The 57,671-nt window shown below is 71.8% G+C and carries 43 protein-coding genes and 1 pseudogene (2 of these 44 cut by a window edge); 23 read left to right on the forward strand and 21 right to left on the reverse strand.

The genetic code is table 11. The features are described 5' to 3' along the window. A protein-coding gene (locus IEY86_RS23790) for a MerR family transcriptional regulator (protein WP_189133867.1) crosses the window boundary here: on the forward strand, positions 1-622 show its 3' portion. 203 nt of this gene lie to the left of the window's left edge; only the last 622 of its 825 coding nucleotides appear in the window; the start codon falls outside the window, past its left edge; its stop codon occupies positions 620-622. 18 nt (positions 623-640) lie between these two features. Here the strand turns inward: IEY86_RS23790 and IEY86_RS23795 are convergent, their stop codons facing one another. Both IEY86_RS23795 and IEY86_RS23800 read right to left on the reverse strand, forming a co-directional pair. After that, the gene (locus IEY86_RS23795; RefSeq protein ID WP_189133868.1) at positions 641-1,585 is read right to left on the reverse strand and encodes a hypothetical protein; all 945 of its coding nucleotides are present in this window, start codon (positions 1,583-1,585) and stop codon (positions 641-643) included. Positions 1,586-1,655: 70 nt separating this feature from the next. Further along, entirely contained in the window at positions 1,656-2,501 is an 846-nt protein-coding gene (locus tag IEY86_RS23800) for a thioesterase II family protein (protein WP_189133869.1), read from the reverse strand. A 350-nt stretch (positions 2,502-2,851) separates the two neighbouring features. On the opposite strand from IEY86_RS23800, the gene IEY86_RS23805 reads away from it, so the two are divergent. Next, on the forward strand, positions 2,852-3,412 hold the full coding sequence (locus IEY86_RS23805; RefSeq protein WP_189133870.1) for a dihydrofolate reductase family protein: 561 nt from the start codon (positions 2,852-2,854) through the stop codon (positions 3,410-3,412). 113 nt (positions 3,413-3,525) lie between these two features. Further along, the gene (locus IEY86_RS23810) at positions 3,526-4,293 is read left to right on the forward strand and encodes a hypothetical protein (protein ID WP_189133871.1); all 768 of its coding nucleotides are present in this window, start codon (positions 3,526-3,528) and stop codon (positions 4,291-4,293) included. Between the two features lie 361 nt (positions 4,294-4,654). Here the strand turns inward: IEY86_RS23810 and IEY86_RS23815 are convergent, their stop codons facing one another. Both IEY86_RS23815 and IEY86_RS23820 read right to left on the reverse strand, forming a co-directional pair. Continuing rightward, positions 4,655-5,302, reverse strand: coding sequence for a dioxygenase family protein (locus IEY86_RS23815; protein WP_189133872.1), 648 nt, complete (start codon positions 5,300-5,302; stop codon positions 4,655-4,657). A gap of 298 nt (positions 5,303-5,600) precedes the next feature. Beyond that, positions 5,601-6,464, reverse strand: coding sequence for a helix-turn-helix transcriptional regulator (locus tag IEY86_RS23820; RefSeq protein ID WP_189133873.1), 864 nt, complete (start codon positions 6,462-6,464; stop codon positions 5,601-5,603). Positions 6,465-6,928: 464 nt separating this feature from the next. Between IEY86_RS23820 and IEY86_RS23825 the strand changes: the two genes are divergently transcribed. From IEY86_RS23825 to IEY86_RS23850, 6 genes and pseudogenes are all read left to right on the forward strand, one after another. Beyond that, on the forward strand, positions 6,929-8,452 hold the full coding sequence (locus tag IEY86_RS23825; protein ID WP_189133874.1) for a glutamate synthase subunit beta: 1,524 nt from the start codon (positions 6,929-6,931) through the stop codon (positions 8,450-8,452). A gap of 281 nt (positions 8,453-8,733) precedes the next feature. Next, positions 8,734-8,937, forward strand: a complete 204-nt coding sequence (locus IEY86_RS23830; RefSeq protein ID WP_189133875.1) for a hypothetical protein — start codon at positions 8,734-8,736, stop codon at positions 8,935-8,937. 165 nt (positions 8,938-9,102) lie between these two features. Beyond that, positions 9,103-9,324: pseudogene (locus IEY86_RS23835) on the forward strand (helix-turn-helix transcriptional regulator); the annotation flags it as partial. A gap of 123 nt (positions 9,325-9,447) precedes the next feature. Next, on the forward strand, positions 9,448-9,756 hold the full coding sequence (locus tag IEY86_RS23840) for a hypothetical protein (RefSeq protein WP_189133876.1): 309 nt from the start codon (positions 9,448-9,450) through the stop codon (positions 9,754-9,756). Between the two features lie 620 nt (positions 9,757-10,376). Further along, positions 10,377-12,608, forward strand: coding sequence for a SpoIIE family protein phosphatase (locus tag IEY86_RS23845; RefSeq protein WP_189133877.1), 2,232 nt, complete (start codon positions 10,377-10,379; stop codon positions 12,606-12,608). A gap of 46 nt (positions 12,609-12,654) precedes the next feature. Next, a complete protein-coding gene (locus tag IEY86_RS23850; RefSeq protein ID WP_189133878.1) occupies positions 12,655-12,828 on the forward strand; it encodes a hypothetical protein in 174 nt (57 codons plus the stop codon). Between the two features lie 113 nt (positions 12,829-12,941). Here IEY86_RS23850 and IEY86_RS23855 read toward each other — a convergent pair whose 3' ends face one another. The 5 genes from IEY86_RS23855 to IEY86_RS23875 form a co-directional block, all read right to left on the reverse strand. Then, positions 12,942-14,288 (reverse strand): aldehyde dehydrogenase family protein, encoded by a 1,347-nt coding sequence (locus tag IEY86_RS23855; protein WP_189133879.1) that lies wholly within the window; start codon positions 14,286-14,288, stop codon positions 12,942-12,944. A gap of 70 nt (positions 14,289-14,358) precedes the next feature. Next, positions 14,359-15,063 carry a type 1 glutamine amidotransferase domain-containing protein gene (locus IEY86_RS23860; RefSeq protein WP_189133880.1) on the reverse strand — a complete coding sequence of 235 codons (705 nt, stop codon included), beginning with the start codon at positions 15,061-15,063 and terminating at the stop codon, positions 14,359-14,361. A 650-nt stretch (positions 15,064-15,713) separates the two neighbouring features. Further along, the gene (locus IEY86_RS23865) at positions 15,714-16,247 is read right to left on the reverse strand and encodes a ferritin-like domain-containing protein (protein WP_189133881.1); all 534 of its coding nucleotides are present in this window, start codon (positions 16,245-16,247) and stop codon (positions 15,714-15,716) included. Between the two features lie 208 nt (positions 16,248-16,455). Then, a complete protein-coding gene (locus IEY86_RS23870) occupies positions 16,456-17,958 on the reverse strand; it encodes a DEAD/DEAH box helicase (protein ID WP_189133882.1) in 1,503 nt (500 codons plus the stop codon). 299 nt (positions 17,959-18,257) lie between these two features. Continuing rightward, a complete protein-coding gene (locus tag IEY86_RS23875; protein ID WP_189133883.1) occupies positions 18,258-18,461 on the reverse strand; it encodes a cold-shock protein in 204 nt (67 codons plus the stop codon). A 351-nt stretch (positions 18,462-18,812) separates the two neighbouring features. On the opposite strand from IEY86_RS23875, the gene IEY86_RS23880 reads away from it, so the two are divergent. Further along, the gene (locus IEY86_RS23880; protein WP_189133884.1) at positions 18,813-19,757 is read left to right on the forward strand and encodes a DUF5996 family protein; all 945 of its coding nucleotides are present in this window, start codon (positions 18,813-18,815) and stop codon (positions 19,755-19,757) included. 85 nt (positions 19,758-19,842) lie between these two features. Here IEY86_RS23880 and IEY86_RS23885 read toward each other — a convergent pair whose 3' ends face one another. Continuing rightward, on the reverse strand, positions 19,843-20,436 hold the full coding sequence (locus IEY86_RS23885) for a TetR/AcrR family transcriptional regulator (protein WP_189133942.1): 594 nt from the start codon (positions 20,434-20,436) through the stop codon (positions 19,843-19,845). A gap of 165 nt (positions 20,437-20,601) precedes the next feature. Here IEY86_RS23885 and IEY86_RS23890 point away from each other — a divergent pair, with 165 nt between their 5' ends. Beyond that, positions 20,602-21,486, forward strand: coding sequence for an SCO6745 family protein (locus IEY86_RS23890; RefSeq protein WP_189133885.1), 885 nt, complete (start codon positions 20,602-20,604; stop codon positions 21,484-21,486). A 39-nt stretch (positions 21,487-21,525) separates the two neighbouring features. Here the strand turns inward: IEY86_RS23890 and IEY86_RS23895 are convergent, their stop codons facing one another. Both IEY86_RS23895 and IEY86_RS23900 read right to left on the reverse strand, forming a co-directional pair. After that, a complete protein-coding gene (locus IEY86_RS23895) occupies positions 21,526-21,738 on the reverse strand; it encodes a hypothetical protein (RefSeq protein WP_229698697.1) in 213 nt (70 codons plus the stop codon). A gap of 370 nt (positions 21,739-22,108) precedes the next feature. Next, on the reverse strand, positions 22,109-22,639 hold the full coding sequence (locus tag IEY86_RS23900) for a GNAT family N-acetyltransferase (protein ID WP_189133886.1): 531 nt from the start codon (positions 22,637-22,639) through the stop codon (positions 22,109-22,111). 200 nt (positions 22,640-22,839) lie between these two features. Between IEY86_RS23900 and IEY86_RS23905 the strand changes: the two genes are divergently transcribed. Together IEY86_RS23905 and IEY86_RS23910 are read left to right on the forward strand one after the other, a co-directional pair. Next, positions 22,840-23,772: a hypothetical protein gene (locus IEY86_RS23905; RefSeq protein WP_189133887.1), complete on the forward strand. Its 933-nt coding sequence runs from the start codon at positions 22,840-22,842 to the stop codon at positions 23,770-23,772. 116 nt (positions 23,773-23,888) lie between these two features. After that, positions 23,889-24,884, forward strand: a complete 996-nt coding sequence (locus tag IEY86_RS23910) for a hypothetical protein (RefSeq protein WP_189133888.1) — start codon at positions 23,889-23,891, stop codon at positions 24,882-24,884. Between the two features lie 131 nt (positions 24,885-25,015). Here IEY86_RS23910 and IEY86_RS23915 read toward each other — a convergent pair whose 3' ends face one another. The 4 genes from IEY86_RS23915 to IEY86_RS23930 form a co-directional block, all read right to left on the reverse strand. Beyond that, positions 25,016-27,340, reverse strand: a complete 2,325-nt coding sequence (locus IEY86_RS23915) for a SpoIIE family protein phosphatase (RefSeq protein ID WP_189133889.1) — start codon at positions 27,338-27,340, stop codon at positions 25,016-25,018. Between the two features lie 296 nt (positions 27,341-27,636). Then, on the reverse strand, positions 27,637-30,804 hold the full coding sequence (locus IEY86_RS23920; RefSeq protein WP_189133890.1) for an alpha-mannosidase: 3,168 nt from the start codon (positions 30,802-30,804) through the stop codon (positions 27,637-27,639). A gap of 117 nt (positions 30,805-30,921) precedes the next feature. After that, positions 30,922-32,379, reverse strand: coding sequence for a 6-phospho-beta-glucosidase (locus IEY86_RS23925; protein ID WP_229698698.1), 1,458 nt, complete (start codon positions 32,377-32,379; stop codon positions 30,922-30,924). Beyond that, positions 32,376-33,128: a DeoR/GlpR family DNA-binding transcription regulator gene (locus tag IEY86_RS23930; protein WP_189133891.1), complete on the reverse strand. Its 753-nt coding sequence runs from the start codon at positions 33,126-33,128 to the stop codon at positions 32,376-32,378. Before IEY86_RS23930 ends, IEY86_RS23925 begins: the two co-directional genes overlap by 4 nt. 182 nt (positions 33,129-33,310) lie before the next feature. On the opposite strand from IEY86_RS23930, the gene IEY86_RS23935 reads away from it, so the two are divergent. From IEY86_RS23935 to IEY86_RS23950, 4 genes are all read left to right on the forward strand, one after another. Next, the gene (locus IEY86_RS23935; protein ID WP_189133892.1) at positions 33,311-34,381 is read left to right on the forward strand and encodes a carbohydrate kinase family protein; all 1,071 of its coding nucleotides are present in this window, start codon (positions 33,311-33,313) and stop codon (positions 34,379-34,381) included. Positions 34,382-34,459: 78 nt separating this feature from the next. Continuing rightward, on the forward strand, positions 34,460-35,737 hold the full coding sequence (locus tag IEY86_RS23940) for an extracellular solute-binding protein (protein ID WP_189133893.1): 1,278 nt from the start codon (positions 34,460-34,462) through the stop codon (positions 35,735-35,737). A gap of 117 nt (positions 35,738-35,854) precedes the next feature. Continuing rightward, positions 35,855-36,748: a carbohydrate ABC transporter permease gene (locus IEY86_RS23945; RefSeq protein ID WP_229698706.1), complete on the forward strand. Its 894-nt coding sequence runs from the start codon at positions 35,855-35,857 to the stop codon at positions 36,746-36,748. A gap of 12 nt (positions 36,749-36,760) precedes the next feature. Then, entirely contained in the window at positions 36,761-37,606 is an 846-nt protein-coding gene (locus IEY86_RS23950; protein ID WP_189133894.1) for a carbohydrate ABC transporter permease, read from the forward strand. Positions 37,607-37,666: 60 nt separating this feature from the next. Here the strand turns inward: IEY86_RS23950 and IEY86_RS38150 are convergent, their stop codons facing one another. Continuing rightward, a complete protein-coding gene (locus IEY86_RS38150) occupies positions 37,667-38,998 on the reverse strand; it encodes an ATP-binding protein (RefSeq protein WP_189133895.1) in 1,332 nt (443 codons plus the stop codon). Between the two features lie 437 nt (positions 38,999-39,435). Here IEY86_RS38150 and IEY86_RS23960 point away from each other — a divergent pair, with 437 nt between their 5' ends. The 4 genes from IEY86_RS23960 (at position 39,436) to IEY86_RS23975 (ending at position 46,882) form a co-directional block, all read left to right on the forward strand. Next, positions 39,436-40,644, forward strand: coding sequence for a hypothetical protein (locus IEY86_RS23960; RefSeq protein ID WP_189133896.1), 1,209 nt, complete (start codon positions 39,436-39,438; stop codon positions 40,642-40,644). Between the two features lie 75 nt (positions 40,645-40,719). Beyond that, complete coding sequence (locus IEY86_RS23965) at positions 40,720-42,525, forward strand: vWA domain-containing protein (protein WP_189133897.1); 1,806 nt, start codon at positions 40,720-40,722, stop codon at positions 42,523-42,525. A gap of 236 nt (positions 42,526-42,761) precedes the next feature. Next, a complete protein-coding gene (locus IEY86_RS23970) occupies positions 42,762-45,506 on the forward strand; it encodes a SpoIIE family protein phosphatase (RefSeq protein ID WP_229698699.1) in 2,745 nt (914 codons plus the stop codon). Positions 45,507-45,811: 305 nt separating this feature from the next. After that, complete coding sequence (locus IEY86_RS23975) at positions 45,812-46,882, forward strand: glycoside hydrolase family 19 protein (protein WP_189133899.1); 1,071 nt, start codon at positions 45,812-45,814, stop codon at positions 46,880-46,882. Positions 46,883-47,008: 126 nt separating this feature from the next. On the opposite strand, the gene IEY86_RS23980 is transcribed toward IEY86_RS23975, so the two are convergent. Then, positions 47,009-48,208: an esterase/lipase family protein gene (locus IEY86_RS23980; RefSeq protein ID WP_189133900.1), complete on the reverse strand. Its 1,200-nt coding sequence runs from the start codon at positions 48,206-48,208 to the stop codon at positions 47,009-47,011. 294 nt (positions 48,209-48,502) lie between these two features. On the opposite strand from IEY86_RS23980, the gene IEY86_RS23985 reads away from it, so the two are divergent. Further along, positions 48,503-49,267 carry a DUF2127 domain-containing protein gene (locus IEY86_RS23985; protein WP_189133946.1) on the forward strand — a complete coding sequence of 255 codons (765 nt, stop codon included), beginning with the start codon at positions 48,503-48,505 and terminating at the stop codon, positions 49,265-49,267. Positions 49,268-49,692: 425 nt separating this feature from the next. Then, a complete protein-coding gene (locus tag IEY86_RS23990) occupies positions 49,693-50,124 on the forward strand; it encodes a winged helix-turn-helix domain-containing protein (protein ID WP_189133901.1) in 432 nt (143 codons plus the stop codon). A 32-nt stretch (positions 50,125-50,156) separates the two neighbouring features. On the opposite strand, the gene IEY86_RS23995 is transcribed toward IEY86_RS23990, so the two are convergent. The 3 genes in view from IEY86_RS23995 to IEY86_RS24005 are tightly spaced (at most 56 nt apart) and all read right to left on the reverse strand, a layout consistent with a single transcriptional unit that may run on beyond the window. Further along, positions 50,157-51,623 (reverse strand): condensation domain-containing protein, encoded by a 1,467-nt coding sequence (locus IEY86_RS23995; RefSeq protein WP_189133902.1) that lies wholly within the window; start codon positions 51,621-51,623, stop codon positions 50,157-50,159. Between the two features lie 56 nt (positions 51,624-51,679). Continuing rightward, positions 51,680-54,775 (reverse strand): non-ribosomal peptide synthetase, encoded by a 3,096-nt coding sequence (locus tag IEY86_RS24000; protein ID WP_189133903.1) that lies wholly within the window; start codon positions 54,773-54,775, stop codon positions 51,680-51,682. Next, positions 54,766-57,671: the 3' portion of a phosphopantetheine-binding protein gene (locus tag IEY86_RS24005; RefSeq protein ID WP_189133904.1), read on the reverse strand. 226 nt of this gene lie beyond the right edge of the window; 2,906 of the gene's 3,132 nt are visible here — the last part of the coding sequence; the start codon falls outside the window, past its right edge; its stop codon occupies positions 54,766-54,768. The genes IEY86_RS24000 and IEY86_RS24005 overlap by 10 nt, the downstream gene beginning before the upstream one ends.

Here is a 57,671-nt window from a genome sequence, read left to right on the forward strand (position 1 = left end):
CCTCGACGAGCAGGTGAGCGTGGAGGAACTGCGGGGGATGCTGCGGCTGCGGCGCGCGCAGCTCGAGATGGCGATCGCGGCGGACGCCACGCGGTTGGCCCGGGTCGAGGCGAGGCTCCACACGATCGAGAGTGAGGGCGACATGCCTGTCGACGACGTTGTGGTCAAGCGCATTCCAGCCGTCCGGGTCGCCGAGCTGACCGGCACGGCAGCGGGCTACGGGCCCGAGGACATCGGCCCCGTCGTCCAGCCCCTCTACGAGGAGCTGTGCCGACGGCTGGCCGACGCGGGCGTGACCCGCACGGGGTCGAACATCGCCTACTACGAGGACTCCCCGCGGGGGGACGAGACGATCGTGGTGCACGCCGGTGTGACGGTCGCGGCCGAACCCGGGACCGGCCAGGGCTTCGAGATCGTGGACCTGCCCGCGATCGACAGTGCCGCCACCATCGTCCACCGCGGCTCCATGGAGAAGGTCATGCCCACCGTCCAGGCGCTCGCGCGCTGGATCGACACCAATGGGTACCGCTCCGCGGGGTACGCACGTGAGCTCTACCTCGATGTCATGGGCAGTCCCGACACCTGGGTGACCGAGCTCCAGGAGCCGGTCCAGCCGGTCTGACCCGGCACGGAGGAGGGGTCAGCGGCTTCGTCCCCGACGGCGGGGTGGTTCGCTTCCGCCGTCGAGACTCTTCACCCGCTCGGCGGCCTCGCGTGCGCGGTCGCGTCGGCGCTCGGCCTCGTGTCCGGCCTGCTGGGCCCGGGTACGGGCCGAGCGCTCCGCCTTTCCGGCGTCCGGCAGCTCCTCCTTGGCCCGCTGCAACCGCTCGGTGAGCTCGTCGACGCGGGCCTCGGCCGCGCGGCGCCGGTCCACCGTCTCGGCCAGCTCGAGCTCGGCGGCCTCGGCCTCCCGTTCCGCCTCCTCGGCGGTGCGCTCGAGCTCCGCGGCCTCGGCCTCCGCCCTGGCCTGCTGCCTCGCGCGCCGGGCCGCCTCCTCCCGGTCGTCCCTGTCCCCGGCCCTGCTGTCTCCGGCACTCTTGGCCCGGCCGCTCCTTTCCCGGTCCTTCTTCTCCTTCCTGTCCTTGGACGGGCGCAGCGGGTGGACGGTGGCGCTCTCGCCCACCGGGCCGAACCCGGACGGAGGGGTGAGGGACGTGGTCAGGCGGCCGCTCGCCACCTGGCGGGCGGCGTCCGGGTCGGCCAGCGCGGCGTGCAGGGTGGCCTCGACCTCCCGCAGGACGTTCTCACCCACCGGCCGTCCCGCCTGCTCGGCGAGCTTTCTGGCCTGCTCCGACAGCATGGACACCACCCGCCTCTGCTGTCGGGTCAGCTCACGCAGCTGGTCCCCGTCGAGCTCCCGATGGGCCCGGCGCAGCTGCTCGCCCAGGCCGAGGAACGCCTGGATCTGGTCGCGGTCGTGGCGGGTGAGGAGATTGGTGACCCAGGCGGCGATGGTGGGGCGGCGCAGGGCGCGGATCCTGGCGGCCTCCCCACGAGGGGCGGACTTGGCGGCCCGGTCGCGGTCAGCGGTGAAGTCGTCCGGAGGGCGTGTGTACAGCCCCTCGGCGACGTCCTCCCAACCCATAAGGGCATCGTCGCACTGTTTGTTCTGATATCTGCGGTGCGGCACTGCTCCGGCACGGCGGGATGCACGGTCATGGGCCGCAGGAGCGCAGCTCGTGGGCGCAGTACAGGTCCTTGGCCAGCTGGTCGAGCACGGCCCCGGCCTGCTCGCTCAGGTACTGGTGGCCGCCTGGGAACAGATGCGGTGAGGCTGGGGAGGTCACCAGATCCTTCCACGCGGCCAGTTGCTCGAAGCTGACGACGGGGTCGGTCGCGCCGCCGTACAGCGCCAGCTCCACTGCCAGCGGCGCCTCGTCGCGGTGCCGGTGCTGGAGAACGAGGAGAAGGTCGGCGAGGAGCGGGGTGTAGGCGGTGGCGAGCAGGCCGGGATTGTGGAGGCGCACCTCGGGAATGGGGCCGAGGATGTCGGTGAGAGCGGCCGCTCCGCTCAGCACGCGGGCGGCCATGGAGACACCGAACGACCCCACGTGCGGGGCGGGCAGCGCTGACAGGGCGAGCAGGATCGGCTGCCGACGCCCTTGGCGGCGCAGCGCGCGGGCGGTCTCGAAGGCCAGTAGGGCGCCGATGCTGTGGCCGAACAGGGCGAAGGGCCGCTCGTCGCGCCTGCCGGCCCCGTGCTCCCCGTGCTCCCCATGCAGGAGATCCGCCAGTGCCGCGGTCAGGCGGCGGGGGTCGGTGATGGACGGCCGACCGGCTCGGGAGCCACGTCCGGGCAGGTGGACGGCGTACACCTCGACGCCGGGCCCGAGACGGGCCGCCCAGTTCTGGTAGTACTCCGGACCCGTGCCGCCCGGAGGGAAGCAGTACAGCCGGAAGTCGGCGTCGGGGCGAGGGATGAAGGCGGCGAGGCAGGGCCGGTCCGTCACGGGGACGCCGTCGATGTCGTGGCCCGTCTCCCGGCCCGTCTCCCCGTCCATCTCTCGGTCCGTGTCTCGGTCCGTGTCTCGCCCCGGTGACGTCGATGGATCGCTGGACGGACCGCACAACGGGTCTGGCGCAGCCACAGGCACACACTCCACGGCAGGAACTGTCAGGCGCTACGGGACACAACCGCCGGGCCAGCCCACGGGACACCGAGCGGCACGGCGGATCACCCGGACGGCTCCGCGGACCGGCGAGCGTCGGCCCGAGGACCACGAACCCGAGCGCCACGAGAAAGGCGGAGAATTTCTGGGGAGCCATGTAGAGAACATGCCGCCCGCTCCGACGTCCCCCGCGAAAGGCGGCCGCACCGGGCGCCGGAACAGCGAGTACAGGGAGTTCCACGATGAGGAAGATCCACGCTTTCTTCGTGACGACCGCCGACGGGTACTACGAGGGCCCCAACGGGGAGTTCGACTGGCCGGTCGTCGACGACGAGTTCAACGAGCTCGCGATCGAGCAGCTGGACGCGGCCGGCACGCTGATGTTCGGCCGGGTCACCTACGAGGTCATGGCGCAGTACTGGCCGACACCGCAGGCGCTCCAGGACGACCCGCGGGTCGCCTCCCGCATGAACGGCCACCCCAAGATCGTTGTCTCGACGTCGCTCGACAAGCCCGAGTGGGAGAACACCCGGCTCATCAACGGCAATGTCGTCGAGGAGATCAAGGAGCTGAAGGACCAGCCCGGCAAGGACGTCGTGATCATGGGAAGCTCGTCGCTGACCGCGAGCCTGGTGCGGGAGGGGCTCGTCGACGAGATCCGGATCATGGTGAACCCGGTGATCCTCGGCGCTGGAAAGTCCCTCTTCAGGACCGCCGAGGAGCGGATCGGCCTGAAGCTGCTGAACACCAGGACGCTGCGCTCGGGCAATGTCCTGCTGACCTACGAGCCCGTCACGGCGTAGCGTCCCGAGTCCGATCCGGCCGGCCGCTCCGGACCGCGCCGGACCGCCCCGGACCGGCCGCGCCGGACCCCTGGGACGATGGAACGGCGCCGTCGAGGAGGGATCATCGACCCATGTCCAGTACGCCGTCGTCCAGCGGTCCCGCAACGCCGAGGCTCTCGGCCGCCCAGCGGCGGGCGGTGAACGGGGCGGACCCGGACACCGGTGAGATGGACGCCGCCCCGGCCACGTGCCGGGCGCTCGTCGCCGCAGGACTCGCCGTGAAGTACGGGCAGCGGGGCGCCCACTACCTGACCCGGCGGGGCTGGCAGGTCCGCGACGGTGCCGACGGCGCGCCCGGGGGCACACCTGAGCCCACGGCCGAGGAGGCACCACCCGGCCCCGAGGTGTTCGCCGCGGCCACCGGGGACGGTCCGCGGACGTCCGACACCGAGGGCAGACGGCGTGCCGTGGCCACGGCGTGGGCGGGTCTGCTGGAGATCCGCAGGGTGACCGGTGCGGACGAGGCCGCGGTGGCCGCTCCCGCCGCATGGGAGAGGGCACGGATGGTCTCCGCCGTGGCCCTGGCCCTGGAGGGCGCCGGGATCACTCCTTCGGCTGTCGACGCCTCCGGAAGACATGTCCGCGACGGCTACCGCGTCGCCGAATCCTCCTCCCAGCCCCACGCCGTATCGGTCTCCTGGATGTCGGCGCAATCCGCGGCGGGCAGGGCATCCGCCCCCACCGCTCCCGCTCCCGCTCCCGCCGCCGAGGCCGAGGGCGAGGTGAGGCGGCAACTGGGCAGGTGCGCCCATGCACTGGAACGGGCGGGCTGGCACGCCACCGAGCACACCGACCGGGCCGGGCACCGCTTTCTGCTGGCCAGCCCCAAGCACGCCTGACGCCCGGGAACCGACTGGCCGGGCACGAGCGCACAGGCCGCACGGCGTCATTCGGTCGCCCCCCGTTCCTCATGGCACCGAGGCCCCCGGACCCGGCCGCGCCGGAAGCGGTCTCCCGGCAGGTCGGGGCAGTCCGCGATGAGCCTGCCCCTCGCCCGGAGCGCCCGGACTGCCGATCGGTGTGCAGTTCGTCGCTCCGTACGGCAGGGAGGATGTGCTGTTCACGGTCGCCGCCCGGCTCGAGGAGGCCATGCCCTGGAAGGGCCGCGTACCTCGGGTCTTCGTCGGCGACCGCTGAGCCGCGATGCCCGCCGGGGCTGCCACGTCACCCCGGCAGGCACGACCGCGACGCCCGCGCCGATCAGGCGATGTTGAGCACGAAGTCGAACGTGCCCTCCTTCTCCGAGCCGACGGACCTGACGGTCATCAGCAGTGCCGGGTCGAACAGCGGGTCGGTGTTGTTGCGCGGCTCACCCGGGAAGTACAACTGCGTGGTGAGCACCGGCCGGTTGGGGGCCTGCACCTTCACATGGATGTGGCGGGTGCGTCCCGGATACAGCCCCGGCACGATGGTGCTGAGTGTGAACGCCCCCTGGGCGTTGGTGAACTGGTGGCCACGCAGCCGGAAGCCGGTGTTGTCGTAGGCGCCGGCGTTGTCGGCCTGCCAGAAGTCCAGCAGGGCGTTCGCGATCGGCCGGCAGGACAGGCTGAACACGAATCCGCTGACCGTCAGCCGTGTGCCCGTGGTACCGGCCTCGATGAGCGAGGTGCGCAGCGGTGAGTTGCGCTTGAAGTACGGCCCTTCGGTCTGCGGCGGTGTCGGGTCGTCCCCGTCGTCGCAGGAAGGTGTGGGAGCCGGCGGCCGGTCGGAGCGCACGGAGTCCCTGGCCAGGGCGGGGGCGGCACCGAGCAGGAACGGCACCGGAGCGGCCGCCAGCGCGGCCTTGAGCACATTCTTGCGGCTGATCATGCCGGTCGCCTTTTCCTCGTGCGGGTTCTCGCCTTCCATCGGGGCCTCCTCGGCGTGGGGGCATGGCCGGGCGCGCGCCCGGCCATGAGTGCGGGGAGTGCGGGGGTGCGGGGGTGCGGGGGTGCGTGAAGAGGTGCTCAACGCCTGTGCGTTGCCTGTCGGCCACGCCTGTGCGTTCGAGCGCGGCGGGGCATGCCTGCCGTCGGCAGACGCATGACTGCCACGGCACGTGGCCGATTCGGCCGAGGCCGCGCGTGGCCGCCGCTGGGAACGGTTCCGAATCTAGGCGGGCGCACCGATGCCGTCGATGGACGCAATGCGGCCGCGATGGTGATTCTCACCGATTCCCGCGCCGGAAGGCCCCGGGGGAGGTGCCGGTCTCGCGGCGGAAGAAACGGCAGAAGTACGCCGCGTCGGCGAAGCCCAGCTGGTGGGAGATCCGGGTCAGCGCCAGGTCCGTGTGCGCCAGCAGCCGCTTGGCCTCGAGGACCTGGACCTGACGGATGAGCCGGCCCGGGGTGTGGCCCGTGGCCTGCTTGACGGCTTCGTTGAGGTGGCTGACCGACACCCCGACCTCGGCGGCGTACTCGCGCACGCTCCTCGGCGTCCGCTCGGGGAGGGCCAGCAGCCGGACGAAGTGCTGGGCGACGACGGCGGCCCGGCCGGCGCGAGAGTCGGGCGGTGCCGCGCCGGGCAGCCGCAGCGCCCAGGTGATCAGCACATGCAGATAGGCCCGAAGGACCGAGGCGAAGCCGTCCTTCCGCGCGCAGTACTCGCGCTTCATGTCCGCCACCAGGGCGGACAGGCCCGGCTCGTCCTCCTCGGCCACATGCGCCCAGGGACGCTCGGTGAGCCTGCGCAGGGCGGGCACATCACCCGGATGGGAGATCAGGAAGTCGTCGGTGAACAGGACCAGCGATCCGCACAGCTCCGATTCGAGCTCCCAGTGGTGCACCTGCCCCGGGGCGACGTAGGAGAGCTGGGGAGGCCGCAGCGGCCACTCGACGAGGTCGACGAAGTGCCTGCCCCGGCCACCGGTCACGAAGGCGATCTCATGGAAGGTGTGGCGGTGCGGGTAACAGGCCCGTGCCATCGGCCCCAGCGCGTCGAACGTCCCGATGGAGAACGCCGACGGGCGTGGTGCGGGGGGACCGTCGTCGAGGTGGTGCACGGGTAACGGGGCGCTTCGCAGGCTCGTCATCTCCGGCAGGCTCCTTGAGGCTCCCGGAGACCATACGGCGTCCGGGCCGCCTCGCAAAGGCCGCCAACTCCCCCGGCGGAGCAAGCGGTTCCGCCTTGTGGCGAGATCAGCCGGGATGTCCGCGCCAGTGCGGCCGACCGGCTGGTGCGGGTCACGTCTGCGGCCGGTGACCAGCGGCTTCACCGGGGGCGGGCGTCGCCCTTCGGGTGGGTCCCGCGTGCCGGTCATGGATCCGCTTGCACGTGCTCGCCTTCCCCCCGCCGCGCCGCGCGGTGGGACGGTGCCGGATCGGCGCGGGCACCCGGGGCGGGCCGAAGCTTTAAAAATGCCGCAAAGCGGACGTACGCTTGTCGGACGACACCTGGCTCCCGCAGTGGAGCACGTGCCCCGAGCCGGGCTGGGGGACAGCCGCACATCCGAGATCCCGCACATCCGGGATCGCCGCCCAGCTGCCGGAGGCCGCGATGGCCGACCCGAAAGGGTTCCTCACCACGCCCCGCCGCGGTCTCGCCCGCCGCCCCGTCCAGGAAAGGGTGCGGGACTGGCATGAGGTCTACGTCGGCCAGGACCTGCTGCCGCTCATCAGCGAGCAGGCGAACCGCTGCATGGACTGCGGGATCCCGTTCTGCCACAGCGGCTGCCCCCTGGGAAACCTGATACCCGAGTGGAACGAGCTCGTCTCCCGTGACGACTGGGAGACCGCGAGCGAGCGCCTGCACGCCACCAACAACTTCCCGGAGTTCACCGGACGACTGTGCCCGGCCCCGTGCGAGTCCGCCTGCGTTCTCGCCATCAACGCCGACCCCGTGACGATCAAGGACATCGAGGTCGCCGTCGCCGACTACACCTGGGACCACGGCGGCCTGCCGCCCCGGCCCGCGAAGCGTCCGTCCGGAAGGACCGTCGCCGTCATCGGCTCGGGACCGGCGGGTCTGGCCGCCGCCCAGCAGCTCACGCGGGCCGGGCACTCGGTGGAGGTCTTCGAGCGGGCCGACCGCCCCGGTGGGCTGCTGCGCTACGGCATCCCCGAGTTCAAGATGGAGAAGTGCCACGTCGACCGCCGCATCCGTCAGATGCGCGAGGAGGGCACCCGCTTCCGCACCGGCGTCGACGTCGGCACCGATCTCCACGCCGGGCGCCTGCGGGAGGAGCACGACGCGGTGGTGGTCGCGGTCGGCGCCACCGCCTGGCGCGAGTTGCCCGTACCCGGCCGGGAGCTGGCCGGTGTCCATCAGGCGATGGAGTACCTGCCCATGGCCAACCGGGTACGGGAGGGGGACTACGCCGTGCCCCCGGTCAACGCCGAGGGCAGGCATGTCGTCATCGTCGGCGGCGGGGACACCGCGGCGGACTGCCTGGGCACCGTGCTGCGCCAGGGGGCCGCCTCCGTCGTCCAGCTCGACATCAACCCCATGCCCGGGGAGGACCGGGCCTTCGCCGAGCCATGGCCGGTGTACCCGAAGGTGTACCGTGTCTCGCCCGCTCACGAGGAGGCCAGGGAAGTGGCCCGGCTGCACGGTGAGGAGCCCGACAGCCAAGGCGTGCCGCTCCCGGGTCCGGACGGCGATGTTCGGATGTTCTCGGCCTCCACCCTGCGCTTCGAGGGCGACGGGACGGGCCATGTGCGGTCGCTGCGCCTGGTCGGGGTCGAGGCGGAGGGCAGGCGGCCGGCCCAGGGCACCGAACGGCTCCTGCCCGCCGATCTGGTCCTGCTGGCGCTGGGGTTCAGGGGACCGGAGCCCGACAGCCCGCTGATCCACCAGCTCGGACTGCGCCTCGGCGCTCGCCGCACCCTCGCCCGCGGTGAGGACTTCACCACCGACGTGGACGGCGTGTTCGTGGCGGGCGACGCCGGGCGCGGCCAGTCGCTGATCGTCTGGGCCATCGCCGAGGGCCGCTCCGCCGCCGCCGCGGTGGACCGGTATCTGGCCGGGTCCACGGCGCTTCCGGCGCCGATAGGAGCGACGGACCGGCCCCTCGTGCTGTGACGGCTCGGGGACGCTCGGCTCCGGACCACGCACGTCCCACCGGCCCCCCGCGCACCGGCCTCGCGCACCGGCCTCGCGCACCGGCCTCGCGCACCGGCCCCCCGCGCACCGGCCCCGCGCACCGGCCCCGCGCGCACCGGCCCCTCACGCACCGGTCACTCGCGGGGGTGGACGGCGGGGGTGGACGGTGGTGAGCCGCGACGGTCGGGGAACCGAATCGTGGGGTGGCGCGTCCCATCGTCGGCCCACACTCCGGGGGCACCTGAGGAGGAACGAAATCGATGCGCAAGCCTCTTGTTCTGGTCGCCATCGGCTCGGCAGCGGTGATCGTCGCCGGGTCCGCCGCCATTGCCGTCGCGCAAGGCGACTCCGACGGCCGTCCCTCGCACCGGGACGCACCGGACGCCGTGGTGAAGTCGGACGTCATGACGCCCGACCCCGGCTACTGGACCCCGGACAGGATGAAGGACGCGCAGGCCGGATGAGACCTCGGCGCCCGCGTACGGGCGGGTGAAGGTATGAGCGCCTGAGCGCCGAAAGACGGCGGGCCTGTGCTACCACCTCCGCGGTGGCACAGGCCCGTCCCCGTACCTCCGTGCTCAGGCCGACTGCCGATCGGCGACGGCACGGCTGCGGTCGCCGGCGTCGTCCCCGCCCGCCGCCTCACCGGATTGGTCGGTGAGCCGCCCATGGCCTACCTGACCGGCCGGCGGCTGGCCATGGCCGCCGACCTTCTGCGTGAGCCCGGCACCACCATCGGCGCGGTGGCCCGACAGGTCGGCTACGGCAGCTCGTTCGCCCTCAGCGCCGCGTTCAAGCGCGTTCGCGGCGTCAGCCCCAGGGAGCGCCGCGTCGGAGCCGCCCGGGAGTGAGGCGGGCTCAATTCCCTTGAAAAGACGGCCGATTGGTCTAGGCCTAGTGTCTCCGGCGCGCCATAGTGGTCACCGCACGAGATCTTGCTCCGCCCACCACGGCAACAAGAAAGAGGTTCATCCGTGCGAGTGAAGACCCTGCTGGGCCTGGCGGCGTGCGCCGCGGCGACCGCCGGAGTGCTCACGGTCCCTCCCGCCCAGGCCGCGCAGCTGCCGTGCTTCCTGTCCGGAAGCGGCAGCTCCGCCAGTGCCACCTGCTACAGCGGAGCGTCGTACACCTGGCGGCTCGTGGTCGACTGCGTCGACACCAGCAATGCGCGGTGGCCGAAGATCGTCAGCACGCTGCGCGGCGACTACATCACCGGTGACGGCACCGAGACCCTGTCCTGCTCGGGATCACTGCGCGCCGACGGGCGGATCGAGACGAAGTAGCGACCCTTCCGCGGCGCCCCCTTCCGCACCGCCGGCCGGTTTCCCGACCCGCCTCCACCGGCCTCCACGGCCTCGGTGCCCGGACGCCGGCCCGCTCGTGCGCGCCGGTTGTCCGGGCGCCCCGCCGTTCGATGTCCCTGGGGCCTCCATTCGCCCGTGCCCGCCCGGGACGGGCCCGGGATTCGGGTGCTCCGTCTCCCACGCCGTTCTTGCGGTCCGGGCGGATGAATTCGGCCATCGGGTCGTCCGGAAAGAGGGCGGCCGGACACGGGAGCGGTAATCACGGATTCCGTTAATCCGATTGCTGTTCGCATCGTCATCATTTCGGTGGGCTGCTGCGGATCCGATGAATCCGGCCGACCACCTGCGGCTCGCGTGTATCTTGATGCGAAAGAGTCTCTGTTTGGCGACGAGATGCGCATGGACAGTTCCGTCGAGTCCGCGGCCCGGGGCCGCATTGAGACCCCCCACGCCCCTCTTGTCGTGCAATTGCTCGCACCGCGCAGACAAAGCCGTTCACACGCCGCCTATTTTCGTTCACCTTCTGTAGGCGTCCACCTGTCCGGTTATCGTTTGAAAATGCATCTGTGCCTTGTCGGCAGCCACATCGGGGGGCGTTGATGGCGGGCCGCGGGGCCAGTGGTGCCCCTGGCTCCCTCGGCGCCGAATCGGTGCTGCCGGACGCCCCCGACACCTGGTTGACGTCGCTGCACGAGGCCGCCCAGTCGGTCGCCGCGGCCACCACGGCCCAGCAAGCCCTTTCCGCGGCTCTCGCGGCGTCCAAGCCCTGCCTGGGGCCGACCGGGGGAGCGCTTCTCGTGCTGGACGCGTCGGGGGAGTACCTGTCCATGGACGCCATGGAAGGGCTTCCGGAGACGTTCTCCCGGCCGTGGGAGGCCATAGGGCTCGGCGAGGGCCTGCCGGTCACGGACGCCGTCCGCACCAGCGAGCCGGTGTGGCTCGAGGCGTTCGGGGAGCGCTTCCTGCGCTATCCGGACGCGCTGCCGGAGCTCACGGACCAGCCGACCGACGTGGCCACCGGCTCGCTGCCCCTGCTGCGTGCGGGCAGCTGCGTCGGAGTGCTGGCCGTCGTCCGGAGCAGGGATGAGCCCTTCTCCGAGGTCGAGCGCGTCTTCCTGATGTGCCTGGCCGACCAGCTCGCGGTGTTGGTGGCCTCGCTGAACGGCCGTCTGCCCCAGCGGCCGAGCACGGCATCGTGGGAGGAGAGCGCGGACGCGCAGGCCACCGGCACGGTCGAGCTCGGCTACTTCAGCTGGAACATGCGCACGGGCCGGGTCGAGTGCGACGAGACGACCCTTCGCCTGCACGGCCTCACCCCGCCGGCCGTCAGGCCCGTCGAGGACTTCATCGCCCAGCTCGAGTCCGAGGACCTGCCCGACGTTCGCAACGCGCTGGAGCGGATGGGGCAGCTGTGCGGCGACTACCAGGTGCACTACCGCATCCGCGAACCGGGCGGCCGTATCCGCGTCCTGGAGGCCCGCGGGCGGGTGCACCCCGGGGCCGACGGCATCCCCGAGCGCATGAGCGGTGTCGTCACCGATGTCACGGTGGCCGAGGCCCGGCGTGAAGCCGACCAGCAGACGCTGCGCCACCAGGCCGAACAGGCCGACAAGCTGCGTGAGTTCGCCCGTTTGCTGTCCGCGGCGGTGACCGTGCAGGACATCGCCCGCACCGCCCGCACCGCCCTCCAGGCGTTCGACGCCGACGCCCTGCTCCTCGCCGAACAGCAGGAGGACCGTATCTCCGTCGTCGCTTCCTGCGGGTACTCGCGGGAGAAGACCGAGATCCTGCGGAGCCTGCCCCTGACCATCGGGTCGCCCATCGGTGACGCGCTGCGGCGGCACGTCCCCGTCTTCCTCGACTCCCTGGAAGCCCTGCTGGCCGCGTATCCCCGTCTGGAGTCGATCGCCGGCCAGATCGTCCACCGCTCCTGGGCGGCACTGCCCCTGCCCAGCACCGCAGGCCCCCCGGCCGCGTGCCTGATCGGCTTTCCGGACTCCCATGCCTTCAGCGCGTCCCAGCGCTCCCTGCTCTCCGTCGCGGCGGGACTGCTCGCGCAGTCGCTGGACCGGGCCCGCCTGTACGAGGCCGAGCACCGCCTGGCCCGCGAACTCCAGCGCGGACTGCTGCCCCAGGCCCTGCGGGGCCCGGCGAGCACGGAGGTGCACGCGCACTACCGGCCCGCCACGAGCGGCATGCTCATCGGCGGGGACTGGTACGACGCCTTCCCCACCCCCGACGGCGGACTCGCCCTGGTCATCGGCGACGTCCAGGGCCACAGCGTCGTCGGCGCCACCCTCATGGGGCAACTGCGCACCGCCGTACGCGCCTACACCAACGAGGGACACGACCCGGCCGCCGTCCTGGAGCGCACCAACCAGCTCCTGACGCACCTCAACCCCATCCCGGAAACCGCTCTCTTCGCCACCTGCTGCTATGCCCACCTGGACCCCGGCACCGGTGACCTGGCCATCTGCCGGGCCGGCCATCCCACGCCGATCGTCACCGAGCCCGGACAGGAGCCGCGCTGCCTCGAGGTGGCCGGCGGGACACCGCTGGGCGTCGACGCCGGCGCCACCTACCCCACCACCCGGGTCCGGCTGCCCGTCGGCGCCCAACTCCTGCTCTACACCGACGGCCTGATCGAGGACCGGGGCCACGACATCGACGAGGGCATCGCCTGTGTCCTCGCCGCGCTGGCCACGCCCGCCCCCAGCCCGGAGGAATGCCTCGGCGAGCTCATCCGCACGTGCGCCCCGGCGCCGGGACGCCTCGACGCCGACGACGTGGCAGCGCTTCTCGTGCGCTACATCGGACCCGACGGCGGCTGAACGCGTGGACGCGGCTCGCCAAGGCGTCAGCCGGAGGAGCGCGGCGGTGAGCCGGCGCAGCCGCACGGGCGTGCTGGCCGGACCGGTGGCCGCGTCGGCCAGACCGAGTCCTACCAGCCAACGGGACCGTCCGGTCCGCACGCCCTCCGCGCCCGTACTCGGCGCCCCTGCCCGCACCGCGCTGCCCGCCACGCCCGATCCCCCGAACCGGCTGTCGTGATGATCTCCTCGAGTGCGCCACGGCAACGGCCGCACGCCGCGGTGGGGTCGTCCTTGTGTGCGGTGTCCGTGCCGAGGCCTGCCGTCGCGGCCCCGGAGGGCATCCTCCGGCCGTCAGTCGAGGGGCTTGTCCAGAACGGCCTTGCGGTGGCTGAACGTCTCCAGCGAGTACCGGCCGTGGTAGCTGCCCATGCCGCTCTCGCCCACTCCGCCGAACGGCAGGTCGGACACGGTCAGATGGGCCAGCGCCACTCCCAGGCCCACGCCGCCCGAGGAGGTCTCGGCGACGAGCCGTTCCCTCACGGCCGCCGAGTCGGTGAAGGCGTAGAGAGCCAGCGGCTTGTCCCGGTCGTTGATGAAGTCGATGGCGGCGTCGACGCCGTCGACCTCGACGATCGGCAGGATCGGACCGAAGATCTCCTCCCGCATGACCGGAGCGTCCGGCTTCACACCGGCCAGGACCGTCGGCGCGATGTACTTGCTCGCGCGGTCGTGCTCACCGCCGACGGCGGGACGACCGGAGTCCAGCAGCGCACTGAGCCGGTCGAAGTGCCGCTGGTTGACGATCCGGCCGTACTGCGGTGACTCGGCGGGGTCGGAACCGTACAGGGCTTCGACCGCCTTGCCGAGGGCGGCTTCGAGTCCACGCGCCGTCTCGGGGTCGGTCAGGACGTAGTCGGGGGCGACGCAGGTCTGCCCGGCGTTGAGGAACTTGCCCGCCGCCAGCCGTGAGGCCACCGTCTCGAGGTCCGTGCCGCGGTCCACGAAGGCCGGGGACTTGCCGCCGAGCTCCAGGGTGACCGGGGTGAGGTGCTTGGCGGCGGCGCTCATCACGATGCGGCCCACCGTGCCGTTGCCGGTGTAGAAGATGTGGTCGAACCGCTGCTCCAGCAGGGCGGTGGTCTCGGGAATCGCTCCTTCGACAACGGCGACCGCCTCGGTGTCGAGGTAGTCCGGAAGGTACTCGGCCACGGCGTCGGAGGTGGCCGGAGCCAGTTCGCTGGGCTTGAGGACCACGCAGTTGCCCGCGGCGAGGGCGCCCACCACGGGGGCGAGCAGCAACTGGAGCGGGTAGTTCCAGGGAGCGATCACCAGGACGACACCCAGAGGGTCGTACACCGTCCAGGCATCGGCCCGCCCCAGGAACTCGGGAACGGGCGCGGGCTCCGGGCGCAGCCACTCATCCAGGTGTTCGAGGGTGTGGTCGATCTCCCGGACGGTGAAGTCGATCTCGGTGCGGTAGGCCTCCGCACTGCTCTTTCCCAGGTCCGCGTGGAGGGCCGCGGCGAAGTCCTCGGCGTGGTCGGTGAGCAGGGAGCGCAGTTGGCGCAGCTGGTGGGTGCGCCATCGCGCGGGCCGGGTGCGGCCGGTGCGGAATGTGGTGCGCAGGCGGGCGACGAGATCCGCGCTGCGTTCGCCGAGGGTGGCCGGGGCGTCGGTCTCGGATGTGGCGGGGGTCATGGATGCCTCGATGGGTGGAGTGTGCGGGGTGCGGGGTGCGCTGGGCGGTGTGCGCTCGGCGTCGCGCGGGTCAGTCGCGGCTCAGGACGGAGACGAGTTCGCGGGCGAGCCGCTCGGACGAGGCGGGGTTCTGCCCCGTGTACAGATTCCGGTCGGTGACGGTGTGGGTGGTGAACGGGTCGGCCGCGACGTAGTCGGCGCCCAGCTCCACCAGGCGGTCCTCGAGCAGCCAGGGGGCCTTGTCGGCGAGGCCGACGGCGTTCTCCTCGGCGTTGCTGAAGCCGGTCAGGCGGTATCCGGCGAACGGCCAGCTGCCGTCCTCGCGGCGGGCGGCGAGCAGGGCGGCGGGGGCGTGGCACAGCACGGCGACCGGCTTGCCCGAGTCCAGGGCGTCGGTGAGGAGCCGACCCGAGGTCTCGTCGACGGCGAGATCCTCCATGGGGCCATGCCCTCCGGGGTACAGCACCGCGTCGAACCGGTCGAGGTCCACCTCCTCGAGCTTGGCCGGGTGCTCCAGCTCGCCGCTGACCGACTTCAGGTAGGCGCCTGTCTCGTCCGCGCGGTCCTGTCCGCCGTTGGCCTCGGCGGTCAGGCTGCCCGCGTCGACGGTGGGGGTGACGCCGCCGGGCGTCGCGAAGGTGATGTCATGGCCCGCCTCGCGCAGGATGCGGTGGGGAGCGGCGAGCTCTTCGGCCCAGAAGCCGGTGGGGTGCGCGGTGCCGTCCGCGAGTGTCCAGTGGTCGGCGCCGGAGACGACGAAAAGGATGGAAGTCACGAGGGGTCTCCTCCGAAGGGATTGCGGACCTTGCAGAGCTTGAGGTGGTCAAGCACTTAATGCATGTAACTAGCAATGATTGAGAAAGTCAAGTAGTTGTCGGTCCGCGCTGCCGACCTGTCGGCCGTGGACGGCCCGTGAAGCCAGCCTTGCACGATCGCCGCCGGGTGGCGGGGCGGCGAGACAGGCGGACCGCCCGCCGCACGGGTCCGCCACCGCGGCGGGGCGCAGGTGAGTGCCCATCAGCGGCAGACAGCGGCAGACAGCGGCGATCCACGGCAGCCCGCGTCACAGGCAACGCGGTCGAACCGCACCGCCGGGTGCTCCGGCTCGACAGCGGTGCCCACACGGTGGCGGAGCAGGCTCGGAGCGTCGGAACCTCGATCCGCGCGGGCGCGGCCGGCACCGCCAACGGCCCGGCCGACGCTCGGGCCGGGCCCGCGGTCAGGCCAGGATGCGGGCGACCGCACGGGCGACGACCTCGCCGAGGTCGTCGGTCTCGGAGAACGCACGACGCTGGACATCGGCTCGGTTGCCGCGCTCCAGCACGCGGTTCAGGCCTTCCTGGAGGCCGTTCCCCGCAGGCCGTTCCTCGGAGGCCGTTCCCCCGAGGCCGCTGCCAGGGACCGCTTCCCGCCGGCGCCCGGCGCTCAGACCCCGAGGAGGTCGATGATGTCGTCGGCGTGCTCCTCCTCCTGCTCGAGGATCGTCTCCATCATCCGGCGCGTGGTCGGGTCGTGGTCACCCAGCCAGCGAATGATCTCCTGGTAGGTGGAGATGGCGATGCGCTCGGCGAGCAGATTGTTCTCCAGCATCGTCCTCAGGTCCTCGTCCGACGGCGTGGTGTAGTCGGTGTGGGCCCGCTGGGCCAGCGTCGTCGGATCGAAGTCGGGCGCGCCACCGAGCTGCGAGATCCGTTCGGCGGCCATGAGCGCGTGCTGCATCTCCTCCGCGGCGTGCTCCGTGAACTCCTGCGACACCTGTGCCCGGTCGATGCCCGTGGCCGAGATGGCGTGGCGGGTGTACCTCAGCCAGCAGACCACCTCGGTCGCGATGACCTCGTTGAGGACACCGATCACACGGTGCTTGTCGAGGCCGTAGGTGTCGGTGACCGCACCGGCCTCCATCTTCTGCCGGGCCTCTTCGCGGATCCTAGTGACGTCCAGGACGAAGTCGTCGGTCATGCCTGCCCAATCCTCTGCTCGCACCCGCACGGACAGGCCGGAGCGTTCCCCGGGGCCCCAGGACCGTCACGTGCGGTGGCGCAAGTTGACCGGTTCGCCGCAACCTCGACAGGCCCCGTCCCGGGCGTGGCGCCACCGCACCCGAAACGACGGCTGCGCCGGACCCGCTCTCACGGGTCCGGCGCAGCCGGGTCAATCGGGTGGGCGCCTACGCGGCGGTGCGGCGGGGAGCCGACCGCTCCGAGAATCCGGCGCGCGAGCCGGAGCCGCGGCGCACCTGAGCCGAACGGCTGCGGCGGCCGCGGCTCGAGGAGGCGCTGCGCGAGGGGCGCTCGGGAGCGGGCGCGGTGACGGTGACCGGGACGCCCGAGGGCACCCGGGCACCGGTGACCCTGGTGAGCTCGGAGTCACCGGGGCGCACCTGGGCGACGCGGGCGGTGATGCCGGCGGTGGCCATCAGCCGGGTCATCTCGCGCCGCTGGTTCGGCAGGACGAGGGTGACGACGCTGCCCGACTCGCCGGCGCGGGCGGTGCGTCCGCCGCGGTGCAGGTAGTCCTTGTGGTCGGTGGGCGGGTCGATGTTGACGACCAGGTCCAGGCCGTCCACGTGGATGCCGCGGGCCGCCACGTTCGTCGCGACGAGCGCGGTGACATGCCCGTTCTTGAACTGCTCCAGGGTGCGGTTGCGCTGGGGCTGGGACTTGCCGCCGTGCAGGGCGGCCGCCCGCACTCCGTTGGACAGCAGATGCCGCGTCATGCGGTCGACGGCGTGCTTGGTGTCCATGAACATGATCACCCGGCCGTCGCGGGCCGCGATGTGCGTGGCGGCGGCGTGCTTGTCGCCGTCCGAGACGTGCAGCACGTGGTGCTCCATCGTCGTCACGGCCCCGGCGGACGGGTCGACCGAGTGGACCACGGGGTCCGACAGGAACCGGCGCACCAGCTTGTCGACATTGCGGTCCAGCGTGGCCGAGAACAGCATCCGCTGCCCATCGGCCCGCACCTGCTGGAGCAGGGCGGTGACCTGCGGCATGAAGCCCATGTCGGCCATCTGGTCGGCCTCGTCGAGCACGGTGATGCCCACCTGGTCGAGGTGGCAGTCGCCGCGGTTGATCAGGTCCTTGAGCCGTCCGGGGGTGGCCACGACGACCTCGGCGCCATTGCGCAGCGCGTTGGCCTGCCGCGAGATCGACATACCGCCGACCACGGTGGCCGTGCGCAGGCGCACGGCCTGGGCGTAGGGGGTCAGGGCGTCGGTGACCTGCTGGGCGAGCTCACGGGTGGGGACGAGCACCAGGGCCAGCGGCCGGCGGGGCTCGGCTCGCCGGCCGGTGGTGCGGGCGAGCAGGGCCAGCCCGAAGGCGAGGGTCTTGCCGGAGCCGGTGCGGCCGCGGCCGAGGACGTCACGGCCGGCCAGCGAGTTCGGCAGCGTCGCCGCCTGGATCGGGAACGGGGCCGTTACGTCGTTGCGGGTGAGCGCGGACAGCAGCGGGGCCGGCATGTCCAGATCGGCGAAGGCCTCGACCGGGGGAAGGGCCGGGGTGGTGCTGACCGGCAGAGCGAACTCGCCGTGCGCGGCGGCGGCCGGCTTGCGGCGGCCCGGAGCCTGGGTACGGGGGTGCTGACGGCCGCCGGGGCCGCCGCCCTGGCCCCGCGAGGAGAAACGCTCGTTGGATCGGGTGGAGCGGGTGGATCGGGTGGTGCGGTTCATGGTGAACCTTCCTCGAGACGGCACGTGTCGAGGAAGTCCCGGCGGCCGCGGGCCGCGCGAGGAATCACAAGAGACGAACCGGATGTCGAATGCGAAGCATGGACGGTGGAAAGCCGTGCGATGGGCTTCGAAACAACGGTCGGCGCCTGCCGTCGAACGGCGGCCGAATTGCCGGACCGTGGAGATGTGCCGTCCGGCAATGCCCGCGATCGGGCGGCGCGCCCGTGCCGGACGGCAACGGCTCGGGCCCGCACCTCGGGTGCGGGCCCGTGCTGCGCGGCAGGTGCCGCGCTCTCGGATCAGACGACGGTGATGTTCTCGGCCTGCGGGCCCTTGGGGCCCTGCGTGACGTCGAACTCCACCTTCTGGCCCTCGGCCAGCTCACGGAAGCCCTGAGCGTTGATGTTGGAGTAGTGGGCGAAGACGTCGGCGCCGCCGCCGTCCTGGGCAATGAAGCCGAAGCCCTTTTCGCCGTTGAACCACTTCACGGTTCCAGTAGCCATGTCAATCTCCTTCGGGGGCTGTTCGGGAGGCCCGCACCGTGCGGGCTCCTTGTCGCCGCGATGATCACCCGACCGGAGAAGAACACCGGAAAACAAAAAATGCGCCTGGAGGTTCAGAACCAGCAGGCGCACACAAAGTCTATGGGAACCACAACTGCAACTGAGATCGACTCTAGCACGGGGCAGTGCCGGGGCAGCCGGTCGAGGCCGGTGACCGTGGTCACAGGCAGTGAGCGTGGTGGGTGTGCGTCGTCTCGGAGGAAGCGGCGCGAGATGCCACGGCTGCCCCGGCGTGGTCATGATTGACATGGCCGGGCCCGCAGGAGCGCCCGGGCAGGGAAGGGAAGCGCGATGGAGTTGTTCCCGCCTATGCCGCTCGGCGAGTGGCAGGACACCAAAGAGACGCTGCACCGGTTCGCGCAGGTCGTCGGCAAGGTCCGCCTGGCCGCGAGTCCGCGGCGCAACCACTGGTGGAACGTCCCCTTCCACCTCACCGGGCGGGGGATCACCACTCGGCCCATGGGCCAGGTGGACGGCAATCCGATCTTCACCGTCGACTTCGACTTCGTGGGCCACCGGCTGGTCGTGAGCACGGTCGACGGCGCGTCGATGTCCTTCCCGCTCCTGGGCCAGTCCGTGGCGTCGTTCCACCGCGCCACCATGGACGCCCTGGCCGCGCTCGGAGTCCGGGTGGACCTCGACGTCCCGAGGCCGTACGACCTGCCGGACGCCGACCGGCCGTTCGCCGAGGACACCGAGCACGCGGCCTACGACCCGGTCAAGGCCAACCGCTACTGGCAGGTCCTCAGCCAGGTGAGCCTCGTGCTGGACGAGTTCGGGTCGGGCTTCTCGGGGAAGGTGAGCCCGGTCCACCACTTCTGGCACACCTTCGACATCGCCTACACCCGGTTCTCCGACCGGCAGATCGAGCAGCCGCCGCAGCTCGACCCGGTGACCCGGGAGGCGTACTCGCGTGAGCTGGTGAGTTTCGGCTTCTGGTTCGGGGACGACAATTTCGGCGAACCCGCGTTCTACTCCTACACCGCTCCGGAGCCGGAGGGCCTGGCGGGGGAGCCGCTCGTCCCGCCCTCCGCGCGGTGGGTCCCCTTCAGGGGCAGCCATCTCGCCGTCCTGCCCTACGACGGCGTCCGGGCGCAGGACGATCCGCGGGCCGCCGTCCTGGGCTTCTACGAGAGCGCCTACCAGGCCGGAGCGGCACGCGCCGGCTGGGACGTCGCGCGGCTCGCGAGCCCAGGAGGGGTGACGGATCCGCAGCTGCGGGTGCCCCCGGGCTGAACACGGCAGCACGCGGCCGTGCTCCGCCGCGTGCATCCGGCCCACCCGTCGTCCACCCGGTGGTCCGGTCGGTTGCGGTGGTGCGTCAGGGGGACGCTCGGACGATGTCCCGGAAGGCGTCGGCCGGATCGCGCTCGCCGATGAACCGGCTCACATTGCCGGACAGGCACAGCGTCGCGAACCCATGGGCCAGCGACCACGCGGCCAGGGCCGAGGACTCGGCATCGGGTACGGGGGTGCCGAGGGGGAGTCCCGAGCGCAGCAGTTCACCGGTCTGCGCCTGCGCCGCACGGAGGTCGGGGTCGTCCCGGCGCAGCAGGCCGGGCTGGAACATCACCTCGAAGTGCGCCGGATGGGCGAGTGCGAACCGCACGTACCGCACACCCATCTCGAGCAGTTCCTTCGACGCGGGCACTGCCTCCGCTTCGATCGAGGCGGCGAGAAGCCGGTGCCCCTCGGCGGCGATCGCGGTGAACAGCCCGCTCTTGTCCTTGAAGTGGTGGGCGGGGGCCGCGTGCGAGACACCGGCCCGCCGCGCCAGGTCCCGCAGGCTGATCGCCGCGGTCCCCCGTTCGGCGATCAGCGCGACGGCCGCGTCGAGCAGGGCGCGACGCAGATCGCCGTGGTGGTAGGCGCGTTCTTCCGGTGCACGCGTCTGCGGCGTCCGCGCCTGCGGCATCCGGGCTTCCGGCGGGGGTGCTTCTGGCATGAGGGGAGTCTACTCGAATCTTGTCGTTGACAAGTTCGGTTTCGCCCGGCAATCTTGACAGTGTCAAGGTGTGATGAGGGTGCGACGGCTCGGAGGCGTTCTGGGCGTCGACGCACAACGGGAGGAGATACGGCCATGGCCGACGAACCGGGTCCGACCCGGCGGATGTGGTGGATGCTGGAGCCGGTGCACGCGGTGCTCTACTACGCCCCCGAGGTGTTCGAGGAGGCGGCCGCCCTCGGCTACGCCGTGGACACCCGGTGGCCCAGCTACTTCGCGTGGCGGTCGGCTCCTCTGGGTGTACCGAGCGCCGAGCTGGTGGCGTCGTCGTTCTACAGCTTCAGCCCGCGGATGGTCGAGGAGCATGTCAGGGGCGCCTGGGCGGTGGCCGCTCCCCAGCGGGTCCTGGAGGCTCGGACGCACGCGATGGACCGGGCGCTGCGCGCCGTACTGGGTGAGCTGATCGGTTCCCCGGAGCTGGCCGAGGCGGCCGCGTCGGCGCGCAGGGCGGCGGAGGCGGCCATGACCGCGGGACGGCCCCTCGGTGCGGCCAACGCCGGGCTGTCCTGGCCGCAGGAGTCGCATCTGGTGCTGTGGCAGGCCGCGACGGTGCTGCGCGAGCACCGCGGCGACGGGCATGTGGCGGCCCTGCTGACGGCGGGGCTCGACCCGCTCGAGTCCCTGGTGTCGTTCGCCGCGGTCGGCGCCGCGTCCACCGAGGTGTTCGGCAGCCGCGGGTGGAGCGACCAGGAGTGGAAGGAGGCCCGGGAGCGGCTGGCGTCGCGCGGCTGGCTCGACGCCGAGGGCCGCGCCACGGAAGCGGGCCTCGAGGGTCGCGCGGCGATCGAGCGCCTCACCGACGAACTGGCCGCCGGTCCCTGGCGGGAACTCGGGCAGCGGGACACCGGCAGGCTCGCCCAGCTCCTCGGACCGGTCGTGCACGCGGTCCTCGCCTCCGGGCTCCTTCCGGGCGAGAGCACGCTGGGCATCGGCAGGGCCCCAACCCCCACCGCGGTCTAGGCGGTTGGGGTGGACCCCCGATTCGGGCCGCCCCCGCCGCTATCTGAGCAGACTTCCCATGAGGCTGAGGACGCCCAGGAGAAGGGTGAGGGTGGCGCCGAAGGTCACGGCTCCACGATGGATGGCGGAGGGAAGCGTGGCTCCGTCGATGCGGGCCAGGCAGCCGGCGGCGGTGCCGATCATGGCGGCCACCAGTGCCGCGGTTGTCAGTGCGAGCAGGAGCAACGCCACATGGGTCATTGAGTCGTGCACGATGCCTCCTTCTACGAGGTGCCCGGCAGGTCTTCACCGAAGCGTTCGGCACCTTTCGTGAGCCGGTGGACGCATGCGGCAGTGGAGCATTGCCGAACGAGGTGACGTCGCAGCAGGTCAGGCCTCCACTATGAGCTTTCGACACGGTTGACTGCCGGAAGCGCACCGGAAGCGGGGCCGGTGCCGCGGCGCGGCCGGGGGGCCGGAGGCGAGGGCCGGGCCGGGAAGGCGCGCGCTGCGGCAGCTGCCGAGCCTCACGGCATGGTGCCGGACAGGCGGTCGAGGAAGCGCCAACTGCCGCCGCACGCCGGGTCGGTGAGATATCCCGAGCCGACCGGCCGTTCTCCGTCGCGCGGGAGCGCCGGCCCGCTCAGCCTCGCCACTGCTCCACGAGGAGACCGAAGAGCACGTCGTCCACCCACTCACCCTTGATCCAGGTGTAGGCGGGCCGGTATCCCTCGTGCTGGAAGCCCACGCGCTGAAGCAACCGGGCCGAGCGGACATTCCGTGCGTCGCACTCCGCCGACACCCGCCGCAGCCCCTGCTCGAACAGATGGCTGAGCAACGCCTGTACGGCTTCGGTGGCGTAGCCCCGGCCCTGCCGGTCGGCTGCGAGGGTGAAGCCGAGGTCCGCCTGCATCAGGTTGGAGTGCAGATGGACTCCGATGTCGCCGATGAGGCACCGGTCGTCGCGGTGCTCGATGGCGTACTGGAACCAGCCCGGTTGCCGAGGGTCGCCCGCCGCGAACGCGCGGACGAGGCCGATGGCGGCCGTGGTCGGCACCGGAGGCGTCCAGGACTGGTAGCGGGCGACGGAGGGGTCCGACCGGTAGGCGGCCAGTGCTGCCGCGTCGCCGGGCCGGAAGCGGCGAAGGATCAGCCGAGGGGTTTCGAGGAGCACCGTCGCAGTGTCGCAGGGCCAAAGGTGTCCCCATGCGGGAAAGGTGCGACCTGTGCGTGAGGGCGCATTAGCCCGAAGGGAGACAGTTGGGCGACACGGGCGAGCGCCGGTGTCATTTTATTAATGCTTATCGCCTTTGCGTGTTTGGCTGTCCGACGGAACGACGGAACGACGGACTCGGCGACGCAAGGGAGACGATCGTGCGGAGACGAAGGGCGATCGCTCTCTCGGTGTGCGTGGCCACCGCCGCCGCCATGGCGTTCTCGGCGGGTCCCGCCGCCTCCCGGGCACGGGCGGCAGCGGCCGCGTGCCGGCCGAGCGAGGTGTTCGCCTCCGCCGACGGGGGTGACGACTCCGCGGACATCCACGCCCACGACGCACGGCAGGGCTACGCGCGAGTGCGCACCTCCGTCGACAACGCCAAGGGCACGGCTCATGCGAACGCCGTCAACCCGAAGACCGGTGTCCACTGGTTCAGCGGGCCGGGCGGCCAGGTCTTCTCGGCCGAGGAGCAGGGACGCCCCTACCCGTGGACCGACCTGTCGGGGACGCCGCGGGACGCCGCCGGCCTCACGGCTGCGGGGAAGGGCCCGGAGAAGGAGGGGTTCGGCTTCCGCAAGGACGCGCGCGCGTACATCCTCGAACCCGGTGGGACCGGAAGGATCATCACCTTCGCCGCCGACCGGCCGAAGACCTGGTCCACCGTGCGGCTCGTGGCCGCCGCCGACGACCCCCTCGCCGCATCGTTGCGCTACGGCTCCCTCTCCGACCTGGCCTTCGACGGCCATGACCGCGCCTGGTTGTCGAGCCTGGACGGGATCATCTGGCGGGTCGACGACACCGAGGGCGCCCGATGGCAGGCCCACAGCGTCGTGCGGCTCGACACGGGGGACACCGCGCTCACCGGGATCGCCTTCGCCACCGACCGGGACCGCCTCGGCGCACTGCTCGTCTCGACGGCCGGTACCACGCGCACCATTCGCGAGGTGCTCGGTGTCGGCGGGAACGGCCACTACCTCAGCGAACCCCTCTACAGCGGCGACGCCGGGAGCTACACCGACCTGGCCTCCTGCGCCTACCCGAAGGACCTGCCGGGGCTGAGCGCGGGACCCTCCCGTGCACGCCGCGCCTGAGGTCCCGAATTCGACCGCCCGCAATCGACTGTGCTCGTCGACTGCCAGACAACGACTGGCCCGAACACGACTGGCCCGAACACAACTGGCCCGAACACGACTGGAGGAACCCACAGATGCATGGATCCGTACGGGGCGCTCGGGCCGACCGGGCCATGTGCTGTGTGGCGGCGGCCGGACTGGCCGTGGCGCTGTCCGGGGGCATCGGCACGGTCCACGCCGTGCAACAGGCAGGCGTGGAACACAACGCCGGGGTGCGACGGGCGGATCCGACGGTGTCGTGCGAGAACGTCACCGGCCTCATCGAGGCGATCGACAACGCCAACAAGGGCGCTTCGGGGCCGATCACCCTCGCGGAGGGCTGCACCTACGACATCAACGACAAGCCGCTGCCGAGGATCACCGGCACGGTCGGCATCGAGGGTCACGGCTCCCAACTGCTGCGGGAGCTGAAGAAGGACCGCTCCAGGATCCTCGAGGTGGCCGAGGGAGCCCGGCTGACCCTCACCGATGTCACGCTGACCGGCGGGCAGGCGGAAAGCGGTGGCGCGTTGTACATCGACGGCGGTGAGGTCGTGCTCAACGGGACCAGCCGACTGGCGAACGCGGCGGCGTCCGCCTCCGGTGCGGAGGTGTTCAACAAGCGGGGCACGCTGACCCTCAATGACACCGCCCTCGTCGAACACGGTGTCACCCCACTGGGCAAGGGCGGTGGCGTCTACAACGACGGCGGTACGGTCACGGTCAACGACCGCGCCAGGATCGCGGGCAACAGGGGCCTGCGGGGCGGCGGCGGCATCTACAACAGCAAGGGCACCGTCACGCTGAACGACGACGCCCGGATCGAGGACAACGACGGCGGCCGGGGCAACGGCGGGGGAATCTACAACGACGGCGGCACGGTCGACTACAGGACGACCCATGCCATCACGGGCAACCGGCCCGACGACTGCCGCGACTGCTCCCCGGCCGCAGGCACCGGGAACAGCGGTACCGACAGCAGCGGTACCGACAGCAGCGGTACCGACAGCAGCGGTACCGACAGCAGCGGTACCGACAGCAGCGGTACCGGTGGCAGCGGCCCGGAGAACAGCGGTCCCGATCCCACCTGAGCCCGCCGCTCACGCCTCGGCACCCAGCCTCGGCACAACAGCCTCAGCACGCAGCCACAGCGGCAGCCTCGATACGGAGCGCGCCATCCAGGCGGCCCACGGCGGCAGGGAGAGGCCCGCGGCCGCCGCCGTCAGTGGAGCTGAATGCCGACCAGGCAGGTGTCGTCGTCGGTGTCGGAGCGGCTGTGGGTCAGCAGCCGGTCCACGTGCTCGTCGAGGTCCGGCGACGCCGTGCCGACCGCCGCCAGAAGCTGCTCGAGGGACCGCTCCACCGAGCGGTCCCGGCGCTCGATCAGGCCGTCGGTGTACATCAGCAAGCGGTCCCCGGAGGCCAGGGTGAGCCGCTGTTCCTCGTAGTGCGCCTCGCCGGTGGCCCCGAGCAGGATGCCGCGGGGCATCGGGAGGACGCCCGCGGCGCCGTCGCGGACCAGCACCGGCGGAGGGTGGCCCGCCCTCGCCCAGCGCAGCTCGCGGGTGTCCGGCGTGTACAGGCCGCAGACCGCGGTGGCGGTGACCTGCTCGGTCAGATGGTGGGCGACGGTGTTGAGCCAGGTCAGCAGCTGCGCGGGTCCGGCTCCCGTGGCGGCGAGCCCGCGCAACGCGTTGCGCAGCACGACCATGCCGGTGGCGGCCTCGATGCCATGGCCCGCGACATCACCGACGGCCAGCAGGACCTGCTTGGTGGGCAGGATGACGGCGTCGTACCAGTCGCCCCCGACGAGGTGCTCCTTCTCGGCGGGGCGGTAGCGCACCGCCACATCCAGCCCCGAGGCACCGATGGGAGCCCGGGCGGGAGGCATGATCGCCTGCTGGAGCTGGAGCGCCAGCCGGTTGCGCTCGGCGGCACGCTGCTCGGTGTCGGCCAGCTTGTCCCGGGTCGCGGCCAGGGCGACCTCGGTCCAGTGCTGGGCGGAGACATCCTGGTACGCGCCGCGAATGGCCAGCAGGCGCCCGGCCTGGTCGGTGACCGGTTCGGCGACCACGCGAATGTGCCGGACCACGCCGTCGGCCCGTCGCAGCCGGAACGCGGTCGAGGCGGCACGGCGGTGGTGGAGCAGGGCGCGCTGGAACCGGCCGATGGCCACCGAGTCGTCGGGGTGCGTGTGGTGGTGCAGCCGCTCCAGCGGGATGGGGGAGGATGTCGCGGGCAAGCCGTGGAGGGCGAACAGCCGGCTGTTCCAGATGATCTCGCCGGTGACGGTGTTCTCCTCGAAACCGCCGATACGGCCCAGGCGCTGGGCGTGCTTCAGCAGCGTGGCCAGCCGGGTGGCCTCGTCCTCGACACGCAGGCTCAGCAGCACCGTCTCCCCGTACCGGCCGATGCCCACGGCGGCGACGGCCTCCACCGTCGCCTCGTCGGCGATCGCGGCCAGGGTCATCCGCTCGGCGCGGAACGGCTCGCCCGTGGCGTGCACCCGCAGCACCCGCTCGTACAGGCCGCCGTCGCGAGCCTCGAGCGGATAGGCCTCCAACAGCCGCATCCCGGTGACCACGCCACGGGAGCGTCCGGCGAGGTCGGTGAAGTGCTCATTGGTGTGGACGATCCGGAAGTCCGTCACCTTCTCCCGCGGGTCGAGCACCGGCCGGAGCACCAGTGCGGCGTCCAGCAGCCCGTCGGCCAGGTCGATCACGGGAGTGCGGGTGCCCTCCGGTGCGCTGCCGGCCGATACGGCGCCCACGTCGTTCGCCGGAAGGGTGTGCGCGCACAGCTCCGCCAAGGCGTCGAGCTGGCGATCGGCCGCCGCCGTCAGCGGCGGCCGGGGCTTGGGCCAGCACACCTCCAGCACACCCAGCATCCGCCCGCCGATCATCGCGGGCAGAAGGGCGCGTGCTCCGTCGGTGCCGGGGCGGCAGCCGATGCCCAGGGTCGCGGGCGGCAGCTCGCCGTACCACACGGGCCCACGCTCGGCCACCGCGCGCTGCGCCGGAACACCGACGCCCGGCGGAATGTACCGCCAGCGCTCCGCCTCCATGGGGGCGAACCCGGCGTGCCCGGCCAGCGTCAGGGCGCCGTCGCGGCTTGCCGCCCACACCGCGAGCGCGCACGCGCCGAGCGGGGCGAGCGCCTGGGCCAGCAGAGATTCGGCCGCGGCCTGGGAGTCCCCGACAAGGGAGCCGGCCTCCGCCGAACGCAACCGAAGGACGGTCGGCGGGACCGGTCGGCCCTCCTGACCCGGCGTGGCCTTCGCGGGCAGCGCTTCGGCGACCGTGTCGTCCGCCGCCGCGTTGACGATGTCGGCGGCCAGTTCCCGCAGCGGCAGCCCGGCCGCCTCCGCCAGCGTCTCGAGATGGCGGGCCGCATGCATGGGGCCACCGTGCCCGCGTTCGACGAGGATGCCGGTGGCGATCCCCACCAGCGCCCTGGCGTCGGCCGACTCGCGCTCCAGCGCCACCTCGCGGCGCAATCGCTCGACGGCTCCCGCCAGCGCCCGTACGCCCGTATCGTCGTCCCTCACCGGCGCGGCCGACGGCGCCCGTGCGCCACGCCGCTCGACCGCCGCGGGGCGCTGCGCTCACCCGGCGCGTCCAGGACCCTGTCCGCCATCGCCTGCTCCCCTTGTCCCTCGCCCGCGCTGTCCGCGTCCGTGCTGTCCGAGTCCGTGCCTTGCGCACGTCCTCGCGCACCTGACCGGGAGAAGTCCGGTCCGCGGAAGCGGCGACACCGCGACCATCAGGCGTCCCTGGGACATAGTGCCACAGTTGCCGTGCTGCAATCATCGGATCACGGAAGGGCGTTCCGGCAGCCCTGTCCTCACCCGTCCTCGAGAGGCATGGCGGACCGGCCGGAGGGCGCCGGGGACAACCGCAGGGTGAGGATCTGGAACGGCCGGAGCGAGACGGACACGCCCTGCTCGTCGAACGTCGCCTCCTGCTCCGGCACGGGGCGTTCGAGGAGGTCGGTCACCTCGGCCCCGGCCAGGGGGAAGCCGGTCCGCAGCCTCGCACGTGCCCGCCCGCCCAGTGACTCGTACAGGCGTACGACCACGTCTCCCGAGCGGTCGTCGGCGAGCTTGACCGCCTCCACCGTCACGGCCGGGCTGTCGGTGCTCACCAGCGCGTCGCCCGCTGCGGCGGCGGGGGCGGAGCCCACTCTCAACGGCAGGTTGAGCGCGTAGCCCTCGGCGATCGCGTCCTCGATGGCCGCGCCGGGCAGTAGGGAGTAGGTGAAGGAGTGCGCTCCCTGATCGGCGCCCGGGTCGGGGACCCTGGGCGCGCGGACGAGACTGAGCCCGACCGTGGTGGTCGTGCCACCGTCCTCACGGGCGGAGCGGGAGACGTCATGGCCGTACGTCGAGTCATTGATGATCGCGACACCGTATCCGGGCTCGCCGATGTGGACCCAGCGGTGGCCGTACACCTCGAACCGGGCGGCCTCCCAACTGGTGTTGGTGTGGGTCGGCCGGTGGACATGGCCGAACTGGATCTCCGCGGCGCTGCGTTCGGCGTGGACGTCCAGAGGGAAGAGGGCCTTGAGGATCTTCTCGGCCTCGTGCCAGTCGATCTCGGTGTGCACATCCACTCGGCGGCTGCCCGTTCGCACGGTGACCGTCTGGACCACGCGGGAGGAGCCGAAGGCCCGCTCGACGCGCACGGAGCCCATCAGCGGGCCGCGCTCCACGACGGTGACCGACCCGGCCTCGCGAAGGTCGCGGTACTGGTTGCGGTAGTGCTTGTCGATGTCCCAGGCGTCCCAGTAGTTGGGCAGGTCGCCGTGCAGCCGCAGCACATTGCCGCCGGTCCCGGGAGCGAGCACCTCGCGGTCGGCGACCAGATCGCGGACCGAGGCGAGGGTGCCGTCCTCGGCGATCTCCACACGCACCAGGCCGTTGTCCAGCACCCGGCCGGTCACGGTCACCGGGGGCGTCGCCGGTACGGCGGCGCCGGAGAGCGGGGCACTGCCCGACGCGGGCACCTCGGCGACGACGGCGAGTGATCCGTCGGCCAGGCGCTGGACACCGGGGGACCGCTCGGTGACCGGCCCGGTGAGCCCGGCCGGGATCGCCAGGACCTCGGTCCGGTCCCGCGGGCCGGTGTTGAAGGCATGGGGCTCGCCGCCGGCCGGTGCCGAGGCCGCGAGCGCGTCCAGGGCGCCCGCCGTGATCTCCTCGAGCTCCCTAGCCACCCGTGCGTACTCCGCCTCCGCCTCCCGGTGCACCCAGGCGATGGAGCTGCCGGGCAGGATGTCGTGGAACTGGTGCAGGAGCACCGTCTTCCAGAGCCCGTCGAGCGCCTCGTAGGGGTAGGCGAAGTCCGTGCGGAGCGCGGCCGTGGCCGCCCAGAGCTCCGCCTCGCGAAGCCTGTGCTCACTGCGCCGGTTGCCGGCCTTCGTCCTGGCCTGGGAGGTGTATGTGGCGCGGTGCAGCTCCAGATACAGCTCGCCGGACCACACCGGAGCGTCCGGGTACTCGGCTCGCGCGGCCTCGAAGAAGGCGTCGGGGTGCTCGATCCTGACCTTGGCCGAGCCCTCCAGGTCCGCCAGCCGCCGTGCCCGCTCCATCATCTCCCGCGTGGGTCCGCCACCGCCGTCGCCGTGGCCGAAGGGAGCCAGCGAACGTGTGCCCCTGCCCTTGTCGGCGTAGTTGCGCACGGCGTGCGCCATCTCCTTGCCGGAGAACTGCGCGTTGTAGGTGTCGACCGGCGGGAAGTGGGTGAAGACCCGGCTGCCGTCGATGCCCTCCCACCAGAAGGTGTGGTGGGGCAGCCTGTTGGTCTGGTTCCACGACAGCTTCTGGGTGAGGAACCAGCGCATACCCGCGAGCTTGGCCAACTGCGGGTAGGCGGCGGTGTAGCCGAAGGAGTCCGGCAGCCACACCCCCTGGGCCTCGATGCCGAACTCGTCGAGGAAGAACCGCTTGCCGTGGACCAGCTGGCGGGCGAGCGCCTCACCGCCGGGCAGATTTCCGTCGGCCTCGACCCACATCCCGCCGACCGGTGCCCACTGGCCGTTCTCGACCGCCTCGTGGATCCGCTCGTGGATCACGGGGTGGTTCTCCTTCACCCACGCGTACTGCTGCGCCTGCGAGCAGGCGAAGACGAAGTCGGGGTACTCCTCGGCCAGCGCGGTGACATTGGCGAAGGTGCGCGCGGTCTTGCGCTTGGTCTCGCGGATCGGCCACAGCCAGGCGCTGTCGATGTGCGCGTGGCCGACACCCGAGATCGTGTGGGCGCTGGCGTTGGCGGGCCTCGACAGGACCTCGCGCAGCCGCTCCCGGCAGTCCGCCGCGGTGCCGGGGATGTCGTCGAGGTGGAGTGCGTCGAGCGCCCGGTCGATGGCGTGCATGATCTCGTGGCGCCGCGGGTCGCCGTCGCCGAGTTCGAGCATCAGCTCACGCAGCACCTGCAGATCGAGAGCGAGATGCCAGACGGTCTCGTCGAGCACGGCGAGGTCGGCGCGGATGAAGCGGTAGAGCGGGTCGGTGCTGGCGGTCGCCCTGTCCCCGAGCGGGGTCGGGCCGATGAAGTCATGGGCGAGGATGTCCGGGTTGGCCGCGGCTTCGAGGAGAAGGTGCACCCGCTCGCCGCCCTTGGCGGGGTTGCCCACGGGGATGTACTGGTTCTGCGGGTTGACCGCCTTGATCGGGACGCCCTCAAGCGTGTGTGCCAGCGCCTCGGCCTGGTTGCCGGGCCAGTCCCCGACGAAGCCGAGGTCGAAGACCGCTTCGACGCGGCGGCCCGCCCACTCGGCGGGGACCTCGCCGCGCACCCTGAACCACGCGGTGGACCAGGGGGCGCCCCACGCGGTCCCGGCCCGGAACGGCACGTAGTCGGCGGTGAGCGCCCGCGCCACGGGGACGGGCTCGCCGGGAACGTGCCACACCTCGATCTCGAGCGGCACGGCGGCGGCGTGGACGGCGGGCCGGACGCGCTGGTCCAGGACGCGCTCGACGCGTTCTTCGATCCGGCGGCGTTCGTCGTGCATGGCGGACCTCTCGGGGTGCGGTGGCAAGGGGGAGCCGTGTGCGAGGTGTCGGGGCGGGGCCGTGGGGCCGTGGGGCCGGGCCGGGCCGCGGGGCCGGGTGTGGGGCGGGGCGCGCGGTCAGGGACGCAGGTAGGCGAGTCCGGGGTGCTCGGCCCGGTAGGCGTCGAGGAGCCGGCGGGCCACGTGCGCCGAGTCGACGAGCGGATGGAGGGCGAAGGCACCGACCGCCGCGGCGTACGAGTGGCCCTCGGCGGCGGCCATCACCTCGCGCTCGACCGCCTTCACCGCGCAGACCAGCCCGGTGGCGTGGAGGGGGAGCGGGGAGACGGACAGGGGATGGGCGCCGTCGGCGTCCACGGAGCAGGGCACCTCGATGACGGCGTCGGCGTCGAGTACCGGCAATGTGGTGCCGTTGCGGACGTTGAGGATCAGCGTGGTGCGCTCGTTCCCGGCGATGGCACGCATCAGAGCGAGGGCGACCTGCTCGTAGCCGCCCGACTCCAGATCGCAGGCGTCCCTCTCCCCGATCCCGGCGGCCTCGCGGTTCTCGGCCATGTAGGTCGCCTCGCGCTCGGCCCGGGTGCGGTCCCAGGCCCGGAGCGCGGGCTCGCCGCCGTGCTCCATCCGCTCGTAGAAGTGCCCTTGCTGGTCGCGCAGGAAGGCCCCGCGCGTCCGCTCGGCGGCGCGGGCGGCCTCCACGGCCTCCCGGGTGAAGTAGTAGTAGTGCAGGTACTCGTTGGGGATCGCGCCCAGGGAGCGGAGCCACTCGGCACCGAAGAGCCTGCCCTCCTCGAACGAGGTGAGGGCGTCGGAGTCGGCGAGCAGCCGCGGCAGTTCGTCACGGCCGTCGATCCGCAGCCCGCGCAGCCAGCCGAGGTGGTTCAGCCCCACGTAGTCGATCCAGGCACGGTCGGGGTCGGCGCCGAGGGCGCGGGCGACGCGGCGGCCGAGGCCCACGGGTGAGTCGCAGATGCCGATCACCCGGTCGCCGAGCACCCGGGACATGGCCTCGGTGACCAGTCCGGCCGGGTTGGTGAAGTTGATGACCCAGGCGTCGGGGGCGAGTTCGGCGATCCGCCGGGCGATCCGCGTGGCGACGGGGACCGTGCGCAGACCGTACGCCACCCCGCCCGCGCCGACCGTCTCCTGGCCCAGGACGCCTTCCGCCAGGGCGGTGCGCTCGTCGGCCGCGCGGCCCTCGAGTCCGCCGACGCGTATCGCGGAGAAGACGAAGTCGGCGCCCTTGAGCGCCGTGTCGAGATCGGTGGTGACCGTGACCTCGGGAGCGTCGGGGCCGCTCGGCCCCGTGGCGCCCCTGGGTCCGGCGGTCCGCCCCGGCCCCGCGGCGCTCCTCGGCCCGGCGTCGTCCCCCGGCCCCCCGGCGCCCGCCGCCCCACCGATCCCCGCGGCCTCGTCCGCCTGCTCGGCGAGCACCTGGCCGATGGCCGACAGCCGACCGGAGTCGAGGTCGTGCAGGGTCACCTGAGTGACGCGGCCCTCGCCCCGGTCGCCGAGCAGGGCCCGGTACACCAGGGGGACACGGAAGCCGCCGCCGCCCAGAATCGTCAGCTTCATGCCTGAGCCACCTCCACTCCGGCCTCGCGCAGCGCGGCGCAGGTCGCCTTGTCCGCCGAGGGATTGGTCACCGTCACGTCGATCTCCTTCGGCCCGCACACGCGGGCCATGCCGGTGCCGGGGAACTTCCCGGCGTCCGCCAGCAGCACCACCCGCTCACTCGCTGCGATCATGGCCCGTTTGACCGGGACCTCGACCACCGTGGTGTCCATGACCTGGCCGTCGGGCCGGACACCGCTGGTGCCGAGGAAGAGCCAGTCGGCGTGCAGCTGGCGCAGGTTGTCCTCGGTGAGGAAGCCGACCAGGGACTTGTAGTCGCGGCGGACCACACCGCCGAGCAGCACGAGTTCGATCGAGGTGTCGTCGGCGAGCTCCTCGTAGACCACCAGGTTGCTGGTGATCACGGTGAGGGTGCGGCCGTGCAGTTGGCGGGCCAGACGGAACGCGGTGGTGCCGATGTCGAGCAGGACGGTCTGGCCGTCCTCGATCATCCCCGCCGCGCGTTCGGCGATGCGGTCCTTGTCCGCCACCCGCACCTGGGCCACCTCGGCGAACGGGTCGTCACCGCCCGGCTCCAGCACAGCGCCGCCGTGGACCCGGGTCAGCAGCCCCTCCTCGTCGAGTCTGAGCAGGTCGCGCCGGATGGTCGCGGCGCTCACGCCGAGCCGTTCGGCCAGCGCCTCCACGGTCGCGTGGCCCTCGGATCTCAGCGCGCGAAGGATCAGTTGGTGTCGTCGCTCAGCAAGCACAGGACGCACACTACTCGTCAAGCTCAATCATTTCTATGCTTGTTTTTGATTGACCCTTGCCATTTCTGTTCACGAGGCGCACGATCCTGTGCACACCCCGTCGGCTGGAAACGGCCGCCGCGGGTTCCTGCACACGACGGCGTACCCTCACCCGACGGCACGCCCGCAGAGAGGAAGAGCGCGTGGATCAGCGCCCGCCCCCGGACCCCACCGCGGTCCCCGCACCGGATGTCCTGCTGTCGGGACTGCTCTTCTTCGACCTCGTCCTCACCGGACTCGGGAAGCCGCCGACGCCGGGGCAGGAGGTCTGGACCCGCGGTATGGGCTGCGCACCCGGCGGTATCGCCAATCTCGCCGTCGCGGCCGCCCGCTACGGACTGCGCACCTCGCTCGCCGCCGCGTTCGGCGACGACCTGTACGGCGCGCACTGCTGGGAGGTGCTGTCCGAACAGGAGGGCATCGACCTCTCCCTGTCCCGAACGGTCCCCGGATGGCACTGCCCGGTCACCGTCTGCCTCGCCCACGGTCACGACCGCGCCCTGGTCACCCATGGCCACGCACCCCCGTTCACCCCCGACCAGCTCGTCGGCGACCCGCCGGCGGCCCGGGCCGCGATCGTGCACATCGGCGCCGAGCCCCAGGGCTGGATGGAGAAGGCGCACGCGGCCGGGGCAAAGGTCTTCGCAGACGTCGGCTGGGACCCCTCCCAGCAGTGGTCCACCGAGGTCCTCGCCCAACTGTCGCTGTGCCATGCCTTCCTTCCCAACGAGGGCGAGGCGATGAGCTACACCCGCACCGGCTCTGCCGAGGCGGCCCTGTCGCGGCTCACCGAACTGGTGCCGGCGGCCGTGGTCACCCGCGGCCGGGAGGGAGCACTGGCCGTGGACCAGACCACGGGTGAGACCGCGGCCGTACCCGGGCTCGACATCGATGTCGTGGACGCGACCGGCGCGGGCGACGTCTTCGGCGCGAGCTTCGCCGCCGCCACCCTCGAGGGCTGGCCGCTCATCGAGCGGCTGCGCTTCGCCAACCTCGCCGCCGCCCTGTCCGTGCGGCACATCGGCGGCGCTCCCGCGGCACCCGGCTGGGCCGGAATCGCCGAGTGGTGGCGGGCGGTGGAGCGAGGCGCGGACGAGGACCTGCGCCGTGACTTCGGCTTCCTCACCGAGCGCATCCCGCCACCCGAGCGGATCCGTGCCGTCCACCGAGCCCCGGTCACGCTCGGCTTCCCCGGCGGCGGACACCGGCCCTGAGCCGAAGGGCCTCCTCTCCGGTTCACAGGGACCTTCTCTCCGATCGATCTCGAACACATGCGAAGGGTGGTGGGAGCGGTGCCGCTCTCACGAAGGGGACTGTTGCGGGCGGGCGGCCTCGGGGCGGCCGCGGCCGCGCTGGCGGGCACGCCGGCCTGCTCGGTCCCGACCGGCTCCACGGGCAGGCAGATGACCCTGTGGTACTGGACCAGCGGACTCAGCGACAAGGTGGTCGGCGAGGCCCGGCGGAAGTTCACCGCCGTGGACCTGCGGCCGGTCCAGATCGGCGGCTACTTCCGCTCGAAGCTGCTCACCAATATGGCCGGCCGGGCGTATGTGCCGGACATCACCGGCCTCAAGGGCGAGGACATGGCCTCGTACCATGCCAACGCCGACCAGTTCATGGACCTGCGCGCCCTCGGCGCCGACGCGCTGGCCGACCGCTACCTGCCCTGGAAATGGCGCGAGTGCATCACCTCGCAGGGCCGCATGATCGGCTTCCCCATCGACGTGGGCCCCACCGCGCACTACTACCGGCCCGATGTCTTCGAGCGGGCCGGACTGCCCACCGAGCCGGACGACGTGGCCGCGCAGATGTCCAGCTGGGACACCTACTTCGCGGCCGGGCGACGGCTGAGGAAGAAGGTGCCCGGCGCCTCGATGATCCTGGGCATGACCGATGTGTTCCAGTACGCCATCGGCCAGAGCACCGAGCGGTTCGTCGACAAGGACAAGCACTTCATCGGCGACGGCGAGCACGTGCGCCACGCCTGGGACCTGGCCGTCCGGGCCAAGCGCATGGGCATCACCTCGCATCTGCGGCCGGGAAGCCCCGACCAGACCGCCGCCCTCGCCAAGGGGCGGCTGCCCAGCCAGCTCAACCCCTCCTGGTGGAGCGCCGACCTCAAGCTCTCCGCCCCCGGCAGCAAAGGCAAATGGCGGGTGGCACGGATGCCCGGCGGCCCCGCCAACTACGGCGGCTCCTTCCTCGCGATCACCAAGTACTGCCGCAAGCCCGAGCAGGCCTTCGAGATCATCACCTGGCTGCTCGACGCGGACAACCAGACGCGGGGCTTCACCGACGCCGGACTCTTCCCGTCCACCCCCGCGTCGTACACGCACAAGGCCATGCGGGCCCCCGATCCGTTCTTCGGCGGGCAGGTCACCGTTGACGTCTTCGGCCCCGCCGCCGAGAAGATCCCGGTCGCCTACAACAGCCCCTACGACGTGGCCGTCTCCCAGCCGATCAGGGACGAGATCGTGAACATCAACGACCTGGGCAAGGACCCCGACGACGCCTGGAGGGACGCGATGTCCAAGGTGCGCCGCATCGCCGACCACCTGGGGGTGAGCTGAGTGGCCGGAGTGGACACGACCAGCACCGCGGCCGGTGCGCCACGGGGACGACGAGCACACCTGCCCCGCCTGACGAGGCAGGCGCCGACCGGACCGGGAGCCGTCCGGCCGGACGGGCTGCGCCGGGCCCCGGCCGATCACTGGCCCAAGTACCTGGCCATCTCGCCCTTCTACCTCCTCTTCCTCGCCTTCGGCCTGATACCGGTGGTCTTCTCGCTCTACCTGGCCTTCCACCGCTGGGACGGCATCGGCGGGATGGAGTACGCGGGGCTGTCGCAGTTCCGGTACCTGCTGACGGACAGCCAGTTCTGGAACTCCATCTCCGTGACCGTCCAGATCTGGGCCATGGCGACCGTCCCGACGCTGTTCCTCGCCATGGTGACCGCGGTCCTGATGAACTCCGCCGTCCGCTTCAAGGGCTTCTACCGCGTGGCGTACTTCGTGCCGAGCGTCACCTCGATCGTCGCCATCGCCATCGTCTTCGGCTCCATCTTCAGCACCGAGTTCGGGCTCACCAACGCCGCCCTGCGGGCCGTCGGTCTCGACACCGTCCCATGGCTCAACAGCCCCTGGGGCATCAAGACCGCCATCGCCGCCCTCATGACCTGGCAGTGGGTCGGCTACAACGCCATCATCTACCTCGCCGGTCTGCAGACCATCCCCAGTGAGCTGTACGAAGCCGCCAGGGTGGACGGCGCGGGCCCCGTGCAGTCCTTCTTCCGCATCACCGTGCCCATGATGCGGCCGGTGATCCTGTTCACCCTCGTGGTCTCGACCGTCACCGGCCTGCAGAGCTTCTCCGAGTCGCAGGTGCTGCTCGCCAGCACCAGCAACACCTCCAACGCGGGCGGCCCGGACAACGCCGGACAGACCATGGTCCTGTACTTCTACCAGCAGACCTTCGACAACAACGACTTCGGGTACGGAGCCGCGATGGCCTGGGGGATCTTCCTGGTCGTCGCGCTGTTCGCCATCATCAACTGGCGCCTCGTCCAGCGCCGGGAACGGTAGAGGGAGACAACCATGCGGCCGACCCCGCGTACGAAGGGCAGCAGGCGCAACGGCCTGGCCCTGCACCTGATCCTGATCACCGGCATGGTGCTCTCGCTGTTCCCGTTCTACTGGACGCTCGTCATGGCGACGAACACCACCGGCGACATCTTCCGCTACCCGCCGAAGCTCACGATCGGCTCGCACTTCGGCGACAACGTCTCCAAGGTCTTCGACAGCATCGACTTCCCGGGGTCGATGCTCAACACCTTCGTCGTGGCCGTGTCCGTGACCGTCCTGGTGCTCTTCTTCGACTCGCTGGCCGCCTTCACCTTCGCCAAGTTCGACTTCCCCGGGCGGCGGGCGCTGTTCGTCGTCCTCATGGGCATCTTCATGGTCCCCACCCAGTTGCAGGCCATCCCGCAGTTCGTGATCATGGCCCGGCTCGGCTGGATCGGCTCACTGACCGCACTGATCGTGCCCGCCGCCGCCAACGCGTTCGGCATCTTCTGGATGCGCCAGTACATGATGGGCGCGATCCACGACGAACTGCTGGACGCGGCAAGGCTCGACGGCTGCGGCTTCTTCCGGCAGTACTGGCACGTGGCACTGCCGGTGGTGCGGCCGGGCCTGGCCTTCCTCGGCATCTACACCTTCATCGCCTCCTGGAACGACTACATGTGGCCGCTGATCGCCCTGGTCAACCCGCACAACCTCACCCTCCAGGTCGCGCTGTCCCAGCTCAACGGCGTGCACAGCACGGACTACAGCATGGTCATGGCCGGTGCGCTGCTGGCCATGATCCCTCTGCTCGTCGTGTTCGTCCTGGCCGCCCGGCACTTCATCGCCGACCTGGCCAAGGGGGCCGTGCGCGGCTGAGGCCCCCTCGCCGCCGCGGCCGCGGCCGAGTCCCCCGTCGAGACGCCGGCCGCGGCGCCCTCAGCCCGGCTGCCCCCCGTGCTGCGCCGAGGGCTCGACCACCGTGGCCGGCAGCATCACCAGCGCGGTCGTGCCCGTCGTCTCGGACGGTCTCAACTGGACCCGGACACCCTGGCGCTTGGCCAGGCGGCCAGCGATGAGCATGCCGATCCCGCCGGAGATCCGGCCGTCCACCGGCGGAGGATCGGCGAGGCGCTCATTGTGGACGGCGCAGTCCTCCGGCGACATCCCGATACCCGAGTCGTCGATCCTGACGACGATCCTCCCGTCCGGCAGCAGGTGGCCCGTGGCGTACACGCTCGTCCTCGGCCCGGAGAAGGAGGTCGCGTTCTCCACCAGCTCGGCGAGCAGATGGACGAGATCGTTGACGGCCGGGCCGGCGATCTCGACCTCCGGAACCCCGGAGAGCTCCACCCGCTCGTACTGCTCCACCTCCGAGGCGGCGGCGCGGAGCACGTCCACCAGCGGCGCCGGGCGGCGCCACCGCCGTCCGGGCTCCTGGTCCGCGAGGGCCAGCAGGGTCTCCCCGGTACGGCGCATCCGCGTACTGAGGTGGTCCAGCCGGAAGAGCCCCGACAACCGGTCCGGATCGCCCTCCTCGCGCTCGAGGTCCGACAGCAGCATCAGCTGACGCTGAATCAGGCGCAGGGTGCGCCTGGTGAGATCGACGAACACCGAGCCGACCTGGGCGGGCCGCGCCGCCACCTCCGCGCCCGGCTGCCCACCGGGCTGGAGTCCGAGCGCTGACATCTCCCGCGCGGTCTCCGCACGTGCCTGCTCCAGGCGCTCGCGGTCCCCGCGCACCAGGCGCAGAATCGCCTGGTTCTCCCGCAACTGCCCGTCCAGCACGGCAACACGCTCGCTCGCCCGGTCCCGCTGGGCGGACCACTGCCACGCCGCGTCGCCCGCGTCCTCGCGCGCGGGGTCGCTGTAGAGGCGCTCGATCTCCTCCTGCGCCCACTGCTCCCGTTCGCGCTCCAGTGCCAGCTCCTCGGTGAGCTTCACGAGGCTCTCGGACAGTTCCCCCTCCTGCTGCTCCACCCGCTCGGCCGCGGAGGCGAGTTCGTACTCACGCGCGTTTAAACGGCCCTTCGAACGCGCTGCCGCATAGAGCAACTCACGGCTTCTCATGAAGTACTCATGCGTGGGTGAGATGCCTGTTTGGGTGGCGAACAGTTGATGCAGCCGCTTCAGTACCTCGAGGGACGGAAGGCGCTCACCGCCCAGAAAGTTGGCCAGTTCCAGAGGATCCGTTCCCAGCCAAGCCGCCGACTCGCGCGGGGTGGCTCCGAGCTGGGCATGAAGGTCCCTCAAGTGCTCGACAAAAACCATGATTTCGGGTGCTTCGTCATCCGCTGACGTGCGTACCCGCGCCTCGGGTTCCGGGAACCCCTGGTGCTGCCCCGGCTGCAATGGACGTACCCCCAAGAAGATGTTGACGTGGCTATTTTGACGATCACCGCCGTGATTGCCTATTCGGGCCGCGGAGCTCCGGCACTCGGGGCGTGGCGCCGGAGCGTACCGCCCTCTCCGTGGGCGCCGATGCGAACGATACGCAGCCTTCGCCCCCCGGGCCCGACATCCTCGGAGAGGCGCCGCCGACACGGCGAGGCGCGTAGGGTCTTCAAGCCAGGACGAGACGGAATGGCCGGATTCCAGGTGATTGCCAATTTGGCGAACATGCGGAGCCGACCGTGTGCGGTGCGTGACAATCGCAGCCTGGAGGTCGACGCGACCGTGGCGGGAGCCGGTGAGGAGGCAGGACGGCGGTGCACAGCGATGCGACGGGAGCCTGCGACGTGTCGGTCCAGGCGCAGCGCTACGCCTTGGCGTTGAAGGACCTCTTCAGCAGGTCGAAGGCTCCGCAGAGGGCGCTGGCCGAGACCTTGAACTACTCCGGCGCGGCCGTCTCCCGGTACTTCTCCGGTGAGCGGATCCCCGCCGCGGACTTCCATCAGGGCCTCGTCGACTTCCTCTCCGCGCGCGGTGTCACGGTGTCCGACAGCGAGCTTCGCGAGCTGGAGGAGCTGCGCGGGCAGGCACTCGCCGCGGGCTCCGCCATGGGCAGCCAACTCGCCTGCCTGCGTGAGGATGTCGAGCGCCTCACGGTTCAGCTGGCACAGGCCCACGAGACGAACCGGTCGGCCGCCCGCGACCTGAGCGCCCTGGGGCAGGAGCTGACGCAGCTCGGCCGGGCGCTGGAGGAGGCACTGGAGCGGGCCGCGGCCGCGGAGGCGGAACGCGACCGGCTGCGAACGGTCAACGCCGAACAGAGCCGCAGGCTCGAGGACGCCGCCGACTACAACCGCACGGTTGAGTCGGAGCTGGCGCAGGGCAAGGAGCGCATCGCCCGGCTGCACACCGAGGTGCAGGTGCTCCGGCGTCAGGTGCGGCGCCTCCAGGAGGAGGCCGCCGAACAGGAGAGAGCGGGCGAACAGGAGAGAGCGGGCGAACAGGAGAGAGCGGGCGAACAGGAGAGAGCCGGCGAGCCGGCCGAGCGGGCGGTCGCCGGGGCGGGCACGCGCACGGGCGCCGGGGCGGGCACACGGACGGGCACCGCCACCGCCAAGGCCCGGACCCAGAGCCGCCCCCGTCGTACGCGGTCGGAGACGGCCGAGGGGTCCGACGACATCACCGGCGGCGACTCGGTGACCGGTACCACGTCGCCCCGGCCGACCGGCGAGGGCCGCCTCGACGACGGGACGGGTGCCCCGCTCGACGACGGGCCGGGAATCCAGCGGGGGCAGGCGGAGCCGGTCGGTCGCCGCCGCCGCATGACCGACACGTGGGTGATCGCCGTGGCCGTGGTGATGGGCGCGGCAGGTGCGCTCGTGACGGAGACGGCCGCCCACGACATGGGCCAGGACATCGCCGCGGGCGCTGCCGTCGCCGCGGTCGTCTATGCCACCGAGCTCGCGAGCGAGGCCGTCGCCGACCGCGGTGCGAGACGCCGGAAAGGCACCGACGGCGGCGCATGACCATCTGCGGCGGCCCACCCGAACCGGGACACGTGGCCGCCGGTCGACTGTGAACAGCATGTGGGGGATGTCTTGGTGTCAGCACGCTGGTCCCGGCTGCGGCCCATGGTCGCCGGCGTCACCGCCGGCGGTGTGGCGCTCGTGGGGATGTACGTGTTCCTCAAGGGTTCCGGGGACGAACCTCCGCAGCCGATTCCGTGCGAGGTGTCGATCACGGTGGCGTCCTCGCAGGAGAAGGCGGACGTGCTGTCGGACCTGGCGGCGCGCTACAACCGCGCCAAGGGGTGCAAGCACGTGCAGGTCTTCGCCGACGGCTCCGGTGACGTCCTCGACTCACTGGCCCACGGCTGGAAACCGGAGGAGCACCAGGGCCACGATGTTCCCGAGGTGTGGAGCCCGGCGGCGACGGTCTGGGCGCGGATGCTGCCGAAGGAGGCGGACGGGCACGACCGGTACCGCGTGATCAACTACTCCGAGGGCCGACTGCCCTCGGTGGCGCAGACCCCCGTGGTGCTCGCCATGCCCGAGACGATCGCGACCAAGCTCGGATGGCCCGGCCGGGCGATCGGCTGGTCCACCTTGCAGCAGATGGCCGACGACCCCGCGAAGTGGAAGAAGGCCACCGGCGGCGGGGCGGGCACCTTCAAGCTCGGCAAGTCCAACCCCAACTACGCCACCACCGGCCTCACTTCGCTGTTCGAAGCCTATGCCGTGGCGAGCAACACGCCCACACAGGATCTGACCACCCGCACCCCGGAGGACGGGACGGTGCGGGAGCGGGTGAGGAGAGTGGAGGCCGCCACCATCCACTACGGGGAGACCTCACTGGTCTACCTGTGCAACCTCGCTCGCGCCGACGCCGCGCACAAGGCCCTGGGCTATGTGAGTGTGGTCCCGCTCGAGGAGAAGTCGGTCTACGAGTACAACCGGGGCCGCCGCGTCGGCTGCGAGGACACCCACCGACCGCACGAGCGGCTGGTGGCGGTCCACCCCGAGGAGGGCACCCTGGTCTCGGACGCCCCCTACGGCATCCTGTCCACCGTCAACAGAGACCAGCGCCTGCGCCCTCTGGCCGAGGACTTCCTCAAATTCCTGCACGAGTCGGCGCAGCAGGACACCATCAAGGACAGGGGTTTCCGCGGAGGCGTCGACGGCGAACTCGCCCCGAAGGTCGCCTCGGCCCTCAAACCGGCCGACACACGGATGCCGAAGGTCTCCGAGCTGCCGGCACCGGAGGCGCTCAACGCCATCCGCAGGTCCTGGCAGAAGGTCCGCAAGCCGGCCCGTGTCCTGCTCGTCCTGGATGTGTCCGGTTCCATGAGTTACGACCCGCGCTCCCAGGCACCGCCCGCCCGGGGCAACCCCTCCCGGCTGGACCAGGTCAAGGCAGCCGCGAAGGCGGCCCTCGCCGACTTCGACGCCCACGACGAGGTCGGCCTGTGGAAGTTCTCCGGCGACAGGAGCACCTCCTCGACCCCCTACAGCGAACTCGTCGCGCCCGGCCCCATCGCCGCCACCGCCCCTCGGATAAGGGACGAGGTCTCCCATCTGAGCCCCGAGCACGACACTGCCCTGTACGTCACCATCCGGGCCGCCCGCGAACGGCTGGCCCGGACCGCTCCGGACGCCATCAACGCCGTCGTCGTCCTGACCGATGGCCAGAACTTCTACAAGCCCGGCTACGGCATCAAGGATCTGACGAAGGACATCGACGCCTACGGCAAGGGGCGGCCGGTACGTGTCTTCACCATCGCCTACAGCGGGAACGCACCGGTGGAGTCGCTGCTGGAGATCACCCGGGCGGGGGGAGGGTTCAACTACGACTCCACCGACCCCGACCGGATCGAGAAGGTTCTGCGGGAAGTGATCAGCAACTTCTGAGGCCCAAGGTGGTCCGGCGGTGTGAGAGGGGGAGGAGACCCCGGCGGTGTGAGGAGGGGTGGACGCAGTGAAGCGCCCGGTCGGCGCCGCGTGACCTCCTCCCCATGCCGTGCGGGGCGGCCGGAGGCCCGACGCCTCGGCGCCGCTGCGCGGTCGTGCGCATGCGGTGGGCGTCCGGACGTGCCGGGGGCGACGACCTCTCACTCAATGGCCGGACGGCATGCTTCCATAGGCGTATGGCCCGACCCATGGGTCTTCGCCGACCAAGTCGGCGCGAGCGCCCGCGTGACAGACGTGAGCACGACACACAGTACGAGCGACGCCAGGCCCCCTACACGCCGGGGCGGCGCTCGCGATTCGCGTTGAGCGTGCGCAGCGTCGCGGGCCAGGTCTTCGTCCTCCAAGTGGTCGTCGTCGTGCTGCTCGTCCTCGCCGCCGTGGTCGTCCTCCTTCTGCAGGCGCGGCACGACACCACCCGCGAGGCCCGCAACCGGTCGGTCGCCGTCGCCGAGACCTTCGCGCACGCCCCCGGCATCCAGCAGGCGCTCAAGCTCCCGAACCCCACCGCGGTGCTCCAGCCGACGGCCGAGGCCGCGCGCAAGAGCTCGGGCGTGGACTTCATCGTCGTGATGAACACGGACGGCATCCGCTACACCCACCCCAAGCCGGACCGGATCGGGAAGAGGTTCGTGGGCACGATCCAGCCCGCGCTCGCCGGGCAGACCATCACCGAGACCGTCAATGGAACGATCGGCCGCCTGGTGCAGGCGGTGGTCCCCGTGCAGGACGCCCGCGGCCATGTCGTGGGCCTGGTGAGCGCGGGGATCACGATCAAGAAGATCAGCGGTGTGGTGGACCGGCAGCTGCCGATCCTCCTCGGCGCCGCCGCGGCCGCCCTCGCCCTGGCCACGGGCGGGACGGCACTGGTGACCCGGCGGCTGCGGCGGCAGACCCATGGGCTCGACCCCTCCGAGATGACCCGGATGTACGAGCACCATGACGCGGTGCTGCACAGTGTGCGCGAAGGTGTGATCATCGTCGGCGGGGACGACCGGCTCCTGCTGGCCAACGACGAGGCCTGCCGACTGCTCGATCTGCCCGCCGACGCCGAGGGCCGCCCGGTCGAGGAGCTGGGCCTCGAGCCGCGGGCCGCCGAGCTGCTGACCTCGCGCCGGGTCGTCACCGATGAGGTGCTGCCCGCCGGGGAGCGGTTGCTGGCGGTGAACAACCGCCCCACCGACCGTGACGGAGGGCCGCCCGGCAGCGTCGCCACACTGAGGGACTCCACCGAGCTGCGGGCGCTGTCCGGCCGGGCCGAGGGAGCGCGCAGGCGCCTCAACCTGCTCTACGACGCCAGTGTCGACATCGGCACCACGCTCGATGTGACCCGGACGGCGGAGGAGCTCGCACAGGTCAGCGTCCCCCGGTTCGCCGACTTCGTCACCGTCGATCTGGCGGAGCCGGTCCTGCGGGGGGACGAGCCCGCCTCGGCCGACGGCGCGCAAATGCGCCGGGTCGCGATCAGGGGCATTGACGCGGCCCATCCGTTCTACCCGACGGGATGGCTGATCGACTGGAGGCCTTCCACGCCGCAGGCATGGGGCTTGAGCGGGAACGCCGTGGTGGAACCCCACCTGGAGGCCGCCGGAGGATGGCGGGCGCAGGATCCCGAGTGGACCGCGAAGATCCTGGACTCCGGGGTCCACTCGCTCATCGCCGCCCCCCTGCGGGCGCGCGGTGTCCTGCTGGGCGTGGTCAACTTCTGGCGCTCGAAGAAGCCCGACCCCTTCGAGGAGGACGACCTCTCCCTCGCCGAGGAACTGGCCGCCCGCGCCGCCGTCTGCATCGACAACGCCCGCCGCTACACCCGCGAGCACACCATGGCCGTGACCCTTCAGCACAGCCTGCTGCCCCGAGGCTTCCCCGAGCAGGACGCGCTCGACATCGCCCACCGCTATCTGCCGGCGCAGGCGGGTGTGGGCGGCGACTGGTTCGACGTCATCCCTTTGCCCGGCGCCCGCGTCGCCCTGGTCGTGGGCGATGTCGTGGGCCATGGACTGCACGCCGCCGCCACCATGGGCCGGCTGCGCACCGCGGTGCACAACTTCTCGGCCCTCGACCTGCCGCCCGACGAACTGCTCGGACACCTCGACGAACTGGTCACCCGCATCGACCAGGACGAGGCGGCGGCGGGCGGGGACGCCGCGATCACCGGGGCCACATGCCTGTACGCCATCTACGACGCGGTCTCCGGGAACTGCACCCTCTCGCGGGCCGGGCACCTGCTGCCCGCGGTGGTGCGCCCCGACGGTACCGCGCGCTTCCTCGAGGTCCCGGCGGGTCCGCCGCTGGGGCTCGGCACGCTGCCCTTCGAGACCATGGAGCTGTCCCTGCCCGAGGGCAGCCAGCTGGTGCTGTACACCGACGGCCTTGTCGAGGACCGCAACCGGGACATCGACGCCGGGCTCGAACTCCTGCGCGGCGTGCTGGCTCACGCGGGGCGGGCCCCGGAGGAGACCTGCCGTGCGGTGTTCGAGGTCCTGCTGCCCGCCCATCCGAGCGACGACATCGCCCTGCTCGTCGCCCGCACCCGCAGGCTCGCCTCCGACCGGGTCGCCGAGTGGGAGGTGCCGTCCGTCCCGGAGGCGGTCGCCGGAGTGCGCGCCGCCGTGACCGGCCGTCTGGAGGGGTGGGGGCTGGACGACCTCGCGTTCAGCACGGAGCTGATCCTCAGTGAGCTGATCACCAACGCCATCCGCTACACCGGCGGCTCGATCCGCGTCCGCCTGCTCTGCGACCGCGCCCTGATCTGCGAGGTCTCCGACACGAGCAACACCTCCCCGCACCTGCGGTACGCGGCGACGATGGACGAGGGCGGCCGAGGCCTGTTCCTGGTGGCCCAGTTCGCCGAGCGCTGGGGGACGCGCTACACCACGACCGGCAAGGTCATCTGGGCCGAGCAGGCCCTGCCCCGCAGGTGAGGGCCCGGCAGGCAGAACCGGCGGGCCAGAACCGGCGGGCCAGAACCGGCGGGCGAGAACCGGCAGATGAGAACCCGCAGGTGAGGGCCCGGAAGGCAGGGACTTCTCCCTCACATGGTGCGGCGTGTGTGCCGCACCTTTTCCGCGCCCCCGGTCCGACCCCGCGTCAATCCCCTCCGGGTGCCCACTGAGCGCGACAACCCGTCCCTTCACCTTCTCGCGCACGAAAATTGGTCTGGACCTTGACTGGTATAGACCAAGGGCGGTTGAGTGCTGCCAATTCCCCCACGAGAAGGAGTGAACGAGTGTCGAAGAAGCGGATGGTGGCGTTTCTGACCGCTGCGACGCTGGCCGGCGGTCTCTCGCTTGTCATGCCCCTGAGCAATGCCTCGGCCGCGAGCTGCGCTTCCGCGTGGAACGCCTCGACGGCGTACCAGGGTGGCGCGACGGTCTCCTACGGCGGTCACAACTGGTCCGCGAAGTGGTGGACCCAGAACGAGACCCCCAGCAGCGGCTCCCAGGTCTGGGCGGACCAGGGCGCCTGCGGCGGCGGTTCGACACCGACCGACCCCGGGACGTGCAACCACCCGAACTGGGTCGCCGGAAAGTCCTATGCCACCGGTGACATCGTCAAGTACACCGACGGCAAGCTCTACCGGGCCACCCACGACAACCCGGGGTACGACCCGGTGATCAGCACGTGGTACTGGGAGCCGTACTCCTGTGGCCCCACAACGCCGTCGGACCCCAACCCGTCGGGTTTCGTGGTGAGCGAGGCGCAGTTCAACCAGATGTTCCCGAACCGCAACTCCTTCTACACCTACAGCGGTCTGAAGGCGGCCCTGAGCGCCTACCCCGCCTTCGCCAACACGGGCAGCGCCACCGTCAAGAAGCAGGAGGCCGCGGCGTTCCTGGCCAATGTCAGCCACGAGACCGGCGGGCTGGTCTACATCGTCGAGCAGAACACGGCCAACTACCCGCACTACTGCGACGCGAGCCAGTCGTACGGGTGCCCGGCCGGCCAGTCCGCGTACTACGGCCGCGGTCCCATCCAACTGAGCTGGAACTTCAACTACAAGGCGGCGGGCGACGCGCTCGGCATCGACCTGCTCCACAATCCCAACCTGGTGCAGAACGACCCGGCCGTCGCCTGGAAGACCGGCCTGTGGTACTGGAACACGCAGAGCGGCCCCGGCACCATGACCCCGCACAACGCGATGGTCAACGGGGCCGGGTTCGGTGAGACGATCCGCAGCATCAACGGCTCGCTGGAGTGCAACGGCAGGAACCCCGCCCAGGTCCAGAGCCGGATCGACGCCTACCAGCGCTTCGTGCAGATCCTGGGCACCACGGCCGGCGGCAATCTGAGCTGCTGACCGAGCCGTGACCGCCGGGGCCCTCACCGCCGGCCCATGGGCCGCCTGCCGTCCCTCCCGGCCGTCCGTACCCGCTCCGGACGCAGGGAGGGCGGCAGTGCGGTTCTGCGTCGCCGCCGCCAGTTCCTACTTGGGCAGGCGCTCCAGGAGCCAGGTGCCCAGTTCCTCGGTCATCTTCGAGTGGAGCAGGTTGTCACTGGAGCAGATGAACTCGTCCAGCTCGCTGTCCTCCGGAGGCAGAGCGCTGACGTCGGCGTAGAGGTTCGCAGCGGTGTCCAGGTCGCGGATGGCGACGGCGCTGACGGTCGGGACGAAGCAGATGGAGGGATGGTCGGCCTGCGTGGCCCCGTACTTCACCAGTTCCTGGCGGGCGATCTCGAAGCTGTCCAGCGTTCCGCCGGGAGCGCCGTCGAACTCCAGCATGCCGTCGGTGCGCACCTCGATGGGGTCGGCGATGAGGACGCTCTTGAGCTTGGCGACGAGCCGGTCGTCCCCGGACGCCTGTGTGTAGAGGGTGGTGCCCTTCAACGGGTGGAGCGCCCCGGTGCACTTGAGCGCTTCCACGCCGGGCGGCACGCCGTTGCCGACGCCGTGCCCGGCTCCGTTGGCCAGACCGATCTTGCGCAGCTTGCGCGGCCAGCCCCCGACCTCCCGCAGGGCGTCCAGGAATTCGCCGCGCATGGGGTCCTCGCGCACCTGTGCGTCGTACTCGTCGATGTGGTGGACCAGGAGCTGGCGTGCCGCGTCGCTGTTGATCTGCTTGGACATGGCGTCGGTGAGCGGGCGCAGGAAGTGCGCCAGCGCCTGGAGGCCGATCGGGATCCACGCGCCCCGGTGGGGGCTGTCGTAGGAGAAGTAGACCTCCGTGCGGTGCTCGATGTCCTCGTGCTCCATCTTCGCCAGCGCGTAGCGGGTGACGAGTCCGCCCATGCTGAAGCCGCCGACCGCCAGCCCGGCCCGGCGCCCGGGAGCGTTGGCCGCCTTGTCGATGCACTCGGTGGCGGTCTCGGCGTTTGCGAGGATCGACGCGGAGCGCTCGGTGTATCCGAGCAGGATCAGGTCGTTGCCCCGCTCGCGCATACGGCTGATGAAGGGGAAGTCGCCGCGCTCCATCCCGTGCCAGAGCATGTCCATGTCGCTGCGGCCGGAGTTGAAGCCGTCGGAGAAGATCACGGGATTGACGACCTCGGAGTGCCCGGCGCCGTAGTACACCCATGCCTCGCCGCCCCGCAGGGGCCAGATGTCGTCCGGTTGCGGCGCCGGGGGCGGTGCCGGGACCGCGGTGGGCGTCAGCATGTTCCACGGCTGCACGGTCGGCTCGCTCATGAGCCATCCCCTTTCAGTCTACTCAACGGAGAGTGTCCGCACATCACGGAGAGTGATGTCGACTGAGGGGAGTGTCGCGTACGGCCGGGGCCGGACACTCCCGCCGCACGGGAGCGGATTCCACCCGGTATCGGGTGATGTTCCTCCGGTATCGGCCGCCGAGGCCGACCTTCACAGTTTCATGATTGTGTGACGGTTCGCCCCTCGTCGGTAACAGCGTGGCCTGTGCGTCCTTCCGGGTGCCTATGATCCACAGCGATCTACGAAGGACACGGAAACGGGGCAGCGGTGGGTATCGCGATCGACTGGGACAGGCGCACCTGCGCTCGCCGGGGGCACATCACCTATGAGCCCTCGGAACCGCTCCTGCGTGAAAGGCTCCATGCCGCGACCGCCATGGGTGTGGCCTGGCGCTGCCTGCGCTGCGGAGACTTCGCGCTCGGCACACCCCATGGGTCCGGGCCCGCCTCCGACGCCCCGCTCGTGCCCCGGGGCAGGGCGCTGCGCGACTTGATCATCCTGCGCTTCATCGCGGTGGAACGCGCCCTGCGCGGAGTGTTCGTCCTGCTGGTCGCCTTCGCCGTCTGGCGGTTCAGCAACAGCCGTGGCTCCGTGCACCGGTTCTTCGAGGAGAATCTGACCGTCTTCCGGCCGGTCGCCCAGCACTTCCACTACGACCTCGACCACTCACCCGTGGTCGACTCGATCCGCAGGGTCTTCGAGTACCAGCGCTCCACCCTGCTGATCGTGGCGGTCGCGCTGTTCGTCTACGCGGCCATCGAGCTCATCGAGGGCGTGGGGCTGTGGATGGCCAAGCGGTGGGCCGAGTACCTGGCCGTCGTGGCGACGGCGGCGTTTCTGCCGCTGGAGGTGTACGAGGTGGTGGAGAAGGCCAGTTGGTTCAAGGCCGCCACTTTGGTGCTCAACATCCTCGCCGTGCTGTACATCCTGCTGTCCAAGCGGCTGTTCGGACTGCGGGGCGGCCGCGAGGCCTTCGACGCCGAGCGGCACAGCGCGTCGCTCCTGGAAGTCGAAGTGGCGGCCGGAGCGACTGTCTGAGCCGTGCGCACCGGCGTGCGCCGGTGTGCGCGCGGCGACCGCTGCGCGCGGAGGCCGAATCCCGTTGCAGGCCGGAGGCCGAAGGAGCCTCGTTGCCCGCGCTCGCCTGTGTCCGCGTCCGCGGCCGGTGCCGACTCGTCGCGCTGACCTGCGCGCATTCGGGTGGGAGACGGCCGGATCCAGGGGCTGCCCGCCTCGACCGAGGCGGACGGTGAACAGCGTTTCCGGCCACCTGCGCCTGCCTCACGAGACAGACTTGAGATCGAATGGAGGGTGACGGACCACCCTGATCCGGTAGCTCATTCGCTCGGCGGATTGCGCGAGAACGGTAGCGAAAGGGGTCCGGTGTGGAGGTCAAGGTGTTGCGGTGGCCGTCCGAGGCCGAGCAACGGGCGGCCTGCAGGGCGCGAGGAGTGCCCTGTCTGATGGTCCTCGAAGGGCGGGAGGTGTCGGCGCCGACCGGCCTCAATGTCCTCGAGGACTGGGTGCGGCCGCCCATAACCAGAGAGGATTTCTGGGCACGACGGGCGACACTCCAGGCCCGTGCGCAGGCCGGGGCGATACCCAGCATCGACGGTGAGGGCGTGCTCCGGTTCGGCGGCCGCAGGCTCTCCCTCTCCCCGGCGGAGGCGGAGCTGATGCGGGTGCTCGTCGAGTCGTTCCAGGAGGTCGTGCCGAGGGAGACACTCATCCAGCAGGTCTGGCCGGACGACGGCCAGCCGCGCCGCAACGCGTTGGACCTGCGCATCCTGCGGCTGCGGCGCAGGCTCAGCTGCCTTCAGCTGTCCATCCGCACCGCCTGGGGGCGCGGCTATCTGCTCGACCTCCGCGATCCCCGCGAAGAACTCGTCGGCTGACCCGCTGACCCGCTGATTCGCTGCCTCGTCGCTCAGGTCCCCGACGCCAGTTCCGTGAGCCGCCGCTCCACCAGATCGGCCAGCTCCCGTGCCCGCTGCTGCGGGACATCGGCCGGGCGGTATGCCAGCGAACCGCGCACCCCCGCATCCTCAGTGGTCAGCTCGAGGCTCAGCGACGACTTGGCGTGTCCGAAGTCCAGGTCGGCCACCCCCGTGCAGCCGGGCGGCAGCGCCTGGCCGTCGTCCTCGTCCAGGGTCAGCCGCACCCTGATGTCCTGGTCCTGCACCCCCGCCCGCCCGGTCAGCGCCCCGAACACGGTCTCGAAGGGGGCGTCCCCGTCACCCAGCGCCTCCACGAGGCGGTCCCGCGTCACGGCCACCAGCTCCGCGGACGAGCGGCCCGCGGCCGCCGGGACCGGCACGACCAGCGTATTGGCGAGATTTCCCAGGACCCCTGCCAGCTCCGGGCGATGACGGCCCGAGGTGCAGCAGCCCACGGCCACCTCGTCCCGGTCGTGGAAGCGCGCCACCACCGAACCCCAGGCCGCCAGGACCACCGCGAACAAGGTGGTGCCCGCGGCACGGGCGACCCGCGCCAGCCCCGGACCGACCTGCTCGCCGATCCGCAGGACGATCCGCTCCCCGGCGCGGTCCCCGTGGTCGGGCATCGCCAGCACCGTCTCGGCCCGGAGCACGCGGGCCCGGCGGCGCGCCTGCTCGGCGATCAGCCCCGAACGGGCGCTCTCGCGCTGCCACTCGGCGACATCACGCAGGCGCAACTGCTCCGGTCCGCCGTCCTGCCTGTCCTCGGGCCCCACGGCGCCCGGCTCCTCGGCAGCGCCGCCCCCCAGCTCGGAGCACAGCTCCGGCAGGAGAACGGTGCGCAGGCCGTAGCGGTCGCACGCGATGTCGTGCGCCACCACCGACAGCAGCACGGCGGACGGCCGCGCGTCGATCACCCGGCAGCGCACCGGCGGCCGGTCCAGGCAGAACCGCTCCCGGCCGTCGGCCAGCGCCGACTCCACGGCCCGGCGCAGCGCCCCGTCCTCGTCGGCGGCCTCCAACGAGAGGTGCCGCACCGGCAGTTCGCCCGCGTCCAGCACCCGCACCCGCACGGAGCCGCCGGCCGAGGCGTCGGCGAGGTAAGCGCTGCGCAGGACCTCGTGCCGCTCGGCGGCGCGGGAGACGGCGGCCGCCAGCGCCCGCGGATCGGTCCTCGGCCCGAACCGGAAGACGATCCCGGCGTGGTAGAAGTCCCCGTCGTCGCCGCCGGCGTGCAGCCGCCACAGCGCTTCCTGTTTGACGGTGACGGCGTCCGGATCGCCTGCCGCCCGCTCCGGACCGCTGTCCAGATAGTGCAGCAGTCCGCGCTCGGCCAACTGCGCGGCCAGCAGCGCCCGTTTGGCCGGGGACAGCGCCCGCATCCTCGCCCGCAGGTCCGCGCCCACATCCGGCGCGGCGTCCGGGACAGCGGCGGGGGCGCCCGTTGCCGCTCCCACGGCCGTTCCCGCGCTCGTTCCCGTTTCCGCGCCCGCTCCGGTGACCGTCAACGCCGTCAGCCCCCGACCTCGTCGTCCGGCAGCGCGGCCACCTCGGCGAGCAGGGCCTGCGCGGTGGCCCCGGCGTCACGGTGCCGGTCGATCGCTGCGGCGAGGTCGGCGATCGCGCTCGACTCCAGCCAGGCCCGCAGCGGCAACCGCACCCCGAACCGCCGCCTGACCGCGGCGATCACCCGAGTGGCCAGCAGGGAGTTGCCGCCCACGCTGAAGAAGTCGTCCAGGACACCCGGATTGGGCAGACCCAGCACCTCCTGCCAGATCGCGGCCACCGCCCGCTCGGTCTCCGTGCGGGGCGGCACCGCGTGGCTGAGCTGTTCGCTGATGCTGCTCTCCGGCCGGGGAAGCGCCTTGCGCTCGATCTTGCCCGTGGGCCCGAGAGGGAAGGCGTCCAGCAGGGAGACCGAGGTCGGCACCATGTAACTGGGCACCCTGGTCGCCAGGAAGGCTCTCAGCTCGGCCGCGTCGAGACTGTCGTCGGAGGGCACGACATAGGCGGCCAGGCTCCGTTCGCTGCCCTCGCCCCACGGCACCACCAGGCACTCGCGGACCTTGGGGTGCTCGGTGATCTCGGCCTCGACCTCCAGCAGTTCGATCCTGATGCCCCGGATCTTCACCTGGTGGTCGCTGCGTCCGAGGAAGTGCAGATGACCGTCGGGCAGCAGCAGCGCCACGTCCCCGGTGCGGTACAGCCTGCGCCCGCCGCCCCCGAAGGGGTCGGGGATGAAGCGGTCGGCGGTCAGACCCGGCCGTCCCAGGTACCCCCGGGTGACGCTGTCGCCGCCGATGTAGACCTCGCCGCGGGCGCCGTACGGCACCGGTTCGAGATTGCGGTCCAGTACATGGGTCGCCGTGTTGTTGATGGGCCGCCCGGAGCGGATGAACGGCAGGTCGGCGCCGCGCGGGACCACGTAGTAGGTGGAGTCGATGGACACCTCGGTGACGCCGTACAGATTGATCAGCTCGGCGTCCAGCAGCTCGTGGAAGCGGTCGGCCAGCGTGGTCGGAATGGGCTCGCCGCTGGCGAAGACGTACCGCAGGAGATGGCACTCGCCCGCGTCCTCGGCCGTCAGGAACGTCTGGAGCATCGCCGGGACGAAGTGCAGCGTCGTCACCCGCTCGGTGCGGATCAGCTCGGTGAAGCGGTTGAGGTCCAGATGCAGCCGCGGCGGGGCCAGGATCGCACGAGCCCCGACGAACAGCGGCCAGAACAGCTCCCACACCGCCGCGTCGAAGCTGTACGCCGTCCACTGCAGGGCCGCGTCCTCGGGCCCCAGCGGGTACAGATGGCTGATCCACCAGACGAAGTTGACCGCGCCACCGTGCTCGATCAGCACCCCCTTGGGGCGGCCGGTCGACCCCGAGGTGTACATCACATAGGCGAGATCGCCCGGACGGACCCCGGTCTCGGGCCGGGTGTCGGGGCAGTGCGCCCACAGGGCCGGCTCGTCCAGCGCGACCACACCGCGCACCGAGGGCAGCTTGCCGATCAGGTGGCTCTCGACCAGCACCACCGGGCAGTCCAGGTCCTCGGCCAGGTAGTGGAGCCGGTCCGGGGGGAAGGACGGGTCCAACGGGGCGTAGGCGCCACCCGCCTTGAGGATCGCCAGGATGGCGATGTTCAGGGCGAAGCCCGGTTCCGCGCACAGGCCGACGATCGTGCCGGGGACGACGCCCAGGTCCACCAGGTGGTTGGCCAGCCGGTTGGCGCGCCGCTCCATCTCGCCGTAGTCCAGGCTCTGCCCGTCGAAGACGAGGGCGGTGCGGTCCGGGGTGCGGTCCACCTGCTCCTCGACCAGTTGGTGCAGGCAGCGGTCGCTGGGATAGGCGACCGCGGTGGCGTTGTGCTCGGACGGTGCGGCCAGACCCCGCGCGCCCACCAGCGGCAGCGTGTCAATGGGCTTATCGGGAGTGGCCGCGGCCCCGGTGAGCACGGCCGCGGTGCAGCGCACCAGCCGCTCCACATGGTCGGCGTCGGTCACCGCCGGGTCGAAGCCCGCGACCAGCGCCAGGGTGTCACCGGAGTCCTCCACGCCGAGATGCAGCGGAGCGGTGCTGCTCGACGTCGGGGGCAGGACGGCGTCGTCACGGGCGTCGACCACGCTGTCGTAGAGCGCGACGCTGCGCTCGGCGCCGGTCAGGTCGTTGAGCGCGGCGCCCGGCAGATGGCCGAGCTCCCTGGCCTTCTCCATCCACTCGGAGCGGTCCGTCAGCCACGCGGCGGTGGAGGTGCCGTCGAGGAGGAACGGCGCCGGCAGGACTCGCTCGAAGGGGCCCAGGGCGTTCTTCAGACCGGGTGGGCGGGTGTCGACGAGGAGTCCGACCACGGCGAGCGGTTCATTGCGGAACCGTGCCACGACCGAAGCCCAGGAGGCGGCGGTCAGCCGCAGCACGCACGAGCGTGTCGCCCAGGCCAGCTCACGCACCGCGGCCGTCTCCTGGGACGACAGCTCGACGCGCACGGTAGTGGAGCGGTCGGAACGCTCGTCGTCGGCGGCGAACAGCGGGGCCGGACCGCTGACTTCGGCGAGGGCGGCCTTCCAGAACGCCACTTCCTCCGGAGAAGCGCCGTCCTGGTGCTCCGGCAGGCCGCTCAGGTACGCGTCGAGGCACGGGCGCTCCAGCACCCGGCCTCCCTCGGCCACCGCGGCGAGGTCGCCGAGCAGGAGGTGGGCGGCCAGGTCGTCGAGCAGGAGCGGATGGTAGGTGAGCACGGCCTCGGCCGAGTCGGGCAGCCACAGCAGGCGCAGCAGCGGGCCGTCGAGTTCGGCGGGGAAGCCTTCCCGAAGGTCCCTCTCGGCGGCACCGGGGCCGTCCGACGTCGTGAACGGGGGCTCGGTGGCACCCGGTACCTGCGTCGGGCGCTCACCGTCCCAGGTGAGTCGAGCCGCGAGGACGGGCCTGGCGGCCAGCAGGCGGTGCCAGGCGGTGCGCACCTCGGCCTGCCCGCTCCCCGCGGGAAGCCCGATCCTGGCCTGGCGGGCGAGTCCGTGGGAGGTGCCGTCGAGTGCGGCGGAGACCAGTACGTCCTGCTGGGCGGCGGACAGGGGGAGGGCGGTGGGCGCCGGGCCCGCCGCGTCGGGGTTCACTGCCATCGTGGCCTCCGGTCGGTGTCGGTGGGCTCGGGGAGTGCTTCCAGCGTGGAGAGCAGGTCGCCGACGGTGTCCAAGTCCTGCTCCCTCGTGGCGCCGGCCCGGTCCAGCAGCTCGGCGAGCCGCCGGACCGTGGGGGAGACGAAGAAGTCGGCCAGCGGGATGTCCACGCCGTGCAGGGCGCGGACCCGCACCAGCGCCTGGATGAGCTGGAGTGACGTACCGCCGAGTTCGAAGAAGTTGTCGTCGCGGCCGACCCGGGGCACCGCGAGCAGCGGGGCGAGGACGGTGTCGGCCAGCTCGCGTTCGATGCCGTCGGCCGGGGGTTCGTAGGGGCGGGCGTCGGCCTGGGCGGCGCGTTCCGCCAACCGCCGAGCTCCTCTTGGGTCCTGGCCGTGCCGTTCGTCGGCGGCGAGGACGCGCTCGGGGACGGCGGCGGGCGGCAGCAGCTCCGCCAACGACTCGCCCACGTCCGAGGGCGGTGCCGGGAGCTGCTGCCCGGGGGCCGGCCGAACGACCGCGTAGGGGTGTTCGGCGCGGCCCCACTCCAGCGGATGGGCCCCCGCCACCGCTGGAGCGCCGGTCCGCCCGGTCACGGCTGCGGCGATGTCGTCCGCCAGGACGGTGCGGCCCCCCACGGACACCCGGTCCTCGGGGAGACCGGCGAGGGTGAGCCCGCCGTCGGGGCCGACCCGCACCAGCGCCCCGGTACGGGCCATGCGGCTGCCGGGCGGACCGAACGGGTTGGGGCGCAGGCGGTCCGCCGTGGCGGCGGCGTCGCCGGGGTATCCGGAGCCGGGATCGGCGGCGGCCCACACCGTGCCGGTGCCCCCGGCGAGGACGGGCGCCAGGTCGTCATTGAGCACGAACAGCCGTGCGGCGTCTGTCACTTCAAGGGTGTCCGAACCGGCCAGTACGGCATCGGGAGCCTCGGCCGCCCACCATCTGCGGAACACCGGCAGTCCGTCGGGGCCGCCCTCCCCGGCCAGCAGGGGCTCGGTCCTTCGCCGGTACGCGGCCCGCAGCCCCAGCAGGTGGACGGGTACGGACCCGGCCAGTTCGACGGGGAGCGCGGCGACGGTGGCCCCGGCGTCCGCCAGGGCGTCGAACCGGTCGTCGGCGCGGGCGTCCTGGTCGGGCAGGACGAGGGCCGCGCCCGAGCGGGCGGCTGCCAGCACGGCGACGGCGGCGTCCTCGCTTCCCCAGGTGAAGTCCGGGGCGAGGACGTCCTCGCGGGTCAGGCCCAGCAGGCGGCGATGGGCGTCGGCCGCACGGCGCAGTACGGCGGTCGGCAGGCGCAGGAGGCGGGGACGGGGACGGGCGCGCAGACCCACGAGGAGGGCCCCGGCGTCGTCGTCCCCCTCGCCGGTGGCCGCAATCGGTGCCAGGGCGGTCACCTCGCCGTTGGGCCGCAGCCTCAGATGCGGACGTGCGCCTTCCTCGACGGTCTCGGTCCAGGTTAGGGGGTCCCTCGGGTCATGGACCAGCACATCAACGCCCGCGGCGAGCGCCGCCAGGAGGGCGCCCACGGTGTCTGCGGTGCCGTCGGCGGTGAGGACGACCACCGTCCCCGCTCCCGCTCCGGCGGTGCGCAGGGCGTCTCGTACGCGCTCCATGTGGGCGGTGGTGTCCGCCGCCGACCGGCCGGCGCGGGAGCCGAGGACCACCGTGTCGCGGGGCGCGCGGTCGCCCCAGGCCGCCATGCCGTCACCGTACGAGGGGAGTTCTCGCGAGGCCGGGCGTGCGGTCGGCAGTGGATCGGATCCATGTCCCGTGAGAACGCGGCCGGTCGCCGTCAACAGCGCGTCGATCGTGGCGTCGTCGAACAGATGCGGCCGGTACTGGGCGGTGAGTTCGCGAGAGGAGCCGCCCGCCGTCCTGCTCTCGACCAGTACCAGTTCCACGTCGAAGGTCGGGACCGGGCTCTGGAGCAGGCGGACGCGGCTGCCGCCCCCGCCGATGCCCGGTGGCTCCAGGACCACGGCGTCCAGGCCCATGGGCAGGAAGGGCTCGGCACCCGGTGCGCGCTGTCCCAGCTCGGGCAGCCCGGCGATCGGGAACGACTCGTCGGCCAGCCCGGCCACCGCCTTCTCGGCACGGCCGAGCAGGGCCGTCGCGTCCGTTCCGGAGGCGATGTCGAACGCCACCGCCGCCGTCGTCGACAACTGGCCGATCAGGGCCCGGGTCGGTTCGGTGTGCCGCCCGCTCTCCCTCAGCCCCACCCGCAGCGGGGAGGTGGCCCCCAGGCGCCGGAGCACCGTACCGGCGGCGGCCAGCAACGAGGCGGTGGGATCGCCGCCCTGTCCGCTGCCGCCGTGGCCGGTCGGGGAGTCGAGAGCCAAGCGGCGCACCGCGGACTCGGTCACCGGAGGTCCGGCGACCGGGGGCCGGTCGTACGGCAGCCGCGAGGCCCGGGGCCAACCGAACCGCTCGGCGGCCCGCTCCGCGGCCTGCCTCAGCCGCTCCGGTGAGAACCGCCGCCGATGCCAGTGGGCGAAGTCCGCGAACCCGAAGGCTCCGGCCTCGGTCGGCCGGTTGTCGTAGAGGTCGGCGATCCGTGCGAACAGCGGTTGCAGGGACCGCCGGTCGAGCACCTGGCGGCTCGCGGCGACGAACAGGGCCGTGCCGGTGCCCCGTTCGACCACCGCGGCGCGCAGCGGGGAACCGCCTCGCGGGTCGAACGGTTCGGCCAGCAGGGCCGCCGTCACCGCGTCGTCCGTCACCGCGTCGTCCGTCACAGCGTCAGCGGCGGCCCCGTCCCCCGCCTCCCGCCAGTCGACCGAGGGACCCTGCCGCGGCAGCAGTACCAGCGAGCCGCCGCGTTCGCCGACGACCAGGTTCAACGCGTCGGTGATCCGGACCGCCGCCTTCACAGCGGCACGCAACCGCTGCCCGTCGA

It is taken from the genome of Wenjunlia tyrosinilytica, assembly GCF_014646055.1.
GTDB lineage: Bacteria > Actinomycetota > Actinomycetes > Streptomycetales > Streptomycetaceae > Wenjunlia > Wenjunlia tyrosinilytica.

Bases quoted from the DNA above. Each gene is read 5' to 3' on its own strand.
- IEY86_RS23845 (WP_189133877.1), top strand. From the start codon at position 10,377: ATGGCGGGCCGCGGGGCCAGTGGTGCCCCTGGCTCCCTCGGCGCCGAA.
- IEY86_RS23880 (WP_189133884.1), top strand. From the start codon at position 18,813: ATGGAGTTGTTCCCGCCTATGCCGCTCGGCGAGTGGCAGGACACCAAA.
- IEY86_RS23830 (WP_189133875.1), top strand. From the start codon at position 8,734: ATGCGCAAGCCTCTTGTTCTGGTCGCCATCGGCTCGGCAGCGGTGATC.
- IEY86_RS23980 (WP_189133900.1), bottom strand. From the start codon at position 48,208: ATGAGCGAGCCGACCGTGCAGCCGTGGAACATGCTGACGCCCACCGCG.
- IEY86_RS23875 (WP_189133883.1), bottom strand. From the start codon at position 18,461: ATGGCTACTGGAACCGTGAAGTGGTTCAACGGCGAAAAGGGCTTCGGC.
- IEY86_RS23990 (WP_189133901.1), top strand. From the start codon at position 49,693: ATGGTCCTCGAAGGGCGGGAGGTGTCGGCGCCGACCGGCCTCAATGTC.
- IEY86_RS23815 (WP_189133872.1), bottom strand. From the start codon at position 5,302: ATGGAAGGCGAGAACCCGCACGAGGAAAAGGCGACCGGCATGATCAGC.
- IEY86_RS23865 (WP_189133881.1), bottom strand. From the start codon at position 16,247: ATGACCGACGACTTCGTCCTGGACGTCACTAGGATCCGCGAAGAGGCC.
- IEY86_RS23820 (WP_189133873.1), bottom strand. From the start codon at position 6,464: ATGACGAGCCTGCGAAGCGCCCCGTTACCCGTGCACCACCTCGACGAC.
- IEY86_RS23805 (WP_189133870.1), top strand. From the start codon at position 2,852: ATGAGGAAGATCCACGCTTTCTTCGTGACGACCGCCGACGGGTACTAC.
- IEY86_RS23970 (WP_229698699.1), top strand. From the start codon at position 42,762: ATGGCCCGACCCATGGGTCTTCGCCGACCAAGTCGGCGCGAGCGCCCG.
- IEY86_RS23885 (WP_189133942.1), bottom strand. From the start codon at position 20,436: ATGCCGCAGGCGCGGACGCCGCAGACGCGTGCACCGGAAGAACGCGCC.
- IEY86_RS23890 (WP_189133885.1), top strand. From the start codon at position 20,602: ATGGCCGACGAACCGGGTCCGACCCGGCGGATGTGGTGGATGCTGGAG.
- IEY86_RS23795 (WP_189133868.1), bottom strand. From the start codon at position 1,585: ATGGGTTGGGAGGACGTCGCCGAGGGGCTGTACACACGCCCTCCGGAC.
- IEY86_RS38150 (WP_189133895.1), bottom strand. From the start codon at position 38,998: ATGGTTTTTGTCGAGCACTTGAGGGACCTTCATGCCCAGCTCGGAGCC.
- IEY86_RS23825 (WP_189133874.1), top strand. From the start codon at position 6,929: ATGGCCGACCCGAAAGGGTTCCTCACCACGCCCCGCCGCGGTCTCGCC.
- IEY86_RS24000 (WP_189133903.1), bottom strand. From the start codon at position 54,775: ATGGCAGTGAACCCCGACGCGGCGGGCCCGGCGCCCACCGCCCTCCCC.
- IEY86_RS23800 (WP_189133869.1), bottom strand. From the start codon at position 2,501: ATGGACGGGGAGACGGGCCGGGAGACGGGCCACGACATCGACGGCGTC.
- IEY86_RS23925 (WP_229698698.1), bottom strand. From the start codon at position 32,379: ATGAAGCTGACGATTCTGGGCGGCGGCGGCTTCCGTGTCCCCCTGGTG.
- IEY86_RS23810 (WP_189133871.1), top strand. From the start codon at position 3,526: ATGTCCAGTACGCCGTCGTCCAGCGGTCCCGCAACGCCGAGGCTCTCG.
- IEY86_RS23870 (WP_189133882.1), bottom strand. From the start codon at position 17,958: ATGAACCGCACCACCCGATCCACCCGCTCCACCCGATCCAACGAGCGT.
- IEY86_RS23910 (WP_189133888.1), top strand. From the start codon at position 23,889: ATGCATGGATCCGTACGGGGCGCTCGGGCCGACCGGGCCATGTGCTGT.
- IEY86_RS23950 (WP_189133894.1), top strand. From the start codon at position 36,761: ATGCGGCCGACCCCGCGTACGAAGGGCAGCAGGCGCAACGGCCTGGCC.
- IEY86_RS23855 (WP_189133879.1), bottom strand. From the start codon at position 14,288: ATGACCCCCGCCACATCCGAGACCGACGCCCCGGCCACCCTCGGCGAA.
- IEY86_RS23920 (WP_189133890.1), bottom strand. From the start codon at position 30,804: ATGCACGACGAACGCCGCCGGATCGAAGAACGCGTCGAGCGCGTCCTG.